At 40.5% G+C, this 57,671-nt stretch carries 51 protein-coding genes (1 of these 51 only partly in view); 33 read left to right on the top strand and 18 right to left on the bottom strand.

Features of this window, described 5'->3' with window-relative positions:
• Window positions 1-251: 251 nt before the first annotated feature.
• Both PSE83_RS12595 and PSE83_RS12590 read left to right on the top strand, forming a co-directional pair.
• The gene (locus tag PSE83_RS12595; protein ID WP_036959176.1) at window positions 252-509 is read left to right on the top strand and encodes a helix-turn-helix domain-containing protein; all 258 of its coding nucleotides are present in this window, start codon (window positions 252-254) and stop codon (window positions 507-509) included.
• On the top strand, window positions 509-1,828 hold the full coding sequence (locus PSE83_RS12590) for a type II toxin-antitoxin system HipA family toxin (RefSeq protein ID WP_004906221.1): 1,320 nt from the start codon (window positions 509-511) through the stop codon (window positions 1,826-1,828). Before PSE83_RS12595 ends, PSE83_RS12590 begins: the two co-directional genes overlap by 1 nt.
• 10 nt (window positions 1,829-1,838) lie before the next feature.
• On the opposite strand, the gene fdhD is transcribed toward PSE83_RS12590, so the two are convergent.
• Entirely contained in the window at window positions 1,839-2,669 is an 831-nt protein-coding gene (gene fdhD, locus PSE83_RS12585) for a formate dehydrogenase accessory sulfurtransferase FdhD (RefSeq protein WP_036959175.1), read from the bottom strand.
• Between the two features lie 174 nt (window positions 2,670-2,843).
• On the opposite strand from fdhD, the gene fdnG reads away from it, so the two are divergent.
• From fdnG to PSE83_RS12545, 8 genes are all read left to right on the top strand, one after another.
• Window positions 2,844-5,891, top strand: a complete 3,048-nt coding sequence (gene fdnG / locus PSE83_RS12580; protein ID WP_094961978.1) for a formate dehydrogenase-N subunit alpha — start codon at window positions 2,844-2,846, stop codon at window positions 5,889-5,891.
• A gap of 11 nt (window positions 5,892-5,902) precedes the next feature.
• Window positions 5,903-6,847, top strand: a complete 945-nt coding sequence (gene fdxH, locus PSE83_RS12575) for a formate dehydrogenase subunit beta (RefSeq protein ID WP_004906826.1) — start codon at window positions 5,903-5,905, stop codon at window positions 6,845-6,847.
• On the top strand, window positions 6,844-7,500 hold the full coding sequence (gene fdoI / locus PSE83_RS12570) for a formate dehydrogenase cytochrome b556 subunit (protein WP_004906215.1): 657 nt from the start codon (window positions 6,844-6,846) through the stop codon (window positions 7,498-7,500). The genes fdxH and fdoI overlap by 4 nt, the downstream gene beginning before the upstream one ends.
• A gap of 655 nt (window positions 7,501-8,155) precedes the next feature.
• Entirely contained in the window at window positions 8,156-9,406 is a 1,251-nt protein-coding gene (gene frc / locus PSE83_RS12565) for a formyl-CoA transferase (protein ID WP_004906213.1), read from the top strand.
• A gap of 64 nt (window positions 9,407-9,470) precedes the next feature.
• Entirely contained in the window at window positions 9,471-11,174 is a 1,704-nt protein-coding gene (gene oxc, locus PSE83_RS12560; RefSeq protein WP_004906210.1) for an oxalyl-CoA decarboxylase, read from the top strand.
• A 105-nt stretch (window positions 11,175-11,279) separates the two neighbouring features.
• On the top strand, window positions 11,280-12,224 hold the full coding sequence (gene yfdV, locus PSE83_RS12555; RefSeq protein WP_004906833.1) for a transporter YfdV: 945 nt from the start codon (window positions 11,280-11,282) through the stop codon (window positions 12,222-12,224).
• Between the two features lie 75 nt (window positions 12,225-12,299).
• Window positions 12,300-13,556 (top strand): formyl-CoA transferase, encoded by a 1,257-nt coding sequence (frc, locus tag PSE83_RS12550; protein ID WP_164565667.1) that lies wholly within the window; start codon window positions 12,300-12,302, stop codon window positions 13,554-13,556.
• 202 nt (window positions 13,557-13,758) lie between these two features.
• The gene (locus PSE83_RS12545) at window positions 13,759-15,492 is read left to right on the top strand and encodes a nitrilase-related carbon-nitrogen hydrolase (protein WP_004906204.1); all 1,734 of its coding nucleotides are present in this window, start codon (window positions 13,759-13,761) and stop codon (window positions 15,490-15,492) included.
• 61 nt (window positions 15,493-15,553) lie between these two features.
• Here PSE83_RS12545 and PSE83_RS12540 read toward each other — a convergent pair whose 3' ends face one another.
• The 4 genes from PSE83_RS12540 to manD form a co-directional block, all read right to left on the bottom strand.
• Window positions 15,554-17,041 carry a mannitol dehydrogenase family protein gene (locus tag PSE83_RS12540; protein ID WP_272660899.1) on the bottom strand — a complete coding sequence of 496 codons (1,488 nt, stop codon included), beginning with the start codon at window positions 17,039-17,041 and terminating at the stop codon, window positions 15,554-15,556.
• Window positions 17,022-18,431, bottom strand: a complete 1,410-nt coding sequence (locus PSE83_RS12535; RefSeq protein WP_004906200.1) for an MFS transporter — start codon at window positions 18,429-18,431, stop codon at window positions 17,022-17,024. The genes PSE83_RS12540 and PSE83_RS12535 overlap by 20 nt, the downstream gene beginning before the upstream one ends.
• Window positions 18,432-18,493: 62 nt before the next feature.
• Window positions 18,494-19,516 carry a Zn-dependent oxidoreductase gene (locus tag PSE83_RS12530; RefSeq protein ID WP_172767525.1) on the bottom strand — a complete coding sequence of 341 codons (1,023 nt, stop codon included), beginning with the start codon at window positions 19,514-19,516 and terminating at the stop codon, window positions 18,494-18,496.
• Window positions 19,517-19,540: 24 nt separating this feature from the next.
• Window positions 19,541-20,755, bottom strand: a complete 1,215-nt coding sequence (manD, locus tag PSE83_RS12525) for a D-mannonate dehydratase ManD (RefSeq protein WP_004906197.1) — start codon at window positions 20,753-20,755, stop codon at window positions 19,541-19,543.
• A 282-nt stretch (window positions 20,756-21,037) separates the two neighbouring features.
• Here manD and PSE83_RS12520 point away from each other — a divergent pair, with 282 nt between their 5' ends.
• A complete protein-coding gene (locus PSE83_RS12520) occupies window positions 21,038-21,784 on the top strand; it encodes an FCD domain-containing protein (RefSeq protein ID WP_004906196.1) in 747 nt (248 codons plus the stop codon).
• 17 nt (window positions 21,785-21,801) lie between these two features.
• A complete protein-coding gene (gene uxuA / locus PSE83_RS12515; RefSeq protein WP_272660898.1) occupies window positions 21,802-22,995 on the top strand; it encodes a mannonate dehydratase in 1,194 nt (397 codons plus the stop codon).
• A gap of 116 nt (window positions 22,996-23,111) precedes the next feature.
• On the opposite strand, the gene PSE83_RS12510 is transcribed toward uxuA, so the two are convergent.
• The 3 genes from PSE83_RS12510 to PSE83_RS12500 all read right to left on the bottom strand — a co-directional run bounded on the left by PSE83_RS12510 (window position 23,112) and on the right by PSE83_RS12500 (window position 25,762).
• Complete coding sequence (locus PSE83_RS12510) at window positions 23,112-24,722, bottom strand: metallophosphoesterase (protein ID WP_272660897.1); 1,611 nt, start codon at window positions 24,720-24,722, stop codon at window positions 23,112-23,114.
• A 210-nt stretch (window positions 24,723-24,932) separates the two neighbouring features.
• Window positions 24,933-25,577, bottom strand: a complete 645-nt coding sequence (locus PSE83_RS12505; RefSeq protein WP_136134581.1) for a hypothetical protein — start codon at window positions 25,575-25,577, stop codon at window positions 24,933-24,935.
• Complete coding sequence (locus PSE83_RS12500; protein WP_094961967.1) at window positions 25,556-25,762, bottom strand: helix-turn-helix domain-containing protein; 207 nt, start codon at window positions 25,760-25,762, stop codon at window positions 25,556-25,558. The genes PSE83_RS12505 and PSE83_RS12500 overlap by 22 nt, the downstream gene beginning before the upstream one ends.
• 728 nt (window positions 25,763-26,490) lie before the next feature.
• Between PSE83_RS12500 and fdhE the strand changes: the two genes are divergently transcribed.
• From fdhE to PSE83_RS12465, 7 genes are all read left to right on the top strand, one after another.
• Window positions 26,491-27,426 (top strand): formate dehydrogenase accessory protein FdhE, encoded by a 936-nt coding sequence (fdhE, locus tag PSE83_RS12495; protein ID WP_004906186.1) that lies wholly within the window; start codon window positions 26,491-26,493, stop codon window positions 27,424-27,426.
• A 22-nt stretch (window positions 27,427-27,448) separates the two neighbouring features.
• Window positions 27,449-28,840: an L-seryl-tRNA(Sec) selenium transferase gene (gene selA / locus PSE83_RS12490; protein WP_196724841.1), complete on the top strand. Its 1,392-nt coding sequence runs from the start codon at window positions 27,449-27,451 to the stop codon at window positions 28,838-28,840.
• Window positions 28,837-30,705 (top strand): selenocysteine-specific translation elongation factor, encoded by a 1,869-nt coding sequence (gene selB, locus PSE83_RS12485; RefSeq protein WP_094961964.1) that lies wholly within the window; start codon window positions 28,837-28,839, stop codon window positions 30,703-30,705. The genes selA and selB overlap by 4 nt, the downstream gene beginning before the upstream one ends.
• Before the next feature lie 69 nt (window positions 30,706-30,774).
• Entirely contained in the window at window positions 30,775-32,436 is a 1,662-nt protein-coding gene (locus tag PSE83_RS12480) for an LTA synthase family protein (protein WP_272660896.1), read from the top strand.
• Between the two features lie 225 nt (window positions 32,437-32,661).
• Window positions 32,662-33,663, top strand: a complete 1,002-nt coding sequence (locus PSE83_RS12475; RefSeq protein WP_272660895.1) for an NAD-dependent epimerase — start codon at window positions 32,662-32,664, stop codon at window positions 33,661-33,663.
• A gap of 44 nt (window positions 33,664-33,707) precedes the next feature.
• Window positions 33,708-34,874, top strand: coding sequence for a nucleotide sugar dehydrogenase (locus PSE83_RS12470; protein WP_096863641.1), 1,167 nt, complete (start codon window positions 33,708-33,710; stop codon window positions 34,872-34,874).
• Between the two features lie 189 nt (window positions 34,875-35,063).
• On the top strand, window positions 35,064-35,768 hold the full coding sequence (locus PSE83_RS12465) for a lipopolysaccharide core heptose(II) kinase RfaY (RefSeq protein WP_110592777.1): 705 nt from the start codon (window positions 35,064-35,066) through the stop codon (window positions 35,766-35,768).
• Window positions 35,769-35,835: 67 nt separating this feature from the next.
• Here the strand turns inward: PSE83_RS12465 and thiM are convergent, their stop codons facing one another.
• Window positions 35,836-36,606 (bottom strand): hydroxyethylthiazole kinase, encoded by a 771-nt coding sequence (gene thiM / locus PSE83_RS12460; protein ID WP_153674010.1) that lies wholly within the window; start codon window positions 36,604-36,606, stop codon window positions 35,836-35,838.
• Window positions 36,607-36,683: 77 nt separating this feature from the next.
• Window positions 36,684-37,886, bottom strand: coding sequence for an ROK family protein (locus tag PSE83_RS12455; protein WP_036959170.1), 1,203 nt, complete (start codon window positions 37,884-37,886; stop codon window positions 36,684-36,686).
• A 189-nt stretch (window positions 37,887-38,075) separates the two neighbouring features.
• On the opposite strand from PSE83_RS12455, the gene PSE83_RS12450 reads away from it, so the two are divergent.
• The 3 genes from PSE83_RS12450 (at window position 38,076) to PSE83_RS12440 (ending at window position 41,131) form a co-directional block, all read left to right on the top strand.
• Complete coding sequence (locus tag PSE83_RS12450; RefSeq protein ID WP_094962905.1) at window positions 38,076-38,894, top strand: purine-nucleoside phosphorylase; 819 nt, start codon at window positions 38,076-38,078, stop codon at window positions 38,892-38,894.
• Between the two features lie 66 nt (window positions 38,895-38,960).
• Window positions 38,961-39,878 carry a DMT family transporter gene (locus tag PSE83_RS12445; RefSeq protein WP_110592778.1) on the top strand — a complete coding sequence of 306 codons (918 nt, stop codon included), beginning with the start codon at window positions 38,961-38,963 and terminating at the stop codon, window positions 39,876-39,878.
• Window positions 39,875-41,131, top strand: coding sequence for a nucleoside permease (locus tag PSE83_RS12440; protein WP_094962907.1), 1,257 nt, complete (start codon window positions 39,875-39,877; stop codon window positions 41,129-41,131). The genes PSE83_RS12445 and PSE83_RS12440 overlap by 4 nt, the downstream gene beginning before the upstream one ends.
• A 77-nt stretch (window positions 41,132-41,208) precedes the next feature.
• On the opposite strand, the gene PSE83_RS12435 is transcribed toward PSE83_RS12440, so the two are convergent.
• The 5 genes from PSE83_RS12435 to PSE83_RS12415 all read right to left on the bottom strand — a co-directional run bounded on the left by PSE83_RS12435 (window position 41,209) and on the right by PSE83_RS12415 (window position 46,163).
• The gene (locus PSE83_RS12435; protein WP_004906170.1) at window positions 41,209-41,832 is read right to left on the bottom strand and encodes a GntR family transcriptional regulator; all 624 of its coding nucleotides are present in this window, start codon (window positions 41,830-41,832) and stop codon (window positions 41,209-41,211) included.
• Window positions 41,833-41,993: 161 nt separating this feature from the next.
• Window positions 41,994-42,785, bottom strand: coding sequence for a carbon-nitrogen hydrolase family protein (locus PSE83_RS12430; RefSeq protein WP_272660894.1), 792 nt, complete (start codon window positions 42,783-42,785; stop codon window positions 41,994-41,996).
• A 9-nt stretch (window positions 42,786-42,794) separates the two neighbouring features.
• Window positions 42,795-43,442 carry an RraA family protein gene (locus PSE83_RS12425; RefSeq protein WP_094962910.1) on the bottom strand — a complete coding sequence of 216 codons (648 nt, stop codon included), beginning with the start codon at window positions 43,440-43,442 and terminating at the stop codon, window positions 42,795-42,797.
• A 48-nt stretch (window positions 43,443-43,490) separates the two neighbouring features.
• Entirely contained in the window at window positions 43,491-44,801 is a 1,311-nt protein-coding gene (locus tag PSE83_RS12420) for an MFS transporter (protein WP_004906166.1), read from the bottom strand.
• Window positions 44,802-45,299: 498 nt separating this feature from the next.
• Entirely contained in the window at window positions 45,300-46,163 is an 864-nt protein-coding gene (locus PSE83_RS12415) for a YicC/YloC family endoribonuclease (RefSeq protein WP_272660893.1), read from the bottom strand.
• Window positions 46,164-46,286: 123 nt separating this feature from the next.
• Between PSE83_RS12415 and rph the strand changes: the two genes are divergently transcribed.
• Together rph and pyrE are read left to right on the top strand one after the other, a co-directional pair.
• The gene (rph, locus tag PSE83_RS12410; RefSeq protein WP_004265108.1) at window positions 46,287-47,000 is read left to right on the top strand and encodes a ribonuclease PH; all 714 of its coding nucleotides are present in this window, start codon (window positions 46,287-46,289) and stop codon (window positions 46,998-47,000) included.
• Between the two features lie 111 nt (window positions 47,001-47,111).
• Entirely contained in the window at window positions 47,112-47,756 is a 645-nt protein-coding gene (gene pyrE / locus PSE83_RS12405; RefSeq protein WP_004265110.1) for an orotate phosphoribosyltransferase, read from the top strand.
• A 49-nt stretch (window positions 47,757-47,805) separates the two neighbouring features.
• Here the strand turns inward: pyrE and slmA are convergent, their stop codons facing one another.
• The 3 genes from slmA to coaBC all read right to left on the bottom strand — a co-directional run bounded on the left by slmA (window position 47,806) and on the right by coaBC (window position 50,276).
• Window positions 47,806-48,405: a nucleoid occlusion factor SlmA gene (gene slmA, locus PSE83_RS12400; protein ID WP_004265112.1), complete on the bottom strand. Its 600-nt coding sequence runs from the start codon at window positions 48,403-48,405 to the stop codon at window positions 47,806-47,808.
• A 217-nt stretch (window positions 48,406-48,622) separates the two neighbouring features.
• Complete coding sequence (gene dut, locus PSE83_RS12395) at window positions 48,623-49,078, bottom strand: dUTP diphosphatase (protein ID WP_094962911.1); 456 nt, start codon at window positions 49,076-49,078, stop codon at window positions 48,623-48,625.
• A complete protein-coding gene (coaBC, locus tag PSE83_RS12390; protein WP_272660892.1) occupies window positions 49,065-50,276 on the bottom strand; it encodes a bifunctional phosphopantothenoylcysteine decarboxylase/phosphopantothenate--cysteine ligase CoaBC in 1,212 nt (403 codons plus the stop codon). Before coaBC ends, dut begins: the two co-directional genes overlap by 14 nt.
• A 183-nt stretch (window positions 50,277-50,459) precedes the next feature.
• On the opposite strand from coaBC, the gene radC reads away from it, so the two are divergent.
• The 9 genes from radC to PSE83_RS12345 all read left to right on the top strand — a co-directional run.
• Complete coding sequence (gene radC, locus PSE83_RS12385) at window positions 50,460-51,125, top strand: RadC family protein (protein WP_094962934.1); 666 nt, start codon at window positions 50,460-50,462, stop codon at window positions 51,123-51,125.
• A 274-nt stretch (window positions 51,126-51,399) separates the two neighbouring features.
• Window positions 51,400-51,636 carry a 50S ribosomal protein L28 gene (rpmB, locus tag PSE83_RS12380; RefSeq protein WP_004265123.1) on the top strand — a complete coding sequence of 79 codons (237 nt, stop codon included), beginning with the start codon at window positions 51,400-51,402 and terminating at the stop codon, window positions 51,634-51,636.
• Between the two features lie 11 nt (window positions 51,637-51,647).
• Entirely contained in the window at window positions 51,648-51,815 is a 168-nt protein-coding gene (gene rpmG, locus PSE83_RS12375; protein ID WP_004265124.1) for a 50S ribosomal protein L33, read from the top strand.
• Window positions 51,816-52,013: 198 nt separating this feature from the next.
• Window positions 52,014-53,078, top strand: coding sequence for a lipopolysaccharide core heptosyltransferase RfaQ (gene rfaQ / locus PSE83_RS12370; protein ID WP_144140344.1), 1,065 nt, complete (start codon window positions 52,014-52,016; stop codon window positions 53,076-53,078).
• Between the two features lies 1 nt (window position 53,079).
• Complete coding sequence (locus PSE83_RS12365) at window positions 53,080-54,201, top strand: glycosyltransferase family 4 protein (RefSeq protein WP_164456230.1); 1,122 nt, start codon at window positions 53,080-53,082, stop codon at window positions 54,199-54,201.
• Window positions 54,198-54,995 (top strand): lipopolysaccharide core heptose(I) kinase RfaP, encoded by a 798-nt coding sequence (gene rfaP / locus PSE83_RS12360; protein WP_004265130.1) that lies wholly within the window; start codon window positions 54,198-54,200, stop codon window positions 54,993-54,995. The genes PSE83_RS12365 and rfaP overlap by 4 nt, the downstream gene beginning before the upstream one ends.
• 24 nt (window positions 54,996-55,019) lie before the next feature.
• Window positions 55,020-56,030, top strand: coding sequence for a lipopolysaccharide 3-alpha-galactosyltransferase (waaO, locus tag PSE83_RS12355; RefSeq protein ID WP_110592784.1), 1,011 nt, complete (start codon window positions 55,020-55,022; stop codon window positions 56,028-56,030).
• An 18-nt stretch (window positions 56,031-56,048) separates the two neighbouring features.
• Complete coding sequence (gene rfaL, locus PSE83_RS12350) at window positions 56,049-57,287, top strand: O-antigen ligase RfaL (RefSeq protein ID WP_272660891.1); 1,239 nt, start codon at window positions 56,049-56,051, stop codon at window positions 57,285-57,287.
• Window positions 57,280-57,671: the start of a glycosyltransferase family 8 protein gene (locus PSE83_RS12345; RefSeq protein WP_198634093.1), read on the top strand. The gene runs 625 nt beyond the window's last position; the window shows 392 of its 1,017 coding nt (coding positions 1-392); it begins with the start codon at window positions 57,280-57,282; the stop codon falls past the right edge of the window. The genes rfaL and PSE83_RS12345 overlap by 8 nt, the downstream gene beginning before the upstream one ends.

Here is a 57,671-nt window from a genome sequence, read left to right as displayed (position 1 = left end):
TTTTTCCTGTCTTAATTCTCTATTAAGTTCTAGCAACCAAGTAATATATAAGCTTTACCTTGCTAAGGTATGGCACTGGCTGTTTTGTGGGCCATACTTATTAATATATTTTTCACACGCTGTAGCGTGTAATTTATGGTTTACCTCCTATAGCGTGTAATCTTGATATTACCGGCTATAGCGTGTAATATAATGTTTACCGGTTATAGCGTGTAAATATTGTTAGGGTGAAAAATAAGGTAGGTTTTAAAATGAAAGTGACGAATACCCGACAACTTAGTGCTTATATGAAGGATGTCAGAGAGACGAAAAAGTTATCTCAAAGCAAAGTCGCTAGCAAAGTAGGTATTCGGCAAGATACTGTTTCTAGCTTTGAACTCTCTCCTGACTCTACCAAATTAGAAACCTTTTTTAAGATTTTATCTGCCCTCAATTTAGAACTTGATATTAAACCGCGAAATGAAAGCGGCTCATCAAATTCAGACTCCGGATGGAAGGAGGAGTGGTGATGGCGACTTTGCATGTATACATGAATGGTTACTTGGTTGGGGATTTGATTCGTTCAAGTACTGGTGCTCACCAATTTACTTATAATAGTCACTGGTTGGAAACATCAGGTGCTCGACCTATTTCTTTATCAATGCCACTTAGGCACCAAGAATATCGAGGAGACGAAGTTTATAATTTTTTTGATAATCTCCTACCGGACAATATTGAGATACGGAATCGAATTGTTAGTCGTTATCAAGCGGATTCAAATCAACCTTTCGATTTATTATCTAAGATTGGCCAGGATAGTGTGGGGGCTTTACAACTCATTCTAGATGGGCAAAGAGTCAGTAATATCAGAAAAATTGAATATAAACCCTTATCTAATAAGCAACTAGAAAAAATATTAACAGGGTATAAAGCGAATGCACCTTTAGGCATGATTGAAGATGAAGATGACTTTAGGATCTCACTTGCGGGCGCTCAAGAGAAAACCGCATTACTCTATTTAGATGGGCATTGGTGCTTACCTCAGAATGCGACTCCAACTACCCATATTATTAAACTTCCCATTGGTAAAATAGAAAGCCATTCTTATTCGATAGATATGTCGGATAGTGTAGAAAATGAGTATTTATGTTTATTGATAGCAAAAGAGTTTGGCCTAGATGTGCCTCGTAGCTTTATTTTAAATGTAGGTGAAATAAAGGCGTTAGCGGTTGAACGTTTTGACCGTAAATATTCTTCTGATTCCTCGTGGATTATGCGTTTACCACAAGAAGATTTTTGTCAAACATTGAATATTTCACCAGCAAGAAAATATCAAAATCATGGTGGACCGGGTATTTCTGAAATTATGAATTACTTATTGGGTTCAATAAATGCAGAGAAAGATAGATATCAGTTTATGAAGAGCCAAGTTTTGTTCTGGCTACTTGCAGCGACGGATGGTCATGCTAAAAATTTTTCATTATTTATTGAACCTGAAGGCCGTTATCAGTTAACACCTTTTTACGATATTTTGTCCATGTATCCTAGTTATGGGGGGAGGGGAATTAACCCTAGAGATGCCAAATTGGCTATGGGACTGAAGGGAACAAAGGGGATGAAATACAATATAGAGCAAATTTTCCCAAGACATTTTTTTTCAACGGCCAAAGCCGTTGGATTTGATCGTGCTGAGATGGAAAAAATCTTAATTGAATTTGGTGAGCAAATGGAAAGTGTTCTTAAGAAAGTGAGAGAACAATTACCCACAGATTTCCCTGAGCATATCGCAGACTCAATTCTATCCGGATTACATCACAAAGCAGCGAGATTAAATAAAGGCTGGGACTAATTATGCCACTTTAATCTTTAATTCGGCTCCCGTGCGTAAACACCGTGGCTTTTCCCTGACGACAAAAACCGACTAACGTCAAGTTGGCTTTTTCGGCGACTTCGATAGCAAGCGCGGTGGCAGCAGAAACGGCAAATAAAATTTCAGCGCCACAACTGGCTGCCTTTTGCACCATTTCATAGCTGGCACGGCTAGAAACCAGTACTGCACCTTGTTGCCATTGGTTGCGATGTTTCATACCCAAAAGTTTATCGAGTGCAACATGGCGGCCGACATCTTCGCATCCACCGACTAATTGCCCTTCTGGTGAAATCCATGCGGCCGCATGGGTACAACCTGTCAGCGCACCAATCTCTTGCACTTTTTTCAATTCATGTAATGCATTATCAAGGTGCGAGAGAGAAAAGGTTTGGGTGAAAGGTAGCGGGGCGATCGGTTTGAAAATTTCTTCAAGTTGTTCTGTTCCACAAATACCACAGCCTGTACGCCCCGCTAGATTACGACGACGTTCTTTTAACTCCATAAACCGGCGGCTAGATAATTCAACTTGTACTTCAATTCCGCGGTTGCAGCCTTCAACGATATCAATTCCACGAATTTCATCACCTGACTGTATTATTCCTTCCGAAAGGGCGAACCCGATAGCAAAATCCGCCAAATCTTTTGGCGTCGCCATCATCACTACGTGAGATATGCCATTGAAGACTAAAGCAACAGGATATTCCTCCGCAACATAATCATTAACGGGTAAATTAAGGTTGCCTTTTTGTTGCACGGTTGTTTGGTTTAAGCCAATCATTTTGATTAATTTGGAGTCATTTGTAGTATTTGTTTCATACATTAGATGAATTCCTAGCATTAATGATACATAATATTAATTATGGGTAAAAAGAATTTACACCATTTGCCAGGCAATGAACCTGGATACGTAAGGAAGACGTTGAATAAGAACAGTTTACCTGATTATCGCGATTGACGTTAGGTAAACATGAGCAATGTAAATGAGGAGATCCCCATGCAAGTCAGCAGAAGGCAGTTCTTTAAGATCTGCGCTGGCGGTATGGCAGGTACGACTGCAGCGGCTTTGGGTTTTGCACCCGCTACCGCGTTAGCGTCAACGCGCCAGTATAAATTACTGCGTGCGAAGGAAACCAGAAATACCTGTACCTACTGTTCTGTCGGCTGTGGGCTGTTAATGTACAGCCTCGGTGATGGCGCGAAAAATGCAAAAGAGAGCATTTTCCATATTGAAGGGGACCCGGATCATCCGGTAAACCGTGGTGCACTTTGTCCGAAAGGTGCTGGACTTATCGATTTCATCCACAGTGAAAGCCGCTTGAAATACCCAGAAGTGCGTGAGCCGGGTACCAATGAGTGGAAACGTATCACGTGGAACGACGCGTTTGACCGTATCGCTAAGTTAATGAAAGAAGACCGTGATGCGAACTTTATTGAGAAAAATAAAGAGGGTGTCACCGTTAACCGTTGGCTGACCACTGGTATGCTGTGCGCATCGGCGGGCAGTAACGAAAGTGGATTTGTAACACAAAAATTTACCCGCGCTCTCGGCATGCTTGCCGTCGATAACCAAGCGCGTGTCTGACACGGACCAACGGTAGCAAGTCTTGCTCCAACATTTGGTCGCGGTGCGATGACCAACCACTGGGTTGACATTAAAAATGCAAACCTAGTTGTCGTTATGGGTGGTAATGCGGCAGAAGCGCATCCAGTCGGTTTCCGCTGGGCGATGGAAGCTAAAATCCATAATAAAGCCAAATTAATTGTGATTGACCCACGCTTTACCCGTACTGCGGCAGTGGCGGATTTTTACACGCCTATCCGTTCTGGTACAGATATCGCGTTCTTATCAGGTGTTATCAAATACTTACTGGATAATGAAAAAATTCAGCGTGAATACGTGGAAGCGTATACCAACGCCAGTTTAGTTATTCGTGAAGATTATGGTTTTGATGACGGCTTGTTCACAGGTTATGACGAAGAAAAACGTCAATACGACAAAACCACGTGGAACTATGAGATGGATGAAAACGGCCTTGCGCTGCGCGATCCGACTCTGAAACACCCACGCTGTGTGTTAAACCTATTAAAAGAGCACGTCAGCCGTTATACACCTGAAGTGGTGAATAATATCTGTGGTACGCCGATCAAAGACTTCCTACAAGTTTGTGAGTATTTGGCTGAAACCAGTGCTAAAGATAAAACAGCCTCGTTCTTATACGCATTAGGTTGGACTCAACATACCGTGGGTGCGCAAAATATCCGTACCATGGCGATGATCCAATTACTGCTGGGTAATATGGGGATGTTAGGCGGTGGTGTAAATGCCCTGCGTGGACACTCCAATATCCAAGGCTTGACTGACTTAGGCTTATTGTCACAAAGCTTGCCGGGTTATTTGACCTTACCATCAGAAAAACAAACGACATTAGAAAGTTACTTAGCTGCAAACACGCCAAAAGCGACGGTTGAAGGCCAGGTAAACTATTGGGGTAACTACCCGAAATTCTTTGTTAGTTTGATGAAGACGTTCTATGGCGATAAAGCGCAGAAAGAAAATAATTGGGGCTTTGATTTATTACCGAAATGGGATCAAGGCTACGATGTACTGCGTTATTTCGAAATGATGGATAAAGGGGAAGTGAATGGCTATATCTGCCAAGGCTTTAACCCAGTAGCTTCATTCCCGAATAAAAACAAAGTTATTAAATCGCTTTCTAAGCTGAAGTATTTAATCACCGTTGACCCGCTGAACACCGAAACGTCGAATTTCTGGCAAAACCACGGCGAAATGAATGATGTGAACCCGGCAGAAATTCAAACTACCGTATTCCGTCTGCCATCTTGCTGTTTTGCTGAAGAAAATGGTTCGATTGTGAACTCGGCACGTTGGTTACAGTGGCACTGGAAAGGTGCGGATGCCCCAGGTGAAGCTATCAGTGATGGTGAAATCCTGTCTGGTATTTTCCACCGTTTACGCCAACTGTATGCCTCTGAAGGCGGTGCGGTACCTGAACAAGTTCTAAGTATGACTTGGAATTACTTTGACCGTGATAACCCAACGCCAGAAGAAGTTGCTCAAGAAAACAATGGCTATGCTTTAGTTGATTTGAAAGATGCTGATGGCAACGTTATTGCGAAAAAAGGTGAGCTGCTTAGCTCGTTTGCTCAGTTACGTGATGACGGTACCACGGCGAGTGGCTGCTGGATATTTACGGGAAGCTGGACGCCAAAAGGCAATCAAATGGCTAACCGTGATAACTCTGACCCAACAGGTCTGGGGAATACATTAGGTTGGGCATGGGCATGGCCTCTGAACCGCCGTGTGATTTATAACCGTGCATCAGCAGACCCAATGGGTAAACCATGGGATCCAAAACGCCAAATCCTCGAGTGGAATGGTAGCAAATGGATAGGAATGGATATTCCTGACTATAGCAATGCCGCGCCGGGAAGTGGTGTTGGTCCGTTTATCATGCAACCGGAAGGGATGGGACGTCTATTCGCACTGGATAAAATGGCCGAAGGCCCATTCCCAGAGCACTATGAACCAATTGAAACGCCATTGGATACCAATCCACTGCACCCGAAAGTTGTGTCAAACCCTGCGGCTCGTGTGTTTAAAGACGACTGGGCCCAAATGGGTAAAGCGACAGAATTCCCTTATGTGGGAACCACTTATCGCTTGACTGAACATTTCCACTATTGGACAAAACATGCCTTGCTAAATGCTATCATTCAGCCACAGCAGTTCATTGAAATTGGTGAGCGTCTGGCGAATGAAAAAGGTATTAAACAAGGCGATACGGTGAAAGTCAGCTCTAAACGCGGTTATATCAAAGCGAAAGCCGTGGTCACCAAACGTATTCATACGCTGAAAGTGGCAGGTAAAGATATCGATACAATCGGTATTCCTATTCACTGGGGCTTTGAAGGTTTGGCTGTGAAAGGCTTTATCGCGAACACGTTAACGCCGTTTGTCGGTGATGCGAATACTCAGACACCGGAATTTAAATCGTTCCTTGTCAATGTGGAAAAGGTGTAAGGAGATAAATTATGTCAATGCAATCTCAGGACATTATTCGTCGCTCTGCCACCAATTCCCTGACTCCCGCACCTCAGGTGCGGGATTATAAGGAAGAAGTTGCAAAGCTTATCGATGTGACGACCTGTATCGGCTGTAAAGCTTGTCAGGTTGCCTGTTCCGAGTGGAACGATATCCGTGACAAAATCGGGACTAACGTTGGGGTATATGATAACCCAACAGATTTAACCGCTAAGTCATGGACGGTAATGCGCTTCTCTGAAGTGGAAGAGAACGATAAATTTGAATGGCTGATCCGTAAAGATGGTTGTATGCACTGTGCTGACCCGGGCTGTCTGAAGGCGTGCCCTTCGGAAGGCGCGATAGTACAGTACAAAAACGGTATCGTTGACTTCCAATCGGAACACTGTATTGGTTGTGGTTATTGTATTGCGGGTTGCCCGTTTGATGTACCACGTATTAACCCAGAAGATAACCGTGCATACAAATGTACGCTGTGCGTTGACCGTGTTGAAGTCGGTCAAGAACCTGCATGTGTGAAAACATGTCCAACGGGTGCTATCCACTTCGGTAGCAAAGAAGACATGATTAACATGGCTGGTGAGCGTGTTGAAGAGCTGAAAACCCGTGGTTATGCGAATGCAGGTTTATATGACCCAGAGGGCGTTGGTGGTACGCATGTGATGTACGTTCTGCACCATGCAGATAAACCTCAGTTGTATCACGGATTACCAGAAAACCCGACAATCAGCCCAACAGTGACTTTCTGGAAAGGTATCTGGAAACCGTTAGCAGCGGTTGGTTTTGCTGCAACATTTGCGGCGGCCATCTTCCACTATGTGGGTATTGGTCCAAACCGCGTCTCCAAAAAAGATGAAGAAGAGGCTTTAGAAGATTTGCATAATGCAATGTCATCTGACACTTCGAAATCAAAAGAAGGGGAGGATCAGAAATGATGCCAGATGATAACGACAAAATTATTCGCCATAAACCGATTGAAAGGATCAATCACTGGGCGGTTGTGATTTGCTTTTTGTTCACGGCAATCAGTGGATTAGGGTTCTTTTTCCCTTCACTAAACTGGTTTATGAACATTTTAGGTACGCCACAACTGTCGCGAATTTTGCATCCATTTGTGGGTACGGCGATGTTCTTGCTGTTCGTATTTATGTTCTTCCGCTATTTCCATCATAACTTCATTAATAAAGAAGATATCAAGTGGGCAAAAAATATCGGCAAAGTACTGAAAAACGAAGAGGCGGGCGATGTCGGCCAATATAACCTCGGTCAGAAAGGGGTTTATTGGGTTGTCACTATCTGCTTATTAGCGCTGGTGGTCACGGGAGTGATTATGTGGCGCCCTTATTTTGCAGATTACTTCCCAATCTCTGTTTATCGTGCAGCGATTCTTATTCACTCGCTCTCTGCGATTGCGTTGATCATCATGATTGTGGTTCACGCTTATGCAGCGATTTGGGTGAAAGGTTCAGTACGTGCGATGGTTGAAGGTTGGGTGACTCGTGGTTGGGCTAGAAAACACCATCCATTGTGGTACCGCCAGCTTTTGGAAAAAGAAAAACAGCAAAAACAGCAACAAGAGAAAAACTAAGTTTTATTATTGTTGTTATCAAACCCACAAATGACTAATGTTATTTGTGGGTTTTTTATATCTAAAAAATATAAACATTCAATTTATTTGAAAGAAATAAAATTAGATATATTTATTTGATGACCTGTTTGCGATTTATTATCATTATAGTTAATCAAAATAAGATTAATAAAAAAATACACATCAAATAAAGATGCTCTTATTTCGCGTATGATTTACAATTTTTTTAAACCAATAATAAACAAATAAACATTTATTCGTTTTTATATTATGTAAAAAAAGACATCAACCCTTTAATTTATTGATAATAAACTATTTTTGTGATTGTTGTTTTTTTGTGAATAGCTATTGAATATTGATATTAGATCAATAAAGGTCTATCTTAAATGGTCACTGCTGATTAATTCGAGACTTTGTTTTTTATTTTAATTTAAAAGTAAACTAATGTTCTGATATTTGTTTTTTTTAAGAATGTTATAATGCATATATATTAAAAGAATTAATTGCTGGACATTGGTGATATTATTTAATAAAAAGAGTAATGTAATTATTAATAAATATAAAAATAGTCATATATTCAAATATCTTTTTAACACAGCTAAATAATAGAACCCTAATTCATTCCATTTACGATAGCTAAATAAAGAGGTACCACATGGATCTTCCTTTACAAGGTATTAAAGTACTGGATTTCACCGGTGTACAATCAGGACCATCTTGTACTCAAATGTTAGCGTGGTTCGGCGCAGATGTTATTAAGATTGAGCGCCCTGGAGTTGGAGATGTCACGCGTAACCAATTAAGGGATATACCTGATGTGGATGCGCTGTATTTCACGATGCTTAATAGTAATAAGCGATCAGTGGAATTAAATACAAAAACTCCAGAAGGTAAAGAGGTTATGGAGCGGCTGATTAAGCAAGCCGACGTCCTCGTTGAGAACTTCCATCCAGGTGCAATTGACCATATGGGCTTCACTTGGGAACACATTCAAGAATTAAATCCTCGTTTGATTTTCGGTTCCATCAAAGGTTTTGATGAAGACTCTCCTTATGCAGATGTTAAAGCTTATGAAAACGTTGCCCAAGCCGCAGGTGGTGCCGCATCAACCACAGGGTTTTGGGACGGCCCGCCATTAGTGAGCGCCGCAGCATTAGGTGATAGTAATACAGGTATGCACTTGCTCATTGGCTTACTCGCAGCGTTATTACATCGCGAGAAAACAGGAAAAGGCCAGCGAGTGACTATGTCGATGCAAGATGCCGTACTCAACTTGTGCCGTGTCAAACTTCGTGACCAGCAACGTTTAGAGAAAATTGGCTACCTTGAAGAATATCCACAATACCCAAATGGCACATTTGGTGATGCAGTTCCTCGTGGCGGTAATGCTGGCGGTGGTGGCCAGCCTGGCTGGATCTTAAAATGTAAAGGCTGGGAAACTGACCCAAATGCTTATATTTATTTTACTATCCAAGAGCAGGACTGGGAGCAAACCTGTATTGCTATTGGTAAGCCTGAATGGGCAACTGACCCCGCTTACAATACACCAAAGGCTCGTCAACCTCATATCTTTGATATTTTTGCTGAAATTGAAAAATTCTTAGCGGATAAAGATAAACATGAAGCGGTCGAGTACTTAAGTAAATACGGTGTACCTTGTGCTCCTGTACTCAGTATGCGTGAAATAGCACGAGACCAATCTCTGCGTAAGAGCGGAAGTATTGTTGAAGTTGAGCAGCCAAAACGCGGAACTTACTTGACGGTGGGTTGCCCGATGAAATTCTCTTCCTTTACACCAGATATCAAAAGCGCACCATTGTTGGGTGAGCATACAGAGCAAGTCCTAACTGAGTTAGGTTATAGCGCAGATGAAATTGCGACTATGCGAGCGAACAAAGCGATCTAATTTTAAATATTGGGGTGAGAAATCACTCCATTTAATCTTTTAATCAGTTACTTATGAGGTAGACATGTCTGCTGATCAAACCCAAAACCTGACTGATGGTATGCATATTATTGTCGATGCACTTAAAAAAAATGGCATTGATACAATCTACGGTGTTGTTGGAATTCCAGTGACTGACATGGCAAGGCATGCGCAAGCTGAAGGTATTCGCTATATTGGTTTCCGCCATGAGCAATCTGCGGGTAACGCAGCTGCAATCAGTGGTTTTATTACCCAAAAACCGGGTATCTGTTTAACGGTTTCGGCGCCGGGTTTCTTGAATGGTATGGTTGCTCTTGCTAATGCAACGACCAATGGTTTTCCAATGATTCAAATCAGTGGCTCAAGCGACAGAGCGATAATTGATTTGCAGCAGGGTGATTACGAAGAGTTAGACCAAATGAACACGGCAAAACCCTTTGTAAAAGCGTCTTATCGTGTGAATAAACCTGAGGATCTTGGTATCGCACTAGCCCGGGCAATCCGAGCTTCGGTATCAGGTCGTCCTGGTGGGGTTTATCTTGATTTAACAACGGAAGTGTTGTCTGCCGTGATGGACAAGGACGCAGCGGATAAAACCATTTTTACAGTTGAAGACCCTGCACCAAGACAAATTCCATCACCAGATTCAGTGAATAAAGCCCTTAAGTTGCTCGCCTCGGCTAAGCGACCATTAATTATTTTGGGTAAAGGTGCAGCTTATGCCCAAGCGGATGACAATATTCGTCAATTTATTGAAACAACCGGTATCCCTTATTTACCGATGTCAATGGCTAAGGGGCTGCTGCCAGATACACATCCCCTATCAGCCGCATCAGCTCGCTCATTTGCCTTATCCAGTGCAGATGTTGTGGTATTAATGGGAGCACGTCTTAACTGGTTACTTGACCATGGTAAAGGTAAGCATTGGTCACCAGAAACGCAATTTATTCAGTTAGATATTGAACCTTCCGAAATTGATAGTAACCGCCCAATAGCGGCCCCAGTTGTTGGTGATATTTACTCCAGTATTGAGTCATTATTGGCAGGACTTAAATCAACCCCTGTTAAATCACCAACAGAATGGATTGTCAGTATTGATGAGCACAAGAAAATCAATGTCGAGAAAATGGCAGTTAAGTTAAACACTGACACTTCCCCGATGAATTACTTCAACGCATTACGTGCAATCCGTGATGTGTTGGTCGATCACCAAGATGTTTATGTCGTCAATGAAGGCGCTAACACGCTTGATAATGGGCGAAATATTATTGATATGTACCAACCACGTAAACGCTTAGATTGTGGAACATGGGGCGTTATGGGGGTCGGAATGGGTTATGCAGTGGGAGCCGCTGTAACAAGTGGTAAGCCTGTTGTGGCGATTGAAGGCGATAGTGCTTTTGGCTTTAGTGGTATGGAAATCGAAACGATTTGTCGCTACAAATTGCCTGTCACTATTTTGATTTTCAATAATGGTGGGATTTACCGTGGTGATGGCGTAAACCTCCATGGTGATCAAGACCCTTCTCCTACCGTTTTAATGGGCAGAGCGCGTTATGACAAAATGATTGAGGCTTTTGGTGGCATCGGCTACCAAGCAACAACACCTGCTGAGGTACAAGAAGCCTTGAGGGCCGGTTTAGCATCGGGTCATCCAACTTTGATAAATGTTGTTATTGACCCTGCAGTTGGAACGGAAAGTGGCCATATTGGTAATTTAAATCCGAAGTCTGTCGTAAAAAATTAACGCAGCATAACGTTAACTAACAAAGATAACCCTACGCGGCTCATTTTTAATGAGTGGCGTACGGGGTCTTATTGCCAAAAATAGGTGGGTCTTATGGCTGATTTTATGTATAAGATTTTTATGAGCGACCTATTACCTATCATTATTATTATGGTATTAGGTTATGTGAGTGGTAAACGAAATGTGTTTACCAGTGACCAAGCGAAAGCATTTAATAAGTTGGTATTAAATTACGCATTACCTGCTGCATTATTTGTTTCTATCGCACGCGCTAATCGAGAAATGATATTTGCAGACGCTAAATTGACTATTATTTCATTTGTGGTCTTGCTCGTTTGTTTCTTTTTCTCTTTCTTTAGCTGTAAATATATTTTTAAACATAGTCGTGGCGAAGCTGCGGTATGTGCATTAATTGCAGGTTCTCCGACAATTGGTTTCTTAGGGTTTGCGGTTCTAGACCCTATTTATGGTGAAACTGTTTCAACTGGGTTAGTTGTCGCTATTATTTCCATCATCGTTAATGCCATTACAATCCCTATTGGCCTATTCCTACTGAACCCATCTGATGCGGAAGGGAAAAAGGGTGGTGGCGGTATGGATGCATTAATATCCGCCTTTAAAGAACCCGTCGTATGGGCTCCGGTACTTGCGACAGCACTGGTATTGGTTGGTGTGAAAATTCCTACCGTTTGGGACCCAACATTTGATTTAATTGCGAAAGCAAACTCCGGTGTTGCGGTATTTGCTGCCGGTCTGACATTAGCCGCTAATAAGTTCGAGTTCGATGGTGAGATTGTTTATAACACGTTATTAAAGCTAGTTTTAATGCCAGGGTTAATGTTACTGGCGGGTATGATGTTTAATATGGGAACAGAGCAACTGCAAATGATGGTATTAGCTGGGGCATTGCCACCTGCTTTCTCTGGAATAATTATTGCAAGTCGCTTTAATCTGTATACCCGGACAGGAACTGCGTCGCTGGCGGTGAGTGTACTTGGTTTTATCATCGCAGCTCCAGCGTGGATCTACATCTCTCGACTCGTTTCATAGAAAGAGTCAATGGGGCAAAATGAGTTGCCATGGCGTGAGAAATGACGTCATGGCAGTTTTGTAAAAAGGTGAATTATGACTTCTTCAAAACCGCTTGATGGGATACGCGTTCTTGATTTTACTGGGGTTCAGTCAGGGCCATCATGTACACAAATGCTTGCTTGGTTCGGTGCTGATGTGATCAAAATTGAACGCCCAGGCGTTGGGGATGTGACACGTAATCAATTGCGAGATATCCCTGATGTGGATGCGCTGTATTTTACGATGTTAAACAGTAACAAACGCTCTTTAGAGCTCAACACCAAAACGCCAGAGGGAAAAGCCGTGATGGAGAAACTAATACGTCAATCTGATGTATTAGTTGAAAATTTTCATCCGGGGGCTATCGACCATATGGGGTTTACGTGGGAGCGCATCCAAGAACTCAATCCTCGATTAATTTTTGGGTCGATTAAAGGGTTTAATGAGAATTCACCCTATGCGAATGTGAAAGCCTATGAAAATGTTGCTCAATCTGCTGGTGGTTCAGCATCAACGACGGGTTTTCCTGATGGCCCTCCGACCGTAAGTGCTGCGGCATTGGGGGATAGTAATACGGGTATGCATTTATTGATAGGCATACTGACGGCGTTATTACACCGTGAAAAAACAGGTAAAGGGCAACGCGTTACTATGTCAATGCAAGATGCGGTGCTTAATTTATGTCGTGTGAAATTACGTGACCAACAACGTTTAGAAAAACTCGGTTTCTTAGAGGAATACCCTCAATACCCAAATGGCACGTTTGGTGATGCGGTTCCTCGTGGGGGGAATGCGAGTGGTGGCGGTCAGCCGGGAACAATGCTCAAATGTAAAGGTAGCGATGTTGACCCAAATGCCTATATTTATTTTATTAATCAAGACCATAATTGGGAAAATACCTGTGATGCTATTGGGCGCCCAGAATGGAAAACCGATCCTGCTTTTGCCACTACACAGGCACGTGCAAGTCATATCCAAGATGTATGGGATGCAATTGAAGAAATCGCTAAAGACAAAGATAAACATGCACTAACTGATTATTTTGATCAGTTTGATGTGCCATGTTCTGCAGTATTAAGTATGAAAGAAATTATGGATGACCCTTCTTTGCGTCGTAGTGGTTCGATTGTCGAAGTTCAACAACCAAAACGAGGCTCATATTTAACGGTGGGTTGCCCAATGAAATTTTCAGCGTTTATCCCTGAAATTAAAAGTGCTCCATTGCTTGGGGAACATAATAGCGAAGTATTAAAAGAGCTTGGTTATAGTGATGAACAAATTATGGAAATGAAAAAAAATAATGTTATTTAATTAATAATATTAAACCCGCTCTTAATATGATTTTCTAAAAAAGCTAATTAATATTAGCGGCTATATTCAGATATTAGATATATTCAAATATAGCCGCTAAATTCAGGCGATTACTACCTCAATCAATTGGAATTATAGAAATATTTTTCCCTATTTAGTTTTTATTTTATTATTAATAAATTCTTTGAATAAGGATTATTGTATGAGTATTGCTGAAATAAAAAAAAGCAGTAAAGTCGCAGCCGTTGATTTTATTCCTGCATGGGGAGACTTAAATGGGAATATTCAACGTTTAGTCGAAGCGACAGAAAAAGTGGCTGCTCAAGGGGTAAATTATGCCGTATTTCCAGAAACGGCAGTGAGTGGTTATTTATTTTCGGACTCTACGGAATTAGCACCTTATTTAGATACTATCCCTGGCAAAACGACTGCTGCAATACTGCCTGTATTGGCTCGAACAGGAATGTATATGAGTGTCGGTATCGCGGAGCGAGATAGCGAAACAGGGCTCGCCTATAATTCAGCCGTTTTGATGGGGCCGGAAGGTATTATTGGTAAATATCGTAAAATAGGCCTGAATTCTCAAGATCAAAAAGTATTTGCACCGGGCAATACTGGTGTCAAAACTTTTGAAACACCGATTGGCCGTATCGCATTATTGATTTGTTATGATGATACCTACTGGCAATACGTTCGATTAGCTGCATTAGAAGGGGCGCAAATCGTTGGTTGGCATTCAGTATCCGACCGAATGATGCCAAATGCCACCCCTGCTGAAATGTTGGGCGACCACTCAACGGTTGCGCATGTACAACATATGAGCGCATTCAATGGGTTGTGGGTTATTTGTGCTACCCGAAGTGGAATTGAAACTAACCCAATTACTAAAGGGCAGCTTTACTATAATGGGGGCTCAAGTGTGTGGTCGCCATCAGGGCATAAAGTGGCTCAATCTCCCGTGCTTAGCCCGCTAGAACTAGAACCCGGGCTAAATGGCATATACTGTGCGACGATTGATTTAGACGAAGCAGATAAGCAACGTGATGCATTACTCGCGAAGCGCCGCCCTGAATTATATTTCCCAACACTGGCTTTTCACCGCAGCCCAACAGATATCAATGCGACAGAAACAGTAATACAAACGACGCTTATTGCTGCTCAGTGGGAAAAATCTATTTCTAAGTTAGATGCAATTCAAGTGGGAGAAAATGAATTGCTGGTTTTACCCGAGCTCTCTGCGCTTCCTTATACGAATGACCCGAACCTTATTTTGTCCCATGCTGAAAAGCAAGGGGGAGCATTTGAACAAACACTGTGTCAGGCTGCTCATCAAGGAAAAGGCTATATTGTTGGAAGTTATCCTGAAATTGAGATTGATAAAGTGTTCCACACCGTCATTCTTGCGGGCCCATCAGGGGAAATATTAGCCCGCTATCGTGTTACACATCTTAATGAACGGGATAGCGGCTGGGCAACAGCGGGTAGCGCTGTGAGTGTGACAGCAACGCCAATTGGGCGTATTGCACTGGCGGCGGCACATGAATTAGACGTTCCTGAATTAGGGGGATTATACAGTATGTTACGTGCTGATATTCTTGCTGCACCAGCGGGCATCCCATGTGATTTAAAAGTGGAAATTGATAGCCATCTTTTTTCGGTTGAAGAGCCGCCAACAGGGCGTGTCGATTTTATCCCTTATGCAATTGCTACATTAAACCAGTTATGGGTGGTTTGTGGCGGGCGAAACGAGCGTGATTCTACGTCAGCGGCTATTTATGGGCCAGAGCCTGTTGTCCTTACTCCCACATTGACAGCACAAAGAGGGGCTGAAGATGTGCGTTTGCAAGCTCAGGTACCCGCACCTTTTACTTGGATTAACCAAGAACGGTTGGTGAGTGGTCAGCAAGCTATTTGGTTTCCGCCGCTAACACAGTAGATTATAGTTCAAGCGAAGTTTGAGTGAAAAAGGCGGGGGAAACCCGCCTACTAATATGTTATTACAGGGTGTGCTGGTGGTTGAGTGCTTCAATGGTTTTCTTGGCACCGTTATCACGCAGTGAAAGGTAAAATGCAGTCACCTTTTCAGTAAATAGTGAATTATTAACCAGTTCTTCGGTAAACAAACTGTTGAGGGACAGCAATGCGCGAACACGGCTTTCATCATCAGTGCTGTTTGCAACCAGCTCAGCCAATTTTACAGCCTGTGGGTCGCTGACTTGAATTTCTGTGCCATGATCATCTTTTCCGCTGACATAACGCATCCATCCCGCAACGGCTAAGGCTAAATAATCAAATGATTGGCCATTTTTCAGGTGAATTTGGATAGAATCGAGTAAACGTTGGGATAATTTCAACGTTCCATCCATCGCGATTTGCCAAGTACGATGTTTCAACCCCGTATTTTTAAAACGCTCAATCAGGGCATTAGCATAGGCTGGTAAATCCACATTTTTGATGGATAACGTTGGTGCTTGCTCATTGACCATCAAGTGATAAGCGGCTTTTTCATAAGCGCTATCCTGCATGCACTCATTAATATATTGGTAACCAGCCAAATAACCTAAATAAGCAAGGAAAGAGTGGCTACCATTTAACATGCGCAGCTTCATTTCTTCAAATGGAACGACATCCGTGACTAACTGAGCGCCCGCTTTTTCCCATTCAGGGCGACCTGCGACGAAATTGTCTTCAATCACCCATTGGCGAAATGGCTCACAGGCAATGGCGACTTTGTCAACGACAGGGTCTAGCTGGGATTGAATTTTCTCCGCTGTGTCTGGTGTCATGGCAGGCACAATTCTATCCACCATGGTAGATGGAAAGGTGACATTGGCTTCAATCCAATTGGCCAATGCAATATCCTGTTTTGCAGCCATCGCTAAAATGACATTTTTCGTGATATGGCCATTTTCAGGCATATTGTCACAGGACATGACTGTAAATGGTGCAATACCCAGTACCTTACGGCGTTTTAAGGCTTCAACAATCAGACCCGGTAGTGATTTCGGGGTATTTGGTGAGGCTAAATCATGCGCAATAGCGGGGTTCGCAAAATCAATCGAACCTGTCGCGGGCACATAGCAATAACCTTTTTCAGTAACCGTCATGGAAACGATGGCAATATTAGGGTCTAACATGCGATTGATAACGGCATCAATTCCGTGAATGGTTGGGTGTAATGCTTCTTTTACCACACCGACAGTACGGGTTTGCCAATTATCGCCTTGCATTTCAACTACGTTATAAAGGCAGTCTTGAGCGAGTAAATCTTCAATTTGTTGCTCGCCACCGACTAAATTGACCTCACAAAAACCCCAATCACTCTGCTGTTCCGTAGCTAAAATATCCGCAAAGATGGCTTGGTGGGCGCGGTGGAACGCGCCGAAACCTAAGTGAAGCATTTTTACCTTTACCTGCTCCCTATCATAGCTTGGTACTTTGATTGTGGCGGGTAATTGGTTTAGGTTATTGGTTGACAGTTGCATATTTCACTTTACCTTTTTGTTGTTCAGCCTCTTCAACCGCATCCAACGTGCTGGTTAAATCACGATCTTTCACTTCAGGCATGATAATGGCACTGATTAATGAAATGGCAGAGTAAATGATGATCATGATTGCAATTGGCCACCAGCTTCCGGTGATGCTACAGAAAATACCCGCTAGAACTGGGCCTAAACCAGAGGCAATTAAGCCACCAATTTCTTTGGCCACAGCCATACCAGTAAAACGGTTACGTGAGTTGAACATTTCAGCCATCGTAATATTTTCTAAGGCAAATAATCCGAGTACTGAACAGTTATGAACGATAATAATACAGATGGTAATTAAGCTAACGCTGTTCGCACCATCGACGATGACAGATAACATCGGATAGGCGAGCAACATGGCAGATAAACTAAGAATAATATAAGGAATACGGCGCCCGAATTTATCAGATAGCAGACCAATCACAGGAATGGTCAGGAAACCGACAACGGAGCTGATCATGATCGCATCAGTTGGAATACTTTTATCAAATAATAAGCTTTGAACTAAATATCCCGCTAAGAAAGTTTGAATTAACCCAGAGTTACCCGCTTGACCGAAACGAATACCAGTTGCTAACCAAAATGCTTTAGATTTAAACATGGCAAAGAAACTTTCTTTCGGTGGCGTTTGTACCGCAACTTTGGCTTCTTGTTCTTCCGTATTTTGTACTTTCTCAAATACAGGGCTTTCTTTCAGATTCAGTCGTAACCACACGGCAAACAGCATCACAACGAAGCTTGCCAAGAAAGGTACACGCCAGCCCCACGCCAGCAAGTCTGATTTGTCTAACCAGAAGAACATAACCGCCCAAATCGCAGTGGCGCTTAATGTGCCGCAGTTTGTCCCCAGACCCACGAGTGAAGCCACAATACCCCGGCGGCCTTTTGGCGCATATTCTGCCAGCATGGTTCCTGCACCTGAAATTTCAGCGCCTGCTCCTAAGCCTTGAATAATTCGCAAAAGAACTAATAATAGCGGTGCGAGGATACCTACCTGTGCGTAGGTTGGTAATACCCCGATTAATGTAGTACACACCCCCATCATGGTGATGGTGATAAAGAGTACTTTTTTACGACCGATTCGGTCGCCCATTTGACCAAAGAAAATCGCACCAACAATACGTGCGACATATCCGGCACCGTAAGTTCCCATAGCAAGAATTAATGCCATTGAAGCGGATTGTTCAGGGAAAAATATTTCATGGAAAACAAGTGCTGCGCCTAACGAGTAAAGCTGGAAATCCATAAACTCCAGAGCGGTTCCTAGCCAGCCTGAAACTGCAGCTTTGGTCAGATCGCCAGAGCTGCGTTCCACTTTCCCTGATGGATCAATTGACTGAGTATTCATATTATTATCCTATTAATCACGTAGAGTAGTATCCAAAATCGGATTTAGTTTTTTTAATTAAATTAAAAGGTTAAAAGAATTTTACAGCAGGTCTTCTGGTCTTTTTCAAAGGTTAATATTGCCTCTTGCGCTTCAGTGAATGGGAACTGATGGGTTAAGATTTTTGTTGGGTCAATTTTTTTAGATTCTATCCAGCTAATCACTTCTGGGAATTTTTTGGCATTCAGGCGCGAAGAAAACAATGAAATCTCTTTGCTGGTAATACTTTGCTGTGTAACGGCACTTGCTTCACTTGAAAAGCCCATAATAGAAACTCTTGCCGCGGGGGAAGCAATCAAGATGGCTTCTTGTAAGATAGCGGGATGGCAAGCTGCATCAAGTACTAACGTTGGGCGGAGCCCCAGTGCTTTGAGTTGCTCTGGTAGTGGGGTTTGTGAATTATCAATGACAATATCAGCGCCACAATCTTTTGCTCTTGCTAAGCGTTCAGTCACGCGGTCAACTACAATTAAGGTTTTGACCTGATAAACTCCTTTAAGAACCTGTGCGCAGGTTAACCCAATCGTACCCGCACCATAGACTAATGCGACATCATCTTGAGTTGGATGAACATGCGAAGTCACGTTGGCGGCAATAGAGTATGGTTCAACGGTAACGGCACATTCATCGCTGATTGAATCAGGAATGGTATAAGCGTTTGCCGCAGGGACATTAACATATTCAGTGAATCCGCCATCAGTATGAACGCCTAATACTTCTAGTGTTTCACACACATTTGGTTTACCAATTGAACATGGGTAGCAATGACCACAACTGAGAACAGGGTCGATAGAGACACGTTCACCAATGCGTTTACTGTCTACGCTGGAACCGACTTTTTCAATGACACCGAAAAATTCATGACCAATCACTCGTGGATATTTTGCAAATGGGTTATGGCCACGGTAGATATGGCTGTCAGAACCACAAATACCGGCTAATTGGACTTTTATTTGTACTTGATTTTCAGTTGGTTCAGGAACTGAACGCTCTTCAATCAATAATGTATTAGGTTCTTTAATTACTACCGATTTTACAGCTTTCATATTTAACTCCGAATAAAATAAAAATTACCAGTTCCACAACGTGCCGTCTTCGAGACGAGCAACTGGAAGATAAGCTGGGTTGTACGGGTATTTCGCTGCCAGTTTTTCATCAAAATCGATACCTAAACCGGGCTTATCACTTGGGTGCATATAACCATCGTTGAACGTCCAGTTGGTCGTAAATACGGACAACATTTCTTCGGAGTAGCCCATAAACTCTTGAACGCCGAAATTTGGTACCCATAGATCAAAGTGTAAGGCGGCAGCATGGCAAATAGGGGATAGGTCAGATGGACCATGAGAACCGGTTCTGACTTGGTAAAGTGAAGCGAAATCTGCAATCCGGCGCATACCCGTGATCCCGCCAGCATGCGTGATTGTGGTGCGGATATAATCGATGAGTTGCTCTTCAATCAATTGTTTACAATCCCAAATGCTATTAAAAACTTCACCTACAGCGATCGGGGTGACGGTATGTTGACGAATTAATCTAAAACAAGCTTGGTTTTCCGCTGGTGTTGGGTCTTCCATCCAAAATAATCGATAATCTTCAATACTTTTACCGAAGCGAGCTGCTTCAATAGGGGTCAAGCGATGGTGCATATCGTGTAGTAGGTGTTCATTGAAGCCATATTTGTCCCGTACGGCTTCAAATAGTTTGGGCATAAAATCGAGGTATTTTTCGGTTGACCAAAATTGCTCTTCAGGGTGATGGCCTTTTGTGGCAGGTTCATAAGCAAGGTTTTTTCCTTTACTCTGCCCATAGGTGGTTGCCATCCCTGGGATGCCGCACTGCACTCGGATCGCTTTAAAACCTTTTTCTTTATATTTCGCGTAGTTATCTAGTGTTTCGGCAATATCGGTACCCGTGGTATGGCAATAAACCATCACTCCTTCACGAGAAGCGCCACCGAGTAATTGATAGACCGGAAGGTTGGCAATTTTGCCTTTAATATCCCACAGTGCCATATCAATCGCAGAAATGGCGGACATCGTAACTGGGCCTCTGCGCCAATAGGCTCCCTTATAGAAGAACTGGTAAATATCTTCAATTTTATGTGGGTCACGGCCTATCAACTGAGGACAGAGGTGATCTTGAAGATAGGATGCCACTGAGAGTTCTCTCCCGTTAAGGGTGGCATCACCTAGTCCATATATGCCTTCATCGGTGGTAATTTTTAATGTGACAAAATTACGACCGGGGCTACATACAAAGACTTCTGCTTTTATGATTTTCATTTTGGCCTAAATCCCTATTACTTGTTAACCAACTGATCAACCAAATTACCTCTTTTCACTCGAACTGGTTTATTTATTGGTTAACCAAATTTTCTTTTTTTCACTCTATCAATCGGTAAATTAAAAAACAATGACTAAAAAGACGACAATAAGTGAATCTGATCACAAATTGGTTAACTAATTTTGCGGAAATAGTGGATAAATTGGTTGACCATTGTGATGAGGGACGATAATCTACAATGGAAGAACTAAATTTAATTCGACAACGCGTTGTACATATATATGAAAACTCAATACCGCTCGTACCAATACCTAGGTCAGCAGTTAAAAGAGCTCATTGCATCTGGTGAATATCCGATAGGAAGTCGTTTAATGCCAGAGCGTGAGATCGCTAAAAAATATGATGTTAGTCGCTCATTGGTACGTGAAGCACTCATCATGTTAGAAATTGAAAAATTGGTTTCTATCAAGAAAGGTTCTGGTGTTTATGTCATCAATCACCCAGATCTATTAATTGATGAAGTCAAAAGCTTAGACCATGGCCCTTTTGAAATACTGCAAGCTCGCCAAGTGATTGAAAGTGCGATAGCTGCATGTGCGGCCTTGTCAGCAACAAAAGCCGATATCCAAGAGATCCGCGCATTATTAGAAGATGAGCGAATCAAAGTTGCGAATAATGAAAGTGACGATGCGAATGATCATAAGTTTCATGTGTTAATTGCTCGCGCAAGCAAGAACGACATGATGGCGAAGATTATTGATGATATCTGGGCTGTGCGGTTACAAAGCCCTATGTGGGATAAGCTACATGAGCATATCGACAATACGACTTACCGGAAGAAGTGGTTGATTGATCATGAAAATATTTTAAATGCACTACAAAAACGTGATCCTGAATTGGCTAAAAAAGAGATGTGGCAGCATTTAGAGAATGTCAAAAATACGCTAATGCAGCTTTCTGATTTTGATGACCCCAATTTTGATGGTTACTTATTTGAAACAATTCCTTATCAGACTATTTTTGAATAATCGCAGGAGAAGTACTCATGGAGCATACGTGGCGTTGGTACGGTCCTAATGACCCTGTTTCTTTAAGTGATGCTAGGCAAGCAGAGGCGACGGGAATCGTCTCTGCGCTCCACCATATTCCTAACGGTGAAGTTTGGAGTGTTGAGGAGATTTTAAAGCGTAAAGCTATCATTGAAGATGCTGGGTTAGTTTGGTCTGTCGTGGAAAGTATTCCTGTTCACGAAGATATTAAAACTCAACAAGGTAATTTTGATCACTATATTCAAAATTACCAACAAAGTATTCGTAATTTAGCATCCTGTGGTATTAAGACCATTTGCTATAATTTTATGCCAATTCTAGATTGGACGCGTACTGACCTTGCTTATACGCTACCAGATGGCTCCAAAGCGTTACGGTTCGACAATATTGCCTTTGCCGCGTTTGAAATTCATATTTTAAAACGTGAAAATGCGGCGGCGAGTTATTCAGAACAAGAAGTTAAAGAAGCGGCTGAGTATTATGCCAATATGTCATCTGATGATATCGAAAACCTGATTAAAACCATCATTGCAGGGCTACCGGGCGCAGAAGAAGGTTATACATTAGACCAATTCCGTGAGCGCTTGGCGCTGTATAATAATATTGATGAAAATCAGTTACGTGAGAACTTACGTTATTTCTTGCAGAAAATCGTTCCTGTATGTGAAGAAGAAAATGTGGTTTTAGCTATTCACCCCGATGACCCTCCGCGCCCAATTTTAGGCCTGCCACGTATTGTTTCTACCATTGAAGATATGCGGTTTATTAAGCAAAGCTGCGATAGCATTCATAATGGGTTTACTATGTGCACAGGTTCTTATGGTGTGCGAGCCGATAACGACCTAGTAAAAATGATTAATGAATTTGGTGATCGTATTCATTTCACACATTTACGTTCAACGGTGAGAGAAAACAACCCAAATACTTTCCATGAAGGAAATCATATTGCAGGTGATGTCGATATGTTTGAAGTGGTCAAAGCCATTTTAGCGGTTGAACAAAAACGCCATGCTGCGGGGCTTGCACCAATTCCAATGAGACCAGATCATGGTCACCAAATTTTGGATGATTTGAAGAAAGTGACTAACCCTGGTTATTCCGCTATTGGCCGCTTAAAAGGCCTAGCAGAGGTGAGAGGGTTAGAATTAGCGCTGAAGCGAATGTATTATCCAGAATTACTAAAAGTATAATTTTCTTTGCAATATTGGCTTTTATTATTTGGTATTTACGTGATATCAAAGGGTTGAGTACGCATAAAAATACGCGACTAAATTATAATTAGTCGCGTATTGAACTAGTTGTTAAGTTATTTTAATTTTTTTTTATCGATACTCCAATTCTGTTTTGCAGAAATAGTCAATAAGTCGCCTGACTTAATAATATACGTATAGTAGCCAGCAACTATTGAACTATTACGATCCGCTGTTGATTTAACTATAATCTTTTTATTACTTAGGGGCAGTTTGGGAATGGAAATTTTATTTAGCCATTTCTCATTTTTAATTTCAATATATATACTATCGTTAGTTTTAAAAATATCCTTTATCATTTTTTGTGTAATAGAATCTTCATTCTTAAACGTAAGCTGATAAGCTGATTTTTGCTCCAACGAATCTACGTCATTTTTCATTTCAAACTGCCAATAAGACTTACAGGAAACCGTACATTTTTCACCTGTTGAAATCCTATGCTTCTCTTTATTCACGATCAGTGTACTACAATAGGCCGCAGTAGGATCAATGGTAATGGATTGATTATTTTTTAGTGGCGGTATTGTAATTTGGTCAGCCCAGTGACCATTTTTTGATTCAATAAGAATATGGTTGTGCTGATTTAGTGCGGCATTCAATACCTTAATGGTGATATTATCGTCATTATTAAATTTTAATTTATGGTAATTAATTTCATTAGATTTAGGTTTAGATTTGTATTTAATAATTTTATTTCTTAGGGTATTAATTTCTTCCCATGTTTTCTCGTCATAGATTTTTATATATTCATCTTTGTATTCTTTATTCATTAAGCGATTTGATTCTGAAATTAATGAATCAGTTTCTTCGTCAGCATAATCCGGTAGCTCAGCGGCTAAACTTGATAAAGTAGGCAATAATATTACCGTATCATATTCAGATAAATGAATATTTTGATAAAAATTCCAAGCTTCAAAGGTTAGTTTATCATCTTCTATTTTTAATAAATAGCCTGTACCTTTATCTGTAACCCCGTTTTCACCTAATGTTAAACTTGGAATGTCAATTAATGTTCCAAATGGACGCTGAATGGCTTCAATAATCCCAAAGCCATTATGAATATGACCACTTAACATAATTATTTGGGGATAACGAGAAAATAGACTTTTTAGTCTTTCATCTTGCGGTCCAAATCCGCCATATAAGTATGACCGCCAATGTGAACAATTGAATGCTTGATGTGTCATCACAAAAATCGGTTTATTCGCATCAACGCCTTCAGCCAGTTTTTTTTCTAACCAGAGAAGTGATGCTTCATTTAATTCCATTTGATTTTTTAAAGGAACATCTGTGTTCAAACAAATAAAATGATAACCATCAATCCATGCATCAATGCACATTGTATCTTCTTGCCGGTCAATATTGCATTTTTCTAAGTAAGAGTCATATAATCCGACTAAATCGGGGTCTAATGGCTCATGGGGTTCGGCCCCAGTTCGGACATCATGGTTGCCTAACATCAATAATAAATTTTGATGATATTTTTTTGGAAATTGTTCTAGGAAAATATCAAAAGAATCTTTTCTATGTTGATGATAATCACCAATATCCCCAGCCATTAATAACCCTTCGGCTCCACAGTGATTAATATTTTTAATAGACGTTGCCAATACTTCTTTATCATGATCTGAGCCTATATGAATATCACTAATTACACCAATTATCATACGAAATTTCCTTTTAAAATGAGTTGAAAATTATAGTCCATTGTTTTTTGTCTGATTGGGGTTTTTTATTTCAATTGTACTGTCTTGAATTTCATTAATAAAACTGTTTTGGCAAGAAGATAAAAATAAAGAAAACATAAAAAAATAAATGATTTTCATTGTTAGTCTCGCATTGTTTAAATTAATTATTATTTAAAGTAAAATTGTTCATTAATAAATTTCAATATTACTTTCTTTTAGTAGATAAGCTCTCCTATTAAGAAAAAAATTAAAGGGTTCTTTTTTAAATACCAAGTCAGGATTCGATTTATTATTAAAATATTCCTCAGTCATGAATGAATAACCAGTTTTATTTTCTAATGAATGTAATAAATCCAGTTCGTTTATTGTAAGTGTTTTAAACTTTACGCCGATTTTTTTTATTTCTTTTAAAAATTCTATCATGGTACAATGTTCGAATGATGATTTTGTTTGAATAAGAATTTCATTATTCATCATTTTTTCAATACTCATGCTTTTTTTCATTAATTCTTTATGAAATACTAAACCTAATCTTTCAGTTTTTAAATTTATTTTTTGTATACTTTTATGGTCAACGTCGATATCTACAGGTGATATTATGATGTCATAGTGGTGGTTTTTTATTTCATACAAAATATCATTTGAGATCTTGCATTCAACTTCAATGTTAATACTCTTATTTTTCAATAAGTTGTTTATTATCGAATGTATTCCATAGAATGGAAATCCATCAATAAGAATTTTAATTTTTTTTTCATTGTTTGGCACAGTTAAATTGTTTAATATTTTATTTATACTTTCATAGTGAGGGTTTATTTTATTAAATAGCTCCATGCCATAATCGGAAATGAGTATTTTATTTTTTTTTTAACTAAAATATTCTTTCCTAGCTTTTTTTCGAGAAGAATCAAACCTTGTGATATCGCTGAAGACGTGACATTGGTAGACTCTGCCGCTTGATTTAGCGAACCATTTTTAGCCAAAGCAATAAACTGGTTTAATTGTTTCGAGAAAAACATAACTGTCCTTAGTCGGTTGGAAAACTCTAAATTAGGATCTCAATCCATTAATAATCTATTACGGTAGTTTAATCTAAAGCTGTTTTTATAAGTTAAATTAATATAAAATACAGCTATTAGAATTCTAATTAAACATTTATCTATAATTCGCTAATAAATAAAATTGAATAAATAGGAAGTATAATTATTAGTGTGATTAATAACTCTCTCATTTCTACGGTCTCCGCTATAATTTAGTTTTAAAACTATATCAAAGAAAATTAATGCAGTAATTTAAATATCCTTGCTAATGTTTCAATAAAAACTTTATTTAGCTGTATCTATTAGCTTATTAATTATTCTTATATCGTTAAAGTTTGATTAACCCCACATATTTTAACAAGAATAGATGATTTTAAGGCCACCACAATCGGTCATTTATGATCTTGAAATAGATTGATTTACACCTTTGAAAATGCCTTTATCATCGGTGATTTTGTATCATAATTGTTCTTTGCTTAAGGTAAATTTGTCTGCATTTTTTCCTTTGTTGCCTACAAAACCCTTATCAGATCAAATACCCGTCTTGATACAAGGGCATCAAGGTAGCGACCTAACCGTTTTTGTTTTATCCTGAGCAGTAAGTGGCAGCAATTTCCGCCGATGGCATAAAATAGGAATGATTAATTTGAGTATAGGTTTACCCTATGCTCAAAAAATTGTTCAGAAAATAGAAAAGTGAGAACGCAATGGGTATTCGTATCGTTCCTAAAGAAGAGTTAGGACAAGAAAGATTGAAAGAAAAGGGAATTGGTTTTATTCCACCAGTTCTGTTTCCTAACTTAAAAAGTTTATATCAACGCCGTGCTGAGCGACTCAAAGAACTTGGTGCAGGAGAACATCCTTTTGCAGATTATCTGAATTTTGCTGCTGAAGTGGCAACCGCACAACATAATGCACAGCATGATAATCCATTAGAAATGGATATGGCATCTATCCTTGAGCGCTCAACAAATACCAATAATTCGCCATTGGATGCAAAAACATTTCCACGGACAACACATTGGCACAAATTATTAACGGCTATTATTGCCGAATTAATGCCAGTCGTGCCTGAGTCTGTACGTCCGGCGTTAGAAAATCTGAATAAAGCGTCTGAAACAGAACTCGAAGCCATGGCAACTGCGTTGCTAAATGAAGAGTTTGAAAAAGTTCCTGCGGATAAATCGATGTTTATTTGGGCTGCATTATCGGTGTATTGGGCACAAATGGCAGCAAATATCCCAGGTAAAGCGCGTGCAGAACATGGAGACCATCGCCATTTCTGTCCTGTATGTAATAGCATGCCAGTGTCGAGTATTGTGCAAATTGGTACATCACAAGGTTTACGTTATTTACACTGTAATTTATGTGAAACTGAATGGCATATGGTGCGCGTTAAATGCAGTAACTGTGAGCAAACAGGTAAATTGAATTATTGGTCATTAGATGATGAAAATGCGGCAGTTAAAGCAGAAAGCTGCGGTGATTGCGGTAGCTACTTGAAAATCCTTTATCAAGAAAAAGAAGCTAAAGTTGAAGCTGTCGCGGATGATTTAGCCTCAATTATTTTAGATGCACGCATGGAAGAAGAAGGCTTTGCGCGTAGTAGTATTAATCCGTTCTTGTTCCCTGGTGAAAAATAAGCGGTAAAAGAGAATCGTGACTATGGCTGAATCAGACTTGGCTTTATATCGCCAACTTCCTGCTATTGATAAATTATTGCAGCTCGATGAAGTGCAAATATTGGTTGAACAATCAGGGGCTCATTGGGTCACTGCATGTTTACGTGAGATGCAAGAGCAAGCTCGAGCCAGTATTGCACAGGCAGGGAAATTACCTGCTTGGCAGGAAGATTGGGTAAAAGAGTTAGCACAACGCCATCAAGCTTTAGGGCAAAGCGCCCTAAAAAACGTGTTTAACTTGACGGGTACGGTGCTACATACCAATTTAGGCCGTGCGGTCATGTCAACCACGGCGGTGAATGCAGTTAGCCAAGTGATGAGTTCGCCTGTCACATTAGAATATTCTCTAGATGGTGCGATGCGTGGGCATCGTGACCGTGCGATTGCTGATTTACTGTGTGTGCTCACTGGCGCCGAAGATGCCTGTATTGTTAATAATAATGCTGCCGCAGTTTTATTATTGCTAGCAACGGTTGCAAATGGCCAGCAAGTTATTGTTTCTCGTGGTGAATTGGTTGAGATTGGTGGGGCTTTCCGTGTGCCAGATGTGATGGCGCAGGCTGGCTGCCAATTAGTTGAAGTGGGTACAACGAATCGGACTCACTTACGTGACTATGAGAATGCGATTAATGATCAAACTGCACTATTAATGAAAGTGCATACCAGCAATTACAGTATTGAAGGATTTACTGCAGAAGTTGAAGGTGAAGAGCTTGCAGAGCTAGGTAGAAAGTACCAATTACCAACGGCAATTGATTTAGGCAGTGGTTCGATGATTGATATGACGGCTTATGGGCTACCCGCAGAGCCCATGCCACAAAGTTACCTTTCTCAAGGTATTGATTTAGTTTCAATTTCTGGAGATAAACTTCTTGGTGGCCCACAAGCAGGGATTATCTTAGGGAAGAAAAAATGGATTGATGCAATTCAAAAACATCCATTAAAACGTGCTTTACGCGTTGATAAAATGGTTTTAGCTGCACTTGAAGCAACGCTAAAACTGTATTTAACTCCCGAAAAACTCACAACAGAATTACCCACATTACGTTGGCTAACACGAGATCCTGAAACTATTCGTGATAGCGCAGAAAGCATAGTTGTTGCTCTACAAGCCTTTTATGGGGACAAATTTATTGTTGAAGTTGAGCCTTGTCTCTCACAAATAGGGAGCGGTTCACTTCCTGTCGACCGTCTTCCTAGCTTTGCGGTAACATTCACACCGCTAAATGGAAAAGGTAGTACATTAGAGCAACTCGCTACGCAGTGGCGCCAGCTACCTCAACCAGTGATTGGGCGCATGAAAGACGGTAAATTGTGGCTTGACCTGCGCTGTCTTGATGATGAACACGCGTTATTACAGGTTTTACTTTCATGATTTTTGCGACAGCAGGCCATGTTGACCATGGTAAAACTTCTTTAATTCAAGCCATTACTGGCGTAAATACCGCACACCTCCCTGAGGAGAAAAAGCGCGGAATGACCATTGACCTAGGGTATGCCTACTGGCCACAGCCAGATGGGAGCTCTATTGGTTTTATCGACGTTCCAGGACATGAAAAATTCTTAGCCAATATGTTGGCTGGGATTGGTGGTATAAACCATGCGCTTTTGGTAGTAGCTTGTGATGATGGCGTGATGGCGCAAACCCTTGAACACCTTTCGATTTTAAGGCTAGCGGGTTGTGAAAATATCAGTGTTATACTGACGAAGGCTGACCGAGTCGATCATTCGCGAATTGAACAGGTTACGGAGCAAGTCACCTCCGAGCTGGCTAAACAAGGTTGGCCAGATGCAAAACTATTCATTACGTCTATTGAAGATGGGCGCGGCATTGATGCGCTGCGTTTATATCTGCAACAACTTCATCAGCAAAGTGGTTCACATCCCAATATCCAACGTCGTTTTCGTTTAGCCATTGACCGCGTTTTTTTGGTTAAAGGTGCAGGGGTAGTGGTGACTGGCACTGCATTAGCGGGAAAAATTCAAGTTGGTGAGTCACTATGGGTGACAGGAGCGGATAAGCAAGTTCGCGTCAGAGGTATTCATCGGCAAAACCAAATATCTGAATTCGCTGTTGCAGGTGATCGCGTGGCCTTAAACTTGGTGGGCGATATTGATAAAGAAAATATTACCCGAGGGGATTGGTTACTTGCAGAGCAACCTGCGTTTATTGCAACACGGGTTATTGTTGAATTGGAATGCGATGCATTAATTAAGCACTGGCAACCTGTGCATCTTTACCATGGTGCAAGCCACATCACTGGGCGAGTGTCATTATTAGTGGAGCAAGGGGAAACCCCCGTGCTTGCTGAGTTAATTTTAGATACCCCATTATGGTTAGTAGAAAATGACCGGTTAATTATCCGTGATATTAGCGCTCGCCAAACGTTAGGTGGGGCTCGAGTGATACGTTTGGTTTCCCCACGGCGAGGTAAAAGGCTTCCGGAGTTTTTGGATTGGTTATCTAAGCTTTGCCGAGAACAAGATGAACTGGCTCACTTTAAGCTACAGCTTCCTCAAGGTGAACTTAATTTACGGGATTACAGTTGGGCGCGGCAACTCACCCATGATGTGTTAGATAATTTATTGGCTCAAATGGATGTGGAGCGTGTTGGCAACCATGTTTTATCCACATTTAAAGCGCAAATAGCGAAAGAACGTATCGTTCAAACCCTTGAAGAATTCAATGAAATACACAGTGACCAAATCGGTGTAGGCAAAGCACGTTTAAAACGTATGGCTCTGCCTTCAATGAGCGAGGCATTAGCATTTAAATTCATTGATGATCTCATTGGTGAAAATGTTATTAAGCAAACTCGCGGTTGGTTGCATATGCCCCAACATGGGCTGGTGTTTGATGCCCAACAGCAATTGATTTGGCAGCAAATACACCCATTATTTTCACGTAATGAGGCGTGGTGGGTACGTGATTTAGCATTAGAAAGTGGCTATGAAGAAGATACGATGCGTCGCGTTCTAAAAAAGGCGGCGCAAATGGGATTAATTACGGCGATAGTTCGTGACCGCTATTATAGCCATGAGCAAATTAATTATTTTGCGTCACTTATTCACCGTTATTGCATGGAAAATGAAGTCATTTTTGCGGCTGATTTCCGTAACGAATTAGGGATTGGTCGGAAACTTGCGATTCAAATTCTTGAGTTTTTTGATAAAAGCGGTTTTACTCGTCGTAAAGGCGATGGTCACCATTTACGAGATAAAGGCATTTTCGTTGAATAAATTGAGTGTTTTAATCCGTTATAGTAGTGCCTCATAGCAACCTCCAATATTAAACTTGTGGTAAAACTGATGAAGAAAAAGTTATTTGCAGGCTTTTATCTGGCATTGATCTTTATTGGCTCCCTTTTCTTAGTCTTTGAAAAAGGTAGCGTAATTTATCCTGCTCTCATATCGGTCAGTGTATATGCCGTTTTATTCGGTTTTTTAATGGTGCTAACAGCTCGCTGGTTATTTTCCGCTATTATTACCAGTACATTATTTATCATCATAAAATTCCTGAATCAGTTAAAAGTTCATTATTACAAAGAACAACTCTTCTTTAGTGATATCAATATTATGACAGACACTTCCAATATGGGGACCTTGGGCCATTATTGGTTAGCAGGTGTCGCACTGGTTGGGTTGCTTATATTATTAGTCATTAATGGGGTTATTAGCTGGCGATTGCTCAAGCCGAGTAAATCAAAAATGACTCGCGTTATTGGTGTTGTTCTTATTGTTGCGGGTTACTTTGGTATTAACTTCACAAGCTCACATTATTATGACAGATGGTCTCAGACGTTGCCAAAAGGCCGAGGGACAGTGACCAATATTATTATGTCGGCACAAAATGCGAGTTATCAATCCCCTGAATTTGCAGGCTCAGCTGATTATTTTATGGAAAAAGCAGCAGCAATATCCCTAGAAAATAATGCAGCCTCAGAAAAACCAGACATCGTTTTATTACTGCAAGAGTCTACTGTTGACCCACATATTTATGACTTACCTGAAGGAACTAAGCTTCCTGATTTATTTATGTTCCAGCAAGATAGTGGCGTAAGTGCGCATAGTCAGATGCGGGTACAAACTTTTGGGGGAGGAACTTGGTTATCTGAATTCTCAGCGCTAACTGGCTTAAATAGTGATGATTTTGGTGCGCAAAAAAGCGGTGTCTTTTATTTTATCGTTGACCACCTTAAAAATAGCTTATTCAAAGAAATGAAGGCCAACGGTTATTATACTGTGGTACTTACCCCCTTTAATAAAGGCGCATACCATTCAGGGCATGCCTATGAAACGCTTGGGGTTGATCGAATTATTCAACCACAAGAGCTCGGCTATCCAGGTAAACTGCAAGATAACTTATGGACAATCAGCACCGATGATATGCTGAAATATGTAAAAGAAATCTTAGCGAAAGAAACAGATAAACCCGTATTTATTTTCTCTCTTACAATGTATGAGCATGGTCCTTACAAAGAGAGCCATAGTGATGACTATGGTATAAAAGACAAAATTAAAAACTCAGATGCTGCAGGTGAATTTAGCCATTATATGGACAAAATCGTAACCTCAGATGCATCAATACGTGATTTCGCAGAATTCATTGAAAAACGTGAGCGTCCGTTGATGTTTTTATATTTTGGTGACCATCAACCAGGAATTAGCTTAAGTCAGTATAATTCTTCATTTTCATCACCCGCTTACCTAACACAATTTACTTTGCGGGATAACTTGAAATCAGGAACTGCAATAACAACGGGCCAGTTAACAGATATTTCCTTCTTAGGCGGAATCTTATTAGAAAGGGCAAGTTTAAACATTTCCCCATTTTATGAAGCCAACATCAAAATGCGTCACTTATGTGATGGCAAACTCAATGATTGTGAAGACCAAAAGTTACTTGATAGCTATCGCAACTATGTTTATGGAACTTTAGAAGCGGCTAACGCCAATAAAGGTGATATGTAATAGTATGTTATTATCAGCCGTAGATATTTACGGCTGATCCCCTCTTTTTTGTTATTTCCTACCTAAAATATTAATATTTTCTTAAAATTTATTATTTTTTACGCTTTCTTGTTTTAATAACAAAACCATTCGTTATTTTTTTTGTCTTAATTTTAGTTAATTTTTCTGTGAAATTAGGTGCTCATTTCGAGCTTTAGAATGGTTTAACGCTAGAAGACAATGAATATGAAATATTTGGTCACGGGAAGTGCGGGTTTTATTGGTTTCACGCTTTGCCAACGTTTATTAGAGAGTGGGCATGAAGTTGTCGGGATTGATAACTTAAATGCGTATTACGATCAGGGGCTTAAACAATCCCGTTTACATTTATTGGAGCAGTTTCCGTTATTTCGTTTTATTCATCTTGATATCACAGACCGTGAGACTGTCCGTGTATTGTGTACACAAGAACAATTTGACCGAGTCATTCACTTAGCGGCACAAGCGGGTGTTCGTTACTCGTTGGAAAACCCATTTGCTTACGCAGATAGTAATTTAACTGGCCACCTCGCCATTTTAGAAGGTTGTCGCCAAGCAAAAGTGAAGCATTTAGTCTATGCCTCTTCAAGTTCGGTGTACGGCGTAACCGATAAGACGCCATTTACCACTGACATGGCAACCGATCACCCGATTTCACTCTATGCGGCAACAAAGAAAGCCAATGAATTAATGGCGCACTCCTATTCACATTTATACCAGCTACCGACCACAGGGCTGCGGTTCTTTACGGTTTATGGCCCTTGGGGGCGCCCAGATATGGCTTTATTTAAGTTTACGAAAGCTATTTTCGCGGGCGAGCCTATCGATGTCTATAATAACGGCAATCTCAGTCGTGATTTCACTTTTGTTGATGATATTGTCGAAGGTGTGATCCGTATTTCAGATATAATTCCACAAGCGAACCCGAATAATCATTCGGCATCACCTGCAGAAAGCAGCGCGCCATATCGAATCTATAATATTGGTAATGGGCAGCCTGTTAAGTTGATTGAATTTATTTCTGCACTGGAAAAGGCACTGGGTAAAGAAGCGATTAAAAACTTTTTACCTATGCAAGCGGGTGATGTGTACACCACTTGGGCGGATACGGAAGACTTGTTTAATGTGACAGGTTATCGCCCACAAGTTTCTATTGAGCAGGGTGTTCAGGCATTTGTGGATTGGTACCGTTCTTATTACCACCAATAATATCAATAAGCTGTAACATCTTTAGCAGGATTTGAGAGGCAAGTTTGAAAATAGCAATCGCAGGAACCGGCTACGTCGGCCTATCTAACGCCATGTTGCTGTCACAAAACCACGAAGTGGTTGCGGTGGACATCATCCCTGAAAAAGTGGCGATGTTAAACAACCATCAATCACCGATTGTTGATGCAGAAATTGAACAGTTTTTAACGGAAAAGACCCTCAATTTCCGTGCCACAGAAGATAAAACTGAAGCTTACACCGGTGCACAATACGTCATTGTCGCAACGCCAACCGACTATGACCCAAAAACCAATTACTTCAATACAAGATCGGTTGAGTCTGTTATTCATGATGTGAATGAAATTAACCCAGAAGCGACGATTATCGTGAAATCCACTATCCCTGTGGGCTTTACCGCGCGCTTACGTGAAGAGTTTGGTTATACCAACGTGATTTTCTCTCCTGAATTTTTACGTGAGGGGCGTGCTTTGTGGGATAACTTACATCCTTCCCGTATCGTGGTGGGAGAGCGTTCAGAGCGCGCGAAAATTTTTGCGGATTTGTTGCTGGAAGGCGCAATTAAGAAAGATGTGCCCGTGTTATTTACCGATGGAACCGAAGCCGAAGCCATTAAACTGTTTGCCAACACTTATTTAGCGATGCGTGTGGCGTACTTTAATGAGCTCGATACCTACGCAGAAAGTCGCGGTTTAAATGCACGCCAAATTATTGAGGGAGTCTCTTTAGACCCACGTATTGGTAGCCATTATAACAACCCATCATTCGGTTACGGTGGTTATTGTTTACCGAAAGATACTAAGCAACTGCTAGCTAACTACGATGACGTGCCAAATAACCTGATTAACGCCATTGTGGAATCAAACCGCACCCGTAAAGACTTTATTTCCGATGCGATTATCGCTAAAGCACCATGCAAAGTCGGTGTTTATCGCTTAGTCATGAAAGCGGGCTCTGATAATTTCCGTGCCTCTGCGGTACAAGGTGTGATGAAGCGCATCAAGGCCAAGGGCATCGAAGTGGTGGTGTATGAGCCGGTTTTAAAAGAAGAAGAATTTTTCCGTTCGAAGGTTATCCGTGATCTCGACACTTTCAAAGCAGAAAGCGACATTATTCTAGCCAACCGTATGGTGCCTGAGCTGGAAGATGTGGCAGAGAAAGTCTATACCCGAGATTTATTTGGTAACGATTAAAACGCGTTTATGGGGTAGGTTGGTATCGTGCTAACCTATCTCTGTATATTAAGACCTAATAACCCTATCTATTTTGTGCCATAGTGCACAAGTTACCTATTTTTAAACGCTACTCTGCAACAATCGCTAAGAAATGTTGTTTGCCATTTGCTAGCATCCGTCAATTGATTAAAAATTGGCTATTTTGTTATGCAGAAAATAATAAAAAAACAAAGAGACGGTTTTATCACCTTTCAAAAAGAAGGTGAGATAGATTTTTGGCAAATTGTTAATGATTATATTGATGGGAAGATCGCGGGTAAGAATTTAAGTAGCGGAAATATTGAGAGAAGTGTTGCTCGTATTCATGTAAATGGACAAAGTTATATTATTAAATGCGAAAAAGAACGCGATAAGCGTATTGAAAAACGGCTGATGCGTATTATTTCTGGCCCTTTTTATTCACGTTTATTGAAACGTTTAGTGACTGCACAAAATAACGGTTGTACCGTAACGAATGATATTTACTTTGTTGCAGAAAAAATGGTCGGTCGTGAGTCAGTAGAAACATGGATTATTGCGGAGTATGTGGAAGGAACTGTTTTATCTGAAGTTGATGATATCAAGCCTTATTATGCAGAGATGAAAGTCATTATCAACCAATTGCATTGGTATGGTTTATCTTCTAATGATATCCATGCAGGGAACTTTGTTATAACCAATGAAGGACTTAAGGTTATTGATTTATCAGATTATGGTAATTTTGCTATTTGCAAAGCGAATGATTTAATTGCATTACAGCGTTTTTACGGTATCGAACCCGATAGCAAAAATTTTGTTTATCGTTTTATTCGTTTTAGAGATCACTTTCGTCATTGGTCAAGAAAGATAAGAGGGAAGAAAACTCGGCTCTAGTTCGCTATGCCAAGTTTTCATTACCACAAAACTACCGAAAAAAACAAAGTTATCGATCACAACAAAACTATTGATAAAGCGCATCTAAAAATTCAGGGATAAAACTGCCCGTCCCATGGCAACGCTGGGTTGCGGTTTCTCCAGCTTGTTTCATGATAGCGCAAGCAGCGGCAACATTTTGTAGCCTATCACCAGGTAGAGCGCAACATGCAGCAACCACCGCGGAAAGAGCGCATCCCGTACCGACCACACGAGTCATTAAAATATGGCCGCCAGTAACCGCAAAGGTGCGTATTCCATCGGTGATGTAATCCACTTCCCCGCTTATCGCAACAATTGTCTTAGCTTGTCTCGCTAATAATTGTGCTGCGGGAAGAGCGTCATCAGTGGTGTTAAGGGAATCAACGCCTCTGCCGCCAGCACTGTTTCCTACCAATGCCATAATTTCAGAGGCATTACCGCGAATAGCGGCAGGCTTGAGAGTCAGCAATTCATGGCAAAAATGGGTGCGAAAGCTAAGCGCACCTGCGGCAACAGGGTCAAGTACCCAAGGTTTTTTCGCTTGATTCGCACTGTTAACCGCACATTTCATTGCATGTCGGCGCTCAGTGGTTAATGTGCCTACATTAATCAGCAAGCCATGTGCGATAGCGGCAAACTGCTCCGCTTCTTCGGGTTCAATGACCATGGCGGGAGAGCAGCCGAGCGCTAACAGGACATTGGCAGTGAAGGTCTGAACAACATCGTTTGTCATGCAATGAATAAGTGGGGATTGAGAAGTAAGCTGTTGTAGTACCAATGATTTTGTCGTGTTGCTGATGTGTTCAAATTCTAACATGATCCCCTCATTAATAGTGATAGAGCATAGGTTCGTTGATTTATTCTACACTCTATCTGTTTTAATGAAAGAACCACTTAATCAGCAAGGTATTTCTCCATGACCATTCCACCAGCGCCTTGAGCAACAATTTCGTATGAATCATTGGCGGGGTAAATACGTGTCTTAATATGAGGAAAAATAGAGAGTTTTTCTTCAATAGACTTTTTGGTCATCTCAAAAAAGTGATTTTTAGGTGTTAGGGTTCCGCCGCACACCACCACATCTGCTTGAGTCGTTAAAATCGCATTAGCGATGGCAATACCATAATAATAGGCCGCTTCGCCAAGTGCTTCGAGACACAGGGCATCGTCCAATGTGAGAGCTTGGAAAATAGTATGGTAGCTAATTTCAGACTCATTATTAACTAATTCATTGATTATTGAGCTTTTACCCAACCTGAGTTGCTGGATCACCCGTGACTTAATCGCAGACAGTGAACTATATTGCTTTAAACAGCCAAATGACCCGCATTCGCAGCGTTGACCATTAATATCAATTGTCGTATGACCAAAGGCTTGAGCGGTGCTAATGGGTGCTGGAGCGTATTGATTGTTGATGATGGTACAGCTGCGAATATCGGTATCACAGGTTGTAAATAAAAACCTTTGGCTATCAGAGGTATAGCGTAAACGATACTCTGCAAAAGCCGCAAAACTAATCCCACTTCCGAGTAATACGAAGCAAGGGACTTTACTGGATATATAGTCGTGAAGTTCTTTTATTCGTGAGTTATATTGATGATATGGCAGTTTATCGCGTTCTAATATATGGTCGATGGCGATGCCTATACCCAACAAACTTTTTACGTTAAGTCCATGTTCAGCTAATAAAATATCTAATTTATTGAGCAGATGATCCACCATATTTTCTGCGGTTTCTAGGTGCTCATATTTGACCTTTACCATCCCTAAAATATCCAACTTTAGGTTCTGTAAAACTATCGTCGAATATATATCACTCATTTCAATGCCAACTAGGTAGCCATCAGCAGCATTGATATTATAGAGGATAGGTTTGCGGCCACCGGTCGACTCTCCGAGCTCAGAAGTCGAAATTAAGTGATTTCTCCCCAGTTCGTCGAGTAACCGAGCACAAGTTGCTGGTTTCATGCTAGCCAGTGATGTCAACGTCTCTGCCCTAATGGGACCATGGTTTAAAATTAACCGGTAAAGCGTTTTGAGTTTTTGTGTTTTTGAATTTTTTGAGGTGCGAAATTCATTTAATAGTGTATGTAACAAGCGCCTCACTCCTTTTCATTCCGACTCTTGCGCTAAAGATTAGCAAATATACGCATAAGATTCTGCTTCATGTGACACATCATATCTAAATTCTTTTTCTTAAAATGAGATTAAGATCGCTGTTCTGTTTCTAAATTGCTTTATGATCGATTTTAACAATTTTTAGTCGATGTCAATTTGGAGACAACTATGCATCATACAAAAGATATTCTAGAAAGCTTAAGCTTTATTCAGTCTCGCACAGATATTAAACCAACAGTGGGCATTATTCTGGGTTCAGGATTAGGCCCGTTTGCGGACACATTAGAAAATGCAGTACATATTCCTTATAGCGAAATTCCACATTTTGCCAAATCTGAAGCCGTAGGGCATGCCAATGAATTGGTGATTGGCACCATCGCAGGTAAAAATGTGGTTGCGATGAAAGGCCGTTTCCACTACTACGAAGGCTTTACCCTCGACCAAGTCACTTTCCCTGTGCGTTTGATGAAAGCATTGGGCGTCGAAAAATTGATTATTACCAACGCCTGCGGTGCAGTAAATACCGATTTCAACCCAGGTGACCTGATGATTATTACCGATCATATTAATTTAACTGCAAATAACCCATTGATGGGGCCAAATAACCCTGAATTAGGGGTGCGTTTCTTGGATGTTAGTGAGGTGTATAACAAAGAATTACGCCAAACAATCAAGGATGTAGCGGCCGAACAAGGTGTTTCTGTTCGTGAAGGTGTTTATGCATGGTGGACTGGTCCAACTTATGAAACACCTGCCGAAATTCGCATGATCAGAACCTTAGGCGCTGATGCTGTTGGTATGTCTACTGTACCAGAAGCTCTGGTCGCTCATCATTCACAAATTAAGACAGTGGGCATCTCCTGTTTAACTAATATGGCTTGCGGTATTTTAGAACAACCTCTTAGCCATGACGAAGTTATTGAAACTGCAGAGAAAGTTAAAGCCACCTTCTTGAAATTGGTGACGGGTGTGATCGCTCGCTTCTAGTTTTTAGGTTCTTTTTCTCAAAACAATATAAAGATGTTCATAACGCTAAATAAGGTGAATATTGAAATGAAATTTAAAGGTCTAATTTTAGTTTCTTTAGGCGCTTGCAGTTATGGCATTCTTTCAACACTCGTCGTGTTGGCCTACCGCGCAGGATATTCCTTGAATGATGTCATCGGTAGCCAAACGGTATTAGGTGCGATTTTACTGTGGTTTTTTGTTGCCGCAGGCGCATTAATTAAAAAAGCACGTCTAGTATGGCCAACACGACAACAAGGCCTATTAATGTTACTCACTGGGACGACAACAGGGCTAACCGGACTCTTATATTATGCATCATTGCAATATTTGTCTCCGGCGCTTGGTGTCGTCTTATTTTTGCAATTTACATGGATGGGGGTTGCCATTAATGCGGTTGTCAGCCGTCAAGCTCCTCCCATAATGACCATGGTGTCGGTTGTGGTGATATTAATTGGGACAGTATTAGCGACAGGTTTGTTAAATAGTTCAGGGATCGTATTTCACTGGCTTGGTGTGCTATTAGGACTATGTGCGGCATTATCGAATGCTATTCGTGTTTATGTCAGTGGTGCATTAGCGGTTAAAACAGATCCTATGATGCGCTCTGCAATTATGGTAACAGGGGGCGCAATTTTGACATCGATTATCGTTCCGCCAACATTCTTATTGAGCGCATCAACGTTTCATTCTCTATTTTTCTCTTATGGTTTACCCCTAGCTTTCTTTGGTTCTTTCTTTGGTATGTGGATGTTTGCCAAAGGTACTCCACTGATAGGTACCAGTTTAGCGACCATTGTTAGCTCAATGCAGTTGCCCGTCACGATTTTATTATCTGTGACTGTATTGCAGTTACCTCTTGAGTTCATTCAGTTTATTGGCGTTGCTGTCATCCTTATGGGTGTCGCCATTGCTGAGTTGAAAATAAAAACAAATAAATATAACTCCAAACGGAGCCTTGTATGAATATTAAATCCCGCTTGAAAATCATGCTTTTCCTGCAATATTTTGTTTGGGGAAGTTGGTTAGTTACACTCGGCTCCTACATGATGAAAACATTGAGTTTCTCAGGTGCAGAAGTCGGTATGGTGTATAGCTCAAAGGGTATTGCTGCCATTCTAATGCCCGGGCTTATCGGAATCATTGCAGATAAATATATTCCAGCAAATCGTTTATATATGATTTGTCATTTGATTGGGGCTGCCGCATTGTTTTATGCTGCAACAGTCACGAGTTCAACAGTGATGTTCTGGGTGATGTTAATTAATGCAATGGCCTTTATGCCAACTATTGCACTTTCAAATAGCATCAGTTATTCATCATTAAGCCAATATCAGCTCGATTCAGTGAGTAACTTCCCACCTATTCGTGTATTTGGTACGGTAGGTTTTATTGTTGCTATGTGGAGTATTAGCTTATTGAAATTTGAGCTAAGTAGTATGCAGCTTTATATTGCAGGTGGCTGTTCATTACTTTTAGCGCTTTATTCATTAACCTTGCCAAAAATTGATGTTAATAAAAAAGCGATTTCAAGTAGCTGGATCAGTAAGCTAGGTTTAGATGCTCTGGTGTTATTTAAAAAACCTATTATGGCGGTATTTTTCTTATTCGCTATGTTACTTGGTGCGGTTTTACAAATTACCAATACGTTTGGTAATCCATTCTTGCATGACTTCGGTCTGAATCCGTTATACCAAGATAGTTTGGTGGTTCAGTATCCATCGATATTATTATCGATCTCTCAGATGGCAGAAGTGTGCTTTATCTTAGCAATTCCATTTTTCTTGAAACGCTATGGCATTAAAACTGTCATGCTATTAAGCATGTTTGCGTGGACATTACGCTTTGGATTCTTTGCCTTTGGTGACCCATCAGCAATTGGCTTGATGTTCTTAATAATGTCGATGATCGTATATGGCTGTGCATTCGACTTCTTCAATATTTCAGGCTCTATTTTTATTGAAAGAGAAGTGGATACGCGTATGCGCGCGAGTGCTCAGGGCTTATTTATGACGATGGTTAATGGTGTTGGTGCCTATTTTGGTGCGATATTAAGTGGATTGGTTGTCGACTATTACACGGTGGATGGTATTAAAGATTGGCAAATGATCTGGTTAGTTTTTGCTTCTTATACTGTTGTATTAGCAATAATCTTCCAATTTACCTTCCATTATCATCACGATAAAGACGCCGCACTGAAAGAGGCTAAGTCTAGCTAAGATAAGTTGTTAGAAATAACATTTAATCTAAGGGAAAACCATCAATTTGGTTTTCTCTTTTTTTGTTGGTTTTAACACTAAACATAGTTACGCTTGCCGCGCAATATATGCTCAGTTAGCGTTTCTTCCGCAAGGGTAAATTCTTTTGCTTTGAGTTGTTCAACTAATTGCTGATGTTGGCGTGTAGACTCATGATAATATTCATTGCGATAAATAGGGTCAGGCTGGAAATAGACTCGCTGGCGAATATTATCCGCTAAATCTAAGAAAACCGAGTTATCCAGTAATTCCAAGAAGAAACGGTGGAAGCGTTCATCTTCTTTTATCCAACCTTGATAGTCATTTTTCTTCAATAATTCATCTTGCCGCTCAATAATCGTCTTTAAGATAGAAAAATGTTCATCAGTTAAATATTCACGAACTAATTTAATTGCATGGGACTCAATTGCTAAGCGTAAATCATAATTATCTCTGGTTTCTTTTAACGATAGTTTTTGAATAAAAACACCTTTACGAGGGATAATTTTGACTAAGCCTTCATTTTGTAATTGATATAAGGCTTCACGAATTGGAGTACGACTCATACCGAGTTCCTCAACTAAGCTATTTTCAGAGGTGTAACTTTCCTCTCCAAATTGCTTACTGAGAATTTTATGCTTAATTGCAGTATAGGCCTGTTGGCTTAGTGGTTTATCTTTCATCAGGATCTTGTGTTAACAATAGAAATTTTAGTGAGTATAGAAAGGAATAGATTGGTATACAAGTAATACACTAGTTTTATATTATTTAAGGTGCTGTTAAATTCTGGTGGGTAATTGAACTTAGCTTGTTGAATAAACTGGCATCCTTGCCAGTTTTTAGACTAATACAGCTCAGGGCGTCGGTTTTGCATACAAGGTAATTTTTCTCGTGTCTCTGCGGTATGCTGTGTTGATATTTCAGCAAAAAATAGCGTTTCATCGTAGCCAGCAGATGCGATGGTTACTCCAAGCGCATCACAAACAAGGCTGCGACCAATAAAAATATTACCTGTTTGGTCACATGCGCAGACAGGGATTGTGTTCTCTAAAGCGCGTACTTTAACTAATGTTTGGTAATGCTCCTCTTTTAGTGGCCCGCTAACCCATGCTGTGGGAACGAGTATAAGGTCAGCGCCAGCTAAGGTTAGTTTTCGAGCAACTTCTGGGAAACGCAGTTCATAACAGACTAAAACGCCAATTTTGCCAAATTCAGTTTCCACAGGTTTTAATTCATTATTACTTTGAATGATATTAAGGGATTCCTGATATGAAAAGGCATCGTACAGGTGTGTTTTTTGGTAGTGATAGATAAGCTCACCTTGGCGGTTCAACATAATTGTCGTGTTGAAAGCTCTTTTCGGCTCATTCGGGGCACTTTCATAAATACCACAGGTCACATAAATACCGTATTGTTGAGCGGTTTTTGCTAACTGAGAGACAAAAGGGCCATCGACAGCCTCTGCGACATCGGCATAGCTAATACCACTATCCGCTGGAACAAAAGCCATAAACATTTCCGGCAATAGGACGAGGTCGGCACCACCTTGAGCGGCTTTTTGTATAGCTTCGCATGCTTTTTTTAAATTTAGAGCTTTATCTGAGCTACTGGCTAGCTGAGCAATTGCAATCTTCATAGAGCCTCCTTATTCAAAAAATTTCGCTGCACCTGAAATTGCCGCTAATGTTTCACCGGCATCAATGCGCTTTTTAACATCAATTTCAGCATGTTGGGCATTAAGGGCTCGTTGGCGATACTCTTGTAGAGTAACTTCATCTGCGACTAAAATGCCATCGCCATCTGCGATGATTAAGTTACCAGGATGGATCGTTACGCCATCTATGCTAATCGGCACATTAATTGCGCCTTCAATACCTAAAATTCGAGTTGTTAACGGACTCACTTTACGTGCATAAATAGGAACGCCAATCTCACGTAATGCTTTGATATCCGTGACACAACCATCAATGACAGCACCAGCAATTTTCTTTGCCCGTGCCATATAAGAAACCATTTCCCCCCAACAAGCACGATCATAATCCCCTGACATATCGATACAGACAACATCGCCTTCTTGCACAATGTCGAAAACCTTGTGTACGGCAGATGAGTCCATATGTGGAATACGAACAGTTACAGCATTACCAATAAATTGGCATTGTTCAATTTGTGGGCGTAATGTTTTGAGAAAACCGAAGTCAGTCATGTGTCCAATAGTTGACGGGCAAACATCACGGCAACTTTCGATAATTTCCGAGCTAAAACAAGCAACACGAGGATTTAATGTAAACATAGGGACACCTTTATTTATTGTATTGAACATAATGTATATGGGTGAAAATTAATCAGGATTAACTGCAGCAGCTAATGGTTTATCTGGCTGAATGAAAAACCAGCAAACAATCGCTAAACTGATAGGTATCACATTGAAAAGTAAAGCGACGGTCCAGCCGAAATGCTGTGCAAGCCAGCCACATAGAATGGGGGAAATAACACCACCGAGATTGCCCCATAAATTCATCCATCCACTGACAGAGCCTGCATATTGGCGGCCCTTATCTGCTGCAATTGCCCAAGAGGTCACAACTGGTAATCCTAGAGAACCGAGTGCAAGAGTTAGCCATGCAACACTCGCAATGGCACTTTCAGTTTGAGCAGCGCCGCAAATACCCACAATAAAGAGAATAAAACCGGTAATGGCGATATATCCCCTAGCGACTAACTGTGAGTACCCTTTGTTGAGTAACCAATCAGAAATTGAACCTGCAGTGAGTACCGCGATACAAATTGCTAGCCAAGGAAAACTGGCGGCAACGCCCATTTGGGTTAATGAGAAACCACGAGCCTCTTGTAAATAGGTGGGGAGCCAAATCATAAACAAGGTGGTCATATAGGCGACAAAAAAATATTGGAAACCAACAGCCCAGAACGGACGTTCTTTCATAAATTTTCGCCAAGGAGCTTTAACGTCAGCACCTCCTTGCTCACTAATTGTTCGGCCTCCTTGAATAAATACAATTTCACTTTGAGAAATTTTTGGATGTTGTTCAGGTTTATTTCTGGCAAAGAAATACCAGACCATACCGATAAGAATACCAATCACACCGAAGATATAGAAAACGGCATGCCACCCGAACGAAATCATAATAAATACGGTAAGGGTGGGGGCAATCACAGGCCCAAAATAGGAACCGGCAAGTAAGAAGCTAGCGGCTCGTGCCTTTTCATTTTGGCGAAACCACCATGTATTAAAGACGGCATTCGCAGGGTAGAGCGGCGCTTCTCCAACACCAAATAGGAAGCGTACGATGCATAGCCAAATATAGGTAGGGGCAACGACCGTTAATATTGTGAATGCGGACCAAACGTAAAGGCTAATGGTTGCGATAAGCCTGCTACCAAACCGTTCTGCAAGTATTCCGCTTGGAATTTGGGCAAGTGCATAGCCAAGCGAAAATAACGCACCCAAAAAGCCAAATTGAACTTTGCTCATTCCTAAATCGGTCATCATATGTTCGGCAACAATGGAAATATTGGCGCGATCCATATATGCAATCAAACCGATAATAAAAAATATTGCTGCTAATCCCCAACGTAAACGCCCTGGTGAGTCTTTTGTTGCTGGTGTTACAACAGAATCATTATGTGACATAGAGTTACCTTTTTATTGGTTTGTCGAGGTAATCAACCTTATTGTATTTATGTTGAATTCAACTTGTATACAAGATGGATGTTAATAAGCCGTTATTGTGGTGTCAAAGATCTGTTTTGTTATCTGTGATTGAACTCAAAACATTTGATTGATTTATGAGCGAGATCTTATTTTTTGAAAAAAACAGGAAGAAAATAATATTTATGATTAAAAATCAAATGATTATGTATTTCTATGGAAATTGATTTAATCGTTTCTATTCATTATTTGGAAAGAAATAATGAATATCGTGGTAATAGTCTATTTTTCCCGAATACTTCTTGGGTAAAAATTTTTTAATATCTTCGAAGGGTTGTTGTGGAATATAGGTTCAAAAATCGTGACAATTAACACCTATTTTGAGTTAATTTGAGAATCTTTTCAAAGAAAAAAGCCAAACGATAAATAAGGTCACTTCATCGGTTGGCTTTTTTATAGATTAAAATCGTAACAGAGTGATTATTCGATGTTCTGAATCTGTTCTCTCATTTGTTCGATTAATACTTTGAGCTCAACTGCTGAAGTTGTGACTTCGCTATTAATTGATTTTGACGCTAACGTATTCGCTTCACGGTTAAATTCTTGCATCATAAAGTCAAGACGGCGGCCAGTTGCCTCTTTTTTCTTCAAGATATTACGTGTTTCTTTAACGTGTGCTTCTAATCTATCCAATTCTTCTGCAACATCAACACGTTGAGCCAATAGAATAAGTTCCTGTTCCAAGCGGTTGTTATCCACTTGAGTGTCAGCTTCTTCTAACTTGTTTTGTAAGCGTTCACGTTGCCATTGTAGAATTTCTGGCATGTGTTGACGTACTTTGGCGACCTCTGCTAGCACACCGTCAAGTCGCTGCTCAATAAGTGTATGTAAGGATGCCCCTTCAGCTTCACGGCTTTGGATAAAGGCATCAATCGCTTCATCTAACCCTGCCATTAGTTGTTCGCTAATTATGTCTAAATCTTGCTCGCCAGCTGACATCACTCCAGGCCAACGCAAAATTTCTAATGGGTTGATTTCACCTTCATGGCTGTAATTTTTAACCCAATTCGCAGCACTGATTAATTGGCGGGCTAATTGCTCATTTAGGATTAACTCGCCACGATTTGCGCCATCTAACTCAAAGCGTAGACTACATTCTACCTTTCCACGTGTTAAGCGAGAACGCAGGCGCTCGCGAATGACGGGCTCAAGGCTTCTGAATTGCTCAGGTAAGCGAATATACGTTTCTAAATAACGTTGGTTCACGGAACGCAGCTCCCAGGCCGCATTCCCCCATTCACCCTTGATGTCCCGACGGGCAAAAGCGGTCATACTACGGATCATAATTCGTTCCCATTATCGTAAAGATTTAGGAGATTATAACGCTATGCAGGATGACAGGATAGGCATTATCGCTTGAACAACGTATAATGCGTCCCAATTTGAGTTGATAATGGAGATAACACCATGCGCCCAGCAGATAGACAAGCAGACCAAATGCGCCCGATTACCATCACGCGCAACTATACTAAGCATGCAGAAGGCTCTGTTCTTATTGAGTTTGGCGACACGAAGGTGTTATGTAATGCAACTGTTGAAGAAGGTGTTCCTCGTTTTTTAAAAGGGCAGGGGCAAGGTTGGGTTACAGCGGAGTATGGTATGTTACCGCGCGCAACAAACTCACGTAATCAACGTGAAGCTGCACGAGGAAAACAAACGGGTCGTACGATGGAAATCCAACGGTTAATCGCACGTTCTTTACGTGCTGCTGTTGACCTTAAAAAATTAGGTGAATACACCATTACTTTAGACTGTGATGTTATCCAAGCGGATGGCGGTACACGTACAGCAGCGATTTCTGGTGCCTGTGTAGCTCTAGTTGATGCACTGAACAATATGGTTGAGCAAGGTAAAATTGCAAAAAGTCCACTAAAATCAATGGTTGCAGCCGTTTCTGTCGGAATTGTAAATCAAGAAGCCCTATGTGACCTTGAATATGTTGAAGATTCTGCAGCTGAAACAGATATGAATGTTGTCATGATGGATGATGGCCGAATGATTGAAGTGCAGGGCACCGCAGAAGGCGAACCATTTAGTCATGAAGAGCTACTTGCTCTATTGGCATTAGCTAAAACAGGTTTAAATACCATTTTTGAAGCTCAGCGAGAAGCGCTGAAGTAAGTTAATCATTAATTAGGCGGCTAAATAGTCGCCTTTTTTATGTCTGCTGGTTCATCAACCAATTAGCAGCTTTGAATATAGATAAATAATCATCAACGAGGAGAATGACCAATGAAAGCCTATCAGCGCGATTTTATTGAACTTGCCATGAAAAAACAGGTACTTAAATTTGGTGAGTTTACGCTGAAATCAGGTCGTAAAAGCCCTTATTTTTTCAATGCGGGGTTATTTAATACAGGGCGTGATCTGGCACTTGTCGGTCGTTTTTATGCACAAGCATTACAAGATAGTGCAATTGAGTGTGATGTCATCTTTGGCCCTGCGTATAAAGGGATCCCTATCGCAACGACGACGGCGGTAGCACTTTCTGAACACCATGACATCGATATGCCATATTGCTTCAATCGCAAAGAAGCTAAAGACCATGGGGAAGGTGGCGTGTTAGTTGGGAGTCCTTTGAAAGGGCGTGTTGTGGTAGTTGATGATGTCATTACTGCAGGAACGGCAATTCGTGAGTCAATGGAAATTATTAAACAACAACAAGCGACGTTGAATGGTGTTTTGCTATGCCTTGATCGCCAAGAAAAAGGCAAAGGTGACATTTCAGCAGTGCAAGAGGTTGAGCGTGATTATGGCTGTAAAGTTTACTCAATTATTACCATGAGCGATTTAATCACTTACCTCTCTGAACAGGAAGGTATGCAGGAACATTTAGCGGCTATGAAGGCTTACCGCGAACAATACGGAATCGAGTAAAAAAAGCCCTCGCCCAATGATGGGCGGGGTGAGTAGTATAAACAATCGGTTATTGTAACTGAGCTAGAATTAAAGGCCAGCGCGATTCAAACTCGACGGTTGGCCGATAACGAAACTCAGAACGTACAAAACGTGAGAGCATCCCTTCACAAAAGGCTAATAACTGAGAAGCAAGCAGTGACTCATCATGAATAAACCCATGACCATCACGTATTTTTTTCTCTTTCAACACCTGCCGCAATTGCGATTCTATACGTTCAAATAATTGATTAATACGATCTTGAAGCCTATCTTGCTCAAACATCAGAGCGTGGCCCGTCATTATACGCGTTAGCCCAGGGTTTTTCTCTGAAAAACCAAGTATTAGCGCTAGTATTAGTTTAATTCTAATTATCGTATCTTTTTCATCACTTAAAATCAGATTAATGCGCGAAACCAATGAGTCTTCAATAAACCCAATGAGGCTATCGAACATTTTCATTTTACTCGGAAAATGACGATACAGCGCAGCCTCTGATACACCAACCGTAGCAGCAAGTTTTGCTGTTGTAATGCGTTGGCTACCATCACTACTTTCTAACATTAACGCAAGAGCCTGTAAAATCTCATCACGTCTGTTACGTTTTTGTGTTGTCGCTTTTTCTGCCATGTCTAATAAGACCCCTGCTAAAACAGCAAAACAAACTATCCAAAATTTTGCTCTTAGTAAAGAGACTTACAAAGCAAAATGGATTTAAAAAATATTTAAAATATAAGTAATGTTGAGCAAGCTTCCTGAAAGAAAATATGCGGCTGATTGTTTTTATTCATAAAGATAGAACCTAATTCAGGTTCTATCTAGCATATTTGTTATCAGGATATTCTATTTATTGACGGCCGGAATGGCCGAAACCGCCAGCCCCACGCTCTGTTGCGTCAAAATCATCAACAATATTAAATTCCGCCTGAACAACCGGGACAAATACCATTTGAGCCATACGTTCACCGGGTTCAATAGTAAAAGTTTTATCACTACGGTTCCAGACAGACACCATAAGTTGCCCTTGATAATCAGAGTCAATGAGCCCAACAAGGTTACCAAGTACGACGCCATGTTTATGTCCTAAACCTGAACGAGGTAAGATCACAGCAGCAAGGCTTTCATCAGCAATGTGAATGGCTAAACCCGTTGGAATAAGTTCTGTTTGACCTGGCGCCAGATCGATAGGTGCATCAAGGCATGCACGTAAATCTAAACCAGCAGAACCTGTAGTGGCGTAGGCTGGTAGAGGAAATTCATTACCGATACGGCTATCAAGGATTTTTAGGTCAATTTTTTTCATAACGTTGAAGTATCTCGTCAAGTAAATAGTGGCTTAATTCGTTTTTATTGCAGTGAGGCAAACGTGTATCACCGTTAGCATCAAAAATATGTAACGCGTTGTTATCGCTATTAAATCCATTGTCTGCTAGTGAGACGTCATTGGCACAAATGAGATCGAGTTGTTTTTGCTGTCGTTTTTGGCGTGCGTATTCTTCCACATTTTGGGTTTCAGCTGCAAACCCAACAACATATGGCCTATTGTGTTTTAGGTTGCCGACACTAGCCACGATATCTGGATTTTTGATAAGTGTAATCGAAACTTCATCACCTTGTTTTTTTATTTTGTTTTCAGCAATGTTTTTTGCTCGGTAATCTGCAACTGCGGCGCAACCAATAAAAATATTTTGCTCTGTAATGGTTTGATGAACTTGCTCATACATTTCTAGGCCGCTCGTGACATCAATCCGCTTAACCCCTTCTGGTGTTTCAATATTTACAGGGCCCGCAATCAAAGTGACGTCAGCACCACGTTGACTGGCTGCCTTAGCAATGGCAAAACCCATTTTCCCCGAACTATGGTTGCTGATGAAACGAACGGGGTCGAGTGCTTCCCGTGTGGGGCCAGCAGTGATCATTAATTTGATGCCTTGTAAATCGAGTTTAGGGGCAAAAAACTCACTGGTTAGACGAACAATTTCTAGTGGGTCAATCATGCGACCAGGACCAATATCACCGCAAGCTTGGCTACCTGCGTCCGGCCCCCAAATCATACATTGGCGTTGTTGCAATTTGATTAAATTTTCTTGCGTTGCTTTTGCTTTGTACATTTGTTGGTTCATTGCTGGCACAAGTGCAATCGGTGCAGCGGAAGCAAGACAAACTGTTGTGAGTAAATCATTTGCCATTCCTGCACTGAGGCGAGCAATTAAATCCGCAGTAGCAGGCGCTAGAATAATGATATCTGCCCACTTAGCGAGTTCAATATGTCCCATAGCAGCCTCAGCGGCTGGGTCGAGTAAGTCATCAGAAACAGGATGCCCTGAAACAGCTTGCAAGGTTAAAGGTGTAATAAAGGCTTTTGCACCTTGAGTCATCACAACACGCACAATCGCACCTTTATCGCGCAAACGGCGGGTAAGTTCAGGGATTTTATAAGCGGCAATGCCCCCACTAATACCAATAACTATCTGCTTACCTAATAGTGATAGTTGATTCATTATTTTTATCCAATTCGGTCAACATGGGAGGCATATTACCACAGAGAAGCTAGAGGTGGCGCGCTCGATTTTTCGTCACAGTACTATTTTTGCGAAGCGCTACGCAAACCCATATGTGAGGGGTTGTGAATGTTTTTTAGGCTAGATAAAAAGGATGCAAGGGATTTAGGGACAAAGAATATGATGAGTGAACATCTAGATTTACCACCAAGAGAAAAGCTACTCGCATACGGAGCGGCTGCGTTATCTGATGCTGAGCTACTCGCTATTTTTTTGCGTACAGGGAGCCAAGGTGAACCTGTTTTGCAGCTTGCGAAGCGTTTAATACAGGAGTTTGGTTCAGTGTATTTGCTTCTACAAGCAGACTACGAAAAACTAAAACACTGTAAAGGAATGGGGAGTTGTAAATTTACCCAACTACAGGCCGTCAGTGAACTAGCTCGACGCTTTTTCTCTGAACAATTTTTATATGAAGATGTGATGACTGGGCCTGAACAGTTGAAAGCAAAGTTGTTGGATTTATTTGCAGGGCAAGAGCGTGAAGTTTTTGTCGTGATATTTTTAAATAATAAAAATCAAATTATTTGCCATGAAGAGTTGTTTAAAGGTACTTTGAACAAAGTTGAAGTCCACCCCAGAGAAATTATTCGCTTTGCCATAAAAATGAATGCGAACGGCATTATATTAGCCCATAATCATCCATCGGGTAACCCAGAACCCAGCACTGCGGATAGGCAAGTGACAGAGCGAATCCAGCGAGCTTGCGCTATTATGGGGATTAAACTACTTGACCATTTTGTCGTCGGGCATAAGCAATGTGTCTCATTTGTAGAACGAGGGTGGTTATAAAATTATTTTTTTGCCTAAAAAATGACAACTTTCTTTGTGTTGGGCTTGAGTGAAAACGATTGAAAGCGTATACTACGCCACCTTTAAGGATCTTGGGTTTGGCGAGAAGGGCCTATCTCAGTAAATTTTTACGTCTTAGTAAAGTAAATCTTTATTCAGGTATTAACGGTTTTTTCAGTCAATGAAAGTTTGCTGAGATGGGCTCCTAAGCCTGACGAGGCGGCCATACCCAGAACAAAAAAGCTCGAGCTGATTAGATTTTTGGAGAATAGACATGTCACGAGTCTGCCAAGTTACTGGCAAGCGTCCAATGAGCGGTAACAACCGTTCACACGCATTAAACGCGACCAAACGTCGTTTTTTGCCAAACCTGCACTCTCACCGTTTCTGGGTTGAGTCTGAGAAACGTTTCGTAACACTGCGTGTATCTGCTAAAGGTATGCGTGTTATCGATAAAAAGGGTATTGATGCTGTTCTTGCTGAACTGCGTACCCGTGGTGAGAAGTACTAAGGAGCTAAAAAATGGCTAAAGGTATTCGCGAGAAAATCAAGCTAGTCTCTTCTGAAGGTACAGGTCATTTCTATACCACTACGAAGAACAAGCGCACAATGCCAGAAAAACTGGAACTGAAAAAATTCGATCCAGTTGTTCGTAAGCATGTGATCTACAAAGAAGCAAAAATTAAATAATTTTGCTTTCTGCGTTAAAAACTCAGCTTCGGCTGAGTTTTTTTTTACCTAAAATTTGGGTTATCGATGATATGCGCATTCGAAGCTATGACCATTATAATGAAAGTAGTAACATAGAGAGTATTCATTGAATTAATAATGATATTTGTTGTCGAATGACTATTGTCTTTTACATATAGACTTGATTAAGAGTGCCTGGTGAAAAAACAGTTTAAAAAAATTCTTGTGATCAAGATGAGGTTTCATGGGGACATGCTGCTGACAACACCGGTTATCAGCTCATTAAAACACCAATATCCTGATGCTGAAATTGATGTTTTGCTTTATCAGGATACTATCCCTATCCTCTCTGAAAATGCTGAAATTAACGCTTTGTACGGCATGGCAGGGAAAAAAAGTGGTGGGCTGAGTAAAGCATGTAATTTTATTAAATTACTGCTAAAGCTGCGTAAAAATAAATATGATTTAGTTGTTAATCTAGCAGACCAATGGATGGTGAGTGTATTGGTTCGAGCAATTCCTGCTAGTACAAAAATTTCCCATCAGTTTGCCCACCGAGACTCTAAATATTGGTGTAATAGTTTTACGCATTTGACAGAACCTGAAGGCGAACATGTTGTTCTAAATAACCTATCAGTGCTCAAGCCGTTAGAAATAAAAGAACTAAAAACACATCTAACGATGTCTTATTCAGAGCAGGATTGGAAAAATATTGATGAAAGGTTATTAAGCCTTGGTGTCCATAGTAGCTATGTCGTCATCCAACCAACAGCACGCCAAGCCTTTAAGTGTTGGGATAATGAAAAATTCTCAGCCGTCATTGATGCATTGCAGTCTCGGGGTTATCAAGTGGTTTTAACTTCGGGGCCGAGTAAAGAAGATTTGGAATGTATCAGTGATATTGCAAATGGCTGCCGAACAAAGCCCGTTACTGAGCTTGCAGGGAAAACTTCATTTCCTGAGCTAGGCGCATTGATTGCTCATGCCGCTTTATTTATTGGTGTTGATTCGGCACCAATGCACATTGCTGCTGCAGTTAAAACGCCAATAGTGTGCCTTTTCGGTGCGACAAATCATATTTTTTGGCGGCCTTGGAGCGATAATGTCGTTCAGTTTTGGGCGGGTGATTATGAAACTATGCCACCGAGAGAAGAGCTAGATCGTGATAAAAAGTATTTATCCATTATTCCAGCTTCTGATGTAATTAAAGCAACAGAGAAAATGTTGCCGATGAATATTCGCTCTATGATGACAAGGTATTAACATGAATCTGGCATTTTGCTTATATAAATACTTTCCGTTTGGTGGGTTACAGCGGGATTTCCTACGTATTGCAACTGAATGCCAGTCACGTGGTCATCACGTCCGTGTTTATACCCAATCATGGGAAGGTGATAAGCCTAGTGGTTTTGAAATTATTATCGTGCCGGTAACTTCAAAGACGAATCATGGGCGAAATGCACAATATTGTGACTGGGTGTTAGCTCATTTAAAGCAGCATCCTGCTGAGCGGATAATTGGTTTCAATAAAATGCCAGGGTTGGATGTTTATTATGCAGCTGATGTCTGTTATGCACAAAAAGTCGCTGAAGAAAAAGGGTTTTTGTATAAGCTGACACCTCGCTATAAACACTATGCCGCATTTGAAAAAGCGGTTTTTGCAGTGGGGAAACCGACACAGCTATTAATGTTAACGCCACATCAAATTAGTCATTTTAAAAAGCATTATGGAACTGAAAATGAGCGTTTTCATATGCTACCTCCCGGTATTGCCCAAGATAGAAAATATGATAAACAAATTGCTGACGCCAAAAGAGTTTATCGTGAAAAAAATCAAATACCTGAATCTGCATTTTTAGTATTGCAGGTAGGCTCTGACTTCAAACGTAAAGGTGTTGACCGGACCATAAAAGCCATTGCGGCGTTGCCCGAAGACATTAAGAAAAACACGTTATTGATGGTAGTTGGCCAAGATAAACCGGTGAAATACCAGCAGTTAGCGAAAACGCTAGGAATCGGCTCACAAGTCTCTTTCTTTAGTGGACGTAATGATATTGCAGAATTAATGGCAGCAGCCGATATATTAATGCATCCAGCTTATCAAGAAGCCGCAGGTATCGTGTTATTAGAAGCGATTACTGCAGGTTTACCGATTATTGTCACAGAAGTGTGTGGATATGCTTCATTTATTAGCCAAGCTCAATGCGGTATTGTGGTAAACGAACCTTTTGAGCAAACCGTTTTAAACGTGGCTTTAGAAAATAGTTTAAAAAGTCCGGCTCAATTAGCACAATGGGCAAGTAATGCGCGCTATTTTGCGGATACAGAAGATTTGTATAGTTTACCAGAAAAAGCCGCAGATATTATTTTAGGGGGAAGCAAATGATTGAGTTAAAAACCCCTTTTAGTGAATTATGGAAAAATAAAGATCCCTTTATCGAAGCTGATAAGTTACAAGGTGAAGTTTTTCGTGCGTTAGAGACACGTAAAACGCTGCGCTTTGAACTTGAAGGGCGCAGCTATTTTATAAAAATTCATTATGGGACTACACTGAAAGAGGTCCTTAAAAACTTATTATCTTTTCGGTTACCGGTATTAGGGGCTGATAGAGAGTGGAATGCTATTCATCAACTTACCCAAGTTGGAGTGGATACTATGAATGGCCGGGCGTTCGGGCAAAAAGGGGTTAATCCTCTTCGTCGCCACTCCTTTATTATTACTGAAGATTTGACCCCGACGGTGAGTTTGGAAGATTATTGTGCAAATTGGTTAGATAACCCGCCAACTTTCAGTACCAAGCAAATGATTATTCGTCGGGTCGCGAAAATGGTGCGTAAAATGCACGCAACGGGTATTAACCATCGTGATTGTTATATTTGCCATTTTTTACTGCATTTGCCATTTACGGGAAATGAAGAGCAGCTAAAAATATCGGTTATTGATTTGCACAGAGCACAACTCAGAAATTCTGTTCCAATTCGTTGGCGAAATAAAGACTTAATTGGTTTATATTATTCATCATTAAATATTGGGCTCACTCAGCGTGATGTTCTTCGTTTTATGAAAGTCTACTTTGGCTTATCGCTACGAGATATTTTGCAACAGGAAGCGTCATTGATCGCTAAAGCGGAAAGCAAAGCTGCACAAATTAAAGAACGTACAATTAGAAAGTCATTGTAAGTCAAAGAAAGAAGAGAGATATAAATGTTCTTCAATAAAGAAAATGCGGTTACACAACAAATTGATTTATCGTCATCTGATGCGATTGTTAATAATGATAGCTTACATATTTCCTATGGGATTGACCGTAATTTTCTATATGGTTGTGGGATCTCGATTGCTTCTTTATTGAAAACCAATCCTGATATCTCTTTTTCATTTCATGTATTTACTGACTATTTTGATGATGAGCAAAATAAATTATTTAAACAGCTCGCTGAGCAATATAAGACGAGTATTAAAGTTTATTTAGTTGACTGTGAACAGCTTAAATCGCTTCCAAGTACCAAAAATTGGTCATATGCAACTTATTTTAGGTTTATTATTGCGGACTACTTTTCAAACCAGTTAAATAGAATGATCTATATGGATGCAGATATTATGTGCCAAGGAACGCTGCAGCCATTGCTAAATATTCAATTTAAAGATGATGAAATCGCTGCTGTTGTGCCTGAAAGGGATCGCAATTGGTGGCAAAAAAGAGCTGATGCTCTAGGAGTCCCAAGTATTGCTTCGGGGTATTTTAATGCAGGGTTTTTAGTTTTAAATTTAGTGAATTGGTCAAAATTTGATATCTCAACTAAAGCAATGGATTTACTTTCCCAAGATGCTGTGAAAGCAAAATTATCCTATTTAGACCAAGACATTTTAAATATGCTATTAACAGGGAAAGTCATTTACCTTGATGGCAAATATAACACTCAATACAGCATCAATTATGAGCTGCAAAAAGGCAAAAAAGAAAACCCAATCACGCCTGAAACGGTATTGATTCATTATATTGGCCCAACTAAGCCTTGGCATGAGTGGGCGAATTATCCAACAGCTCAACCCTTTATTAGTGCAAAGGACGCATCGCCTTGGAAAGATATTCCGTTACTGAAGGCTAAAAGCAGTAATCATTTGCGTTATTGTGCGAAGCATATGTTTAACCAAGGAAAGGTTTTCTCTGGGATAAAAAATAATCTTCAGTATTTCTGGGTCAAACTAAATTAAATAATAATTGGGTAAGTTATGTCTTTTTTAGAAAGAAATGAAAGTATTCTCTCAAAGTATAACAAGACTTTGGTACTAATTTTTGTTGTTCTTTTTTTTGTGGAAAATGTAACGAGATATAAGCATATTCTGTTCTATTTGATGATAGCGACATCTTTGGTTTATCTATCTTTAGATACAAAAAAAGTGTTGGAAAAATTAAATAATAAGCTATTATATTTGGTTGGTGCTTTTTCTGTGTTTCTTTATATATCAGTAACTTATTCGGATATACCAAGTGTATCGATTAAGACCCTCAACAATAATTTATTAAATTATGGAATACTAAGTTTATCTCTTTTATTGCCGATTATTTTATATAGAGAAAGCCTAAAAGATATTTCAAAACTATTATTAACGAGTTTTACTGCATCGTTAGCCTTAGTTTTACTTGTTGAGTTATACCGCTACTATATAGCTTATCAGCAGGGTATCTTGCCGTTTACTACCTATGATTTTAGGCATGTTTCGGATGCGTTAGTTTTTTTCTTTCCAATACTTCCTATTCTTTGGTATTTATTGCCTAAATCTAAAATTATTTATTTCTATATTTTAAGTATTGTATTTCTGTTTGTTTTGCTTGGAACGCTAGCTCGGGGGGCATGGGTTGCAGTTGCAGCCGCTGGGTTATTATTTTTATGTTTCAAACGACCTTGGAAGCTAATTGGGGTTGTATTATGCCTTTCGGTAATTTCACTTATTTCTATTAAGCTAATTTATCCTGATACAAGTAAACAATTATTTTATAAGCTGGAGCAGACAGACAGTTCTTACCGTTATGCTAATGGAACCCAAGGAACCGCTTTTGAGCTTATACTGGAAAATCCAGTTATCGGGTATGGTTTTGGCGATAAAATCTATCATGAAAAGTACAATAGTGTTGTAAAAAATCATTCGGAATGGAAATTTAAGCGATCTATTGGGCCCCATAATATTTGGCTTTATATTTGGTTTGGTGCGGGTATTGTAGGGTTAGCGATATTTAGTGCGGTATTTTTGTCAATGTGCTATTCCTCAATGCAAGGGATTAAAAATAGGTCTGAAGAACCGGAAATTTACTTTGCCTTCATTGCATTGTTGTTAAGTCTTATTGGCTTTTATCTGGTTCGTGGAATGTTTGAACAAGTGGACCTTAAACCCTTAGGTATTCTTTTGGGGTTTTTAATCGCCATGATGGGGCATAGTTCAACCAAGCAGAAGAGAGTGTGCCATGGATAACCTGATAACAAATAAATATCTGCTAAATGAGGGGGCTAATGCTAGTAATACCTCTTTACCATGTCTTGATGTTATTTATGGTTCGGATGAAAACTATCAGTTTGGTGCGGGTGTTTCAGCGGTCTCTTTACTTATTAATAACCCAAATACGTTCTTCAGATTTCATTATTTTTTAGATAAAGTCAGCCCTAGCTTTTTAGAGAAATTGAAGGTTATTTCTCATCAGTTTCCAGCTGAATTTCATGTTTATGAATTGGATAATCAATTATTAAAAACATTGCCGGCTTCTGATGTTTGGTCCTCAGCGATGTATTTTCGGTTAGTTGCTTTAGATTATCTTTCGAAAGATTATGATGTTGCCTTATATTTAGATGCGGATGTTAT

Source organism: Providencia sp. PROV150 (assembly GCF_028481025.1).
Classification (GTDB): domain Bacteria; phylum Pseudomonadota; class Gammaproteobacteria; order Enterobacterales; family Enterobacteriaceae; genus Providencia; species Providencia hangzhouensis.
The sequence above is the reverse complement of the archived record's forward strand: the minus strand, read 5'-3'. Positions and strand labels throughout refer to the sequence as shown.

Bases quoted from the DNA above. Each gene is read 5' to 3' on its own strand.
- slmA (WP_004265112.1), bottom strand. From the start codon at position 48,405: ATGGCAGAAAAAGCGACAACACAAAAACGTAACAGACGTGATGAGATT.
- PSE83_RS12510 (WP_272660897.1), bottom strand. From the start codon at position 24,722: ATGATAATTGGTGTAATTAGTGATATTCATATAGGCTCAGATCATGAT.
- PSE83_RS12430 (WP_272660894.1), bottom strand. From the start codon at position 42,785: ATGAAGATTGCAATTGCTCAGCTAGCCAGTAGCTCAGATAAAGCTCTA.
- selA (WP_196724841.1), top strand. From the start codon at position 27,449: ATGGCTGAATCAGACTTGGCTTTATATCGCCAACTTCCTGCTATTGAT.
- coaBC (WP_272660892.1), bottom strand. From the start codon at position 50,276: ATGAATCAACTATCACTATTAGGTAAGCAGATAGTTATTGGTATTAGT.
- rfaP (WP_004265130.1), top strand. From the start codon at position 54,198: ATGATTGAGTTAAAAACCCCTTTTAGTGAATTATGGAAAAATAAAGAT.
- PSE83_RS12505 (WP_136134581.1), bottom strand. From the start codon at position 25,577: ATGGAGCTATTTAATAAAATAAACCCTCACTATGAAAGTATAAATAAA.
- dut (WP_094962911.1), bottom strand. From the start codon at position 49,078: ATGAAAAAAATTGACCTAAAAATCCTTGATAGCCGTATCGGTAATGAA.
- PSE83_RS12440 (WP_094962907.1), top strand. From the start codon at position 39,875: ATGAATATTAAATCCCGCTTGAAAATCATGCTTTTCCTGCAATATTTT.
- fdoI (WP_004906215.1), top strand. From the start codon at position 6,844: ATGATGCCAGATGATAACGACAAAATTATTCGCCATAAACCGATTGAA.
- rph (WP_004265108.1), top strand. From the start codon at position 46,287: ATGCGCCCAGCAGATAGACAAGCAGACCAAATGCGCCCGATTACCATC.
- PSE83_RS12435 (WP_004906170.1), bottom strand. From the start codon at position 41,832: ATGAAAGATAAACCACTAAGCCAACAGGCCTATACTGCAATTAAGCAT.
- PSE83_RS12480 (WP_272660896.1), top strand. From the start codon at position 30,775: ATGAAGAAAAAGTTATTTGCAGGCTTTTATCTGGCATTGATCTTTATT.
- PSE83_RS12450 (WP_094962905.1), top strand. From the start codon at position 38,076: ATGCATCATACAAAAGATATTCTAGAAAGCTTAAGCTTTATTCAGTCT.
- PSE83_RS12425 (WP_094962910.1), bottom strand. From the start codon at position 43,442: ATGTTTACATTAAATCCTCGTGTTGCTTGTTTTAGCTCGGAAATTATC.
- PSE83_RS12595 (WP_036959176.1), top strand. From the start codon at position 252: ATGAAAGTGACGAATACCCGACAACTTAGTGCTTATATGAAGGATGTC.
- PSE83_RS12415 (WP_272660893.1), bottom strand. From the start codon at position 46,163: ATGATCCGTAGTATGACCGCTTTTGCCCGTCGGGACATCAAGGGTGAA.
- rfaL (WP_272660891.1), top strand. From the start codon at position 56,049: ATGTCTTTTTTAGAAAGAAATGAAAGTATTCTCTCAAAGTATAACAAG.
- PSE83_RS12475 (WP_272660895.1), top strand. From the start codon at position 32,662: ATGAAATATTTGGTCACGGGAAGTGCGGGTTTTATTGGTTTCACGCTT.
- waaO (WP_110592784.1), top strand. From the start codon at position 55,020: ATGTTCTTCAATAAAGAAAATGCGGTTACACAACAAATTGATTTATCG.
- yfdV (WP_004906833.1), top strand. From the start codon at position 11,280: ATGTATAAGATTTTTATGAGCGACCTATTACCTATCATTATTATTATG.
- fdhE (WP_004906186.1), top strand. From the start codon at position 26,491: ATGGGTATTCGTATCGTTCCTAAAGAAGAGTTAGGACAAGAAAGATTG.
- PSE83_RS12420 (WP_004906166.1), bottom strand. From the start codon at position 44,801: ATGTCACATAATGATTCTGTTGTAACACCAGCAACAAAAGACTCACCA.
- PSE83_RS12590 (WP_004906221.1), top strand. From the start codon at position 509: ATGGCGACTTTGCATGTATACATGAATGGTTACTTGGTTGGGGATTTG.
- PSE83_RS12520 (WP_004906196.1), top strand. From the start codon at position 21,038: ATGAAAACTCAATACCGCTCGTACCAATACCTAGGTCAGCAGTTAAAA.
- manD (WP_004906197.1), bottom strand. From the start codon at position 20,755: ATGAAAATCATAAAAGCAGAAGTCTTTGTATGTAGCCCCGGTCGTAAT.
- thiM (WP_153674010.1), bottom strand. From the start codon at position 36,606: ATGTTAGAATTTGAACACATCAGCAACACGACAAAATCATTGGTACTA.
- PSE83_RS12530 (WP_172767525.1), bottom strand. From the start codon at position 19,516: ATGAAAGCTGTAAAATCGGTAGTAATTAAAGAACCTAATACATTATTG.
- rpmG (WP_004265124.1), top strand. From the start codon at position 51,648: ATGGCTAAAGGTATTCGCGAGAAAATCAAGCTAGTCTCTTCTGAAGGT.
- radC (WP_094962934.1), top strand. From the start codon at position 50,460: ATGAGTGAACATCTAGATTTACCACCAAGAGAAAAGCTACTCGCATAC.
- selB (WP_094961964.1), top strand. From the start codon at position 28,837: ATGATTTTTGCGACAGCAGGCCATGTTGACCATGGTAAAACTTCTTTA.
- fdxH (WP_004906826.1), top strand. From the start codon at position 5,903: ATGTCAATGCAATCTCAGGACATTATTCGTCGCTCTGCCACCAATTCC.
- PSE83_RS12500 (WP_094961967.1), bottom strand. From the start codon at position 25,762: ATGTTTTTCTCGAAACAATTAAACCAGTTTATTGCTTTGGCTAAAAAT.
- rpmB (WP_004265123.1), top strand. From the start codon at position 51,400: ATGTCACGAGTCTGCCAAGTTACTGGCAAGCGTCCAATGAGCGGTAAC.
- uxuA (WP_272660898.1), top strand. From the start codon at position 21,802: ATGGAGCATACGTGGCGTTGGTACGGTCCTAATGACCCTGTTTCTTTA.
- PSE83_RS12465 (WP_110592777.1), top strand. From the start codon at position 35,064: ATGCAGAAAATAATAAAAAAACAAAGAGACGGTTTTATCACCTTTCAA.
- fdhD (WP_036959175.1), bottom strand. From the start codon at position 2,669: ATGTATGAAACAAATACTACAAATGACTCCAAATTAATCAAAATGATT.
- PSE83_RS12545 (WP_004906204.1), top strand. From the start codon at position 13,759: ATGAGTATTGCTGAAATAAAAAAAAGCAGTAAAGTCGCAGCCGTTGAT.
- PSE83_RS12365 (WP_164456230.1), top strand. From the start codon at position 53,080: ATGAATCTGGCATTTTGCTTATATAAATACTTTCCGTTTGGTGGGTTA.
- oxc (WP_004906210.1), top strand. From the start codon at position 9,471: ATGTCTGCTGATCAAACCCAAAACCTGACTGATGGTATGCATATTATT.
- pyrE (WP_004265110.1), top strand. From the start codon at position 47,112: ATGAAAGCCTATCAGCGCGATTTTATTGAACTTGCCATGAAAAAACAG.
- PSE83_RS12445 (WP_110592778.1), top strand. From the start codon at position 38,961: ATGAAATTTAAAGGTCTAATTTTAGTTTCTTTAGGCGCTTGCAGTTAT.
- PSE83_RS12540 (WP_272660899.1), bottom strand. From the start codon at position 17,041: ATGCAACTGTCAACCAATAACCTAAACCAATTACCCGCCACAATCAAA.
- PSE83_RS12535 (WP_004906200.1), bottom strand. From the start codon at position 18,431: ATGAATACTCAGTCAATTGATCCATCAGGGAAAGTGGAACGCAGCTCT.
- frc (WP_004906213.1), top strand. From the start codon at position 8,156: ATGGATCTTCCTTTACAAGGTATTAAAGTACTGGATTTCACCGGTGTA.
- frc (WP_164565667.1), top strand. From the start codon at position 12,300: ATGACTTCTTCAAAACCGCTTGATGGGATACGCGTTCTTGATTTTACT.